Origin of the sequence: Gillisia sp. CAL575 (assembly GCF_000403785.1) — a bacterium.
Classification (GTDB): Bacteria; Bacteroidota; Bacteroidia; order Flavobacteriales; family Flavobacteriaceae; genus Gillisia.
This window is the reverse complement of the sequence record NZ_APHJ01000017.1, coordinates 1-57,671: the sequence shown is the minus strand read 5'-3', so window position 1 is coordinate 57,671 and position 57,671 is coordinate 1. Positions and strand designations below refer to the sequence as shown.

Genomic DNA, 57,671 nt, shown 5'->3' with positions numbered 1-57,671 from the left:
TCTCTATTAAATATTCTGGCTGAATATTTTGCTCGTAATCACGACCTCTATTTTTAATATTTTCAAGTAATCTTTCTGTATTTTGATATAGATAAATATAAAGATCTGGCTTGATCAATTCTTTATACATTATTCTGAAAAGCTTATCATATAAAGCATATTCATCTTCCTGAAGCGTGATCTTAGCAAAGATCAAAGATTTAAACACATCGTAATCTGAAACTATAAAATCTGCAAAGAGATCGTACTGCGCAAGATCATCTGAAAGTTGCTGATAACGGTCTGCTAAAAAGGACATTTCCAGCGGGAAAGCATATCTATTCTTGTCTTCGTAAAATTTAGGTAAAAAAGGATTATCCTTAAATCGCTCCAAAATTAATTTCGCATTAAAATCTTGCGAAACCATTGTGGATAAACTTGTCTTTCCAGCTCCAATATTTCCTTCAATAGCTATGTAATTGTAGTTGATAAAGCTATATTTTTTGGATGGCGAAACTAGACTTTCTGGATAAACCTCTATTGAAGAATCATCTTCTAGTCGGTCTTTTAAATCGGCTATAGATGTTTTCAAAATTGGATGTATTTCCTTGCCTGCAATATCTGCTAATGGAAATAATACAAACTTCCTATTTTGCATCTCGGGATGTGGAACTTTTAAGCTTGAAGAATTTATAATTTCATCCTGCACTAATATAATATCCAGATCTATTTTTCTACTAGAATATCCTTCATTATTTGTTCTAAGTCTTCCTAAATCGGTTTCTATTGCTAAGAGCTTCTGTAAAACTTCTTCTGGAGAAAATCTTGAAGAGAAAGCCGCACAAGCATTTAAAAACAAATCGCCTTGAAAACCCCAAGCTGGAGTCTCGTATACTTGAGAAATACTATTCACCTCACCAATTTCAGTATAAATCTCAGCTATAGCTTGCTGTAATAATTGCATTCTATTGCCATCATTACTGCCTAGCGCTATATAGTATAATCTTGGAGAATTCAAACTTAAAATTGAAGGTTTAAGAAGGGAGTTATTAAATTTCTCAGCAAATTAAGTAAAACAAATCAACATAAACTTAACTTTAATGAAGAGAGGTTATAAAAAACTATTTTTTAGCGAAATTAAAAAACCAGTGCAGGGCTTTACATTTGGAGATTTTAAAAATTAGGAAACCTAAATGCTTCACGCCTTGCATTATCCTCTAACAATGCTTAAATTTAGATGAATTTATTAAAATTCCCTGTCAGGATTTTTGAAACGTATAGGTTAATTAAGTTCCTACAAATGTCGACCCAATAATAGCGTTTCCCCTCTAAAAACCTGATTTAATGAATTGGAGTTAGTGTTAACTTAATTCTAAGCCTATGGTACCTTCCGCAGTTTTCGTAGTTCTATTATTTTTTATCTTATTAAGTGGTATTCGAATTGTTTTTGAGTACAAAAGAGCTTTAAAATTTAGATTTGGTAAATATATAAAGACGTTAAAACCAGGTTTTAAGTGGATAATTCCTTTGGTTGAAACTATCCAAATAGTAGATATTCGGGTGATCACAATTAATATCCTTTCTCAAGAAGTAATGACCGAGGATAATGTTCCTTGTAGCATAGATGGCGTGGTTTTCTTTAGAATTAACGATCCTGAAAAAGCGGTTTTACAGGTAGAAGAGTATAATTATGCGATCACTCAATTGTCACAAGCTGCATTAAGAGATGTTTGCGGAAAAGTGGAACTAGATACTATTCTATCTAAACGAGAGGAGATGGGTAAGAACATAAAGGCGATCGTAGAAGAGGAAACCCGGGAATGGGGAATTGAAATTATAGGGATGAAAATTAAAGACATCCAGTTACCTGAAAACATGAAACGCATGATGGCAGGGCAAGCAGAAGCAGAACGCTCCCGAAGGTCGCAGATAATCCTCGCTTTGGCCGAAGAGCAAGCTGCAGGAAAGCTTTTAGAAGCAGGAAAATTGATAGATCAATCTCCTTCAGCAATTAAATTAAGACTTTACCAGACCCTATCTAATATTGCGGCAGAGAAAAATTCAACGATCGTTTTTCCTTTTCCTGAAGAAGTACTCTCAAAAATTAATAAATCACTAACAAAAGATCGCGAAGATTAAGATCTTAAATCTTCAATTTCCGTATTCCTTCGTAGACAACCACACTAACTGCATTTGCAAGATTAAGACTTCTTATATGCTCACTGTAAATGGGGATTTTATAAAGGTCATTCTTATTCTGTTCAATTATTTCTGAAGACAAACCAACAGATTCTTTGCCAAAAACCAAGAACATTTCATCTGTATAATCAATATCCAAATACTCTTTATCTCCATGACTGGAGAAAAAAGCCATTTTTTTATCTCTATTCAGTTCAAAGAATTCCTCTACATTTTCATAGATCTTTAATGAAATATGTTTCCAATAGTCAAGCCCCGCACGCTTAACTCGTTTATCATCTAATTCAAAACCAAAAGGTTTCACTAAATGTAAAGTAGAACCTGAGGCTAAGCTCAAACGCCCAATATTCCCAGTATTCATTGGGATTTCCGGTTCAATTAGCACAATATTATAACCCATTTTTATCTTTTTGATTTCTCTTCTGATCAAAATTCAATCGGAAGTAACATTTAGTTTACCCAGAAGGCTAAATATACTTCAGTTCATATTACTATTAGTGAACCTAAAGAACAATAACGTCCAAATTATTTTCACAACAAATTAAGTAAAAGAAAATTTCAGACTATTAACTTTGTATTCTAGTGTTATATAAAAAATATAACAATCTCTAATTAATTAACCAATTGGCTTAGAGATTGTATTAAGGTTTAGCACAAAGCATTAGCAAGAATAAACCTCTTATAATTGGAGATCTAATTTAGAAAAATGAAAAAAACATTTAAAATTATAGGTTTTACGTTACTGGTAATTATCGTTCTCTTAATTACTGCACCCTTTATATTTGAAGCACAGTTAAAAGACATGGTTAAAAAGACCATTAATAAAAATGTAAATGCTTCGGTAGAATTCAGCGACTTAGATCTTACATTATTCAGAAGTTTTCCGCAGGCAACTTTGGTTTTAAAGGATCTTAGCATCATAAACAAGGCGCCATTCGCAGGGGACACGCTTGCTGTTACTGAAGAATTGCTTCTGGAGATGTCTATAAAAGAACTTTTTAAAGGTAGTGATCAACCAAAAAAGATAGATGAATTAATCCTGAACAAGGCTTTTGTAAACATCAAGGTAGATTCCTTAGGGAATAATAATTATGATATAGCCATTATAGATTCTACCACGGTAGAAACAGACTCCACTTCAAACCCATTTAAGCTAGACCTTAAACATTACGAGATAAATAATTCCAGACTTAAATATGTAGACGATGGCAATAAGATGGCATTAAGTTTAGAAAACCTTAATCATCAGGGAACAGGGGATTTTTCTTTAGCTCAGTCTGAATTAAACACAAAAACCAATTCTCTTATTTCTTTGGATTATGATGGAACAAATTATTTAAATAAAAATAAACTAGCCTTAGAAGCAGTGATCCAGATGGACTTGGATAACATGAAATATACCTTTTTAGAGAATAAAGCTACTTTAAATCAATTACCATTAACCTTCGATGGGTATGTTAAGGTAAATGATGATAATAATGAAATTGACATTTCCTTTAAAACCCCTTCTTCTTCATTTAAAAATTTCCTGGCAGTTATTCCGGCTATCTATGCTAAGAATATTGAAAATGTAGATACTCAGGGTGATTTTATGTTGAGCGGAATTATTAAAGGAATCGTAGATGATACGTATATTCCAAAAATGGACATCAAGATAAGTTCAAGCAATGCTTCTTTTAAATATCCAGATCTTCCAAAAGGGGTTGATGATATTAATATAGATGTTGCTATAATCAACGAAACCGGACTTGTAGATGACACATTTTTAGACATAAATAAAATGAGTTTTAGAATAGATCAGGATTCTTTTAGTGGGAATGGAAAAATCAAGAACCTTACTGGAAACATGCTGGTAGATCTTGCTGTTAAAGGAACTATAAATCTTGCCAATTTAGAAAAAGCATATCCACTGGAAATGCAACAAGACCTAAATGGTATTTTAACAGCCGATCTTAAAACATCTTTTGATATGAGTTCTATTGAAAAAGAACAGTATCAAAACGTGAATAGTAGTGGAGTGGCGAGTATAAAAAACTTTTCTTATAAAACTCCAGAAATCCCGAATGAAGTGAAAATTGCTACAGCAAATTTTAAATTCAACCAAGGAAATGTGCAGGTTTCAGAAATGATGCTTACTAGTGGAAAAACAGATATCAATGCTACCGGATCTATTCAGAATTTAATGGGTTATTTATTTACAGACCAACAATTGAAAGGAAATTTCCAATTGAGATCCAACACTTTTTCTGTAAATGACTTTATGATCGCAGAAACTAAAACAGTTGAAAAAACAGATAAAGATGGAGTTCCTACTGAAAAAGCAAAAGTGGTAACTACTGGAAAAGAAGCTATAAAAATACCTTCGTTTTTAGATGCAACAATGGCGTTTAACGCCAATACTGTACTTTACGATAATTTAGTGCTCAAAAATGTAGTTGGAACCATGATTATTAAAGATGAAACCGCTACACTTCAAAATGTGACCACCAATATTTTTGATGGTTCTATTGCATTAAATGGAAATGTTTCAACTAAAAATGCGGTTCCAACTTTCTCTATGGATATGGGATTAAACGCATTGGATATTTCAAAATCGTTTGAAGGATTAGAATTACTACAACAACTTGCTCCTATTGCTAAGGCATTACAAGGAAAAATTCAAACCCAATTAAATCTTTCGGGAAATCTCAACGAAGATTTCACACCACAACTCTCAAGCCTTGCTGGACAAGCCTTGGCTCAAATTTTAACTGCTAAAGTAAATCCAGAACAAATGGCATTACTTTCTAAGTTGGACGAAAAATTAGGTTTTATAGATTTTAATGATATAAATCTTGATAATTTAAAGGGAAAACTCACTTTTAACGATGGAAGCGTAGATGTTGCTCCTTTCGATTTTATTGTTAAAGGAATAAAAGTGACAGTTGCAGGGAATCATAGTTTTGATAATGTTATGGACTATAATCTTACGCTAGATGTACCAGCAAAAATGTTAGGGAGTGAAATTGGAAATACCTTATCTAAGCTTAGCGCACAAGACCTACAGAATATGACAGTAGCAATACCAATTGGTCTTAAAGGAAATTTACAAAGTCCGCAGATAAATCTAAATATGCAGCAAGCCATTAGCGGACTAACACAACAAATTATTGCTCAGCAAAAAAAGGAACTCACTAATAAAGGAATAGATGCCTTGGGTAATATTCTTAGCGGGCAAAACAAGCAGAATACAAAAACCACTGTAGATTCTACAGGAGCACCAGTTCTTACCCAAAAAGATACAGTGAGAACTCAACAGCAACAGCAAGTTAAAGACGTTGCGAGAGATATCTTAGGTGGATTTTTAAATAAAAAACCTAAAAAAGTTGATACTACGAAAGTGAATTAAAATGGTAGAGTTACTATATAACTCCATTTTAACCTCAAGTAGAATTTAACTAAGCTTATCGAGAAAATCCACAGAGGTTTGAAATTACTGAAATTATAATGTAGTAATGTTGTCAGGTTGAGTGGAGTTGAAACCTCTTAATTGAGTAAAAAAATTCTCGACTTCGCTCGAACAGACAATAAGAGGCGTGGTAATTTTTTGAAAATGAATCGCATATCCTTATTTACATACCTCCGTAAATCTATTTTTATGGAATAGGTTCTGAAACAGTTCCAATTATTATCGGAACAGAATGACGGTAGCTTTGAATATAATTGTAAGTCCAGTTCTGTCGAAGATTAGAGTATTAAAAGTTCCACCACAAAACCTTCATGACTTCTAACATTAAATACAGTGCCATCTTCAAATAATAAATACTGTCCTTTAATACCTTTTAGAACTCCTTCATAAAATGGGGCTTTGGTCAGGTTTAAGGTTTTTACTTTCTTAGGATATTCGAGAACAGGAAAATGTATTTCTGTTTCTTTATTAGCTCCCAAAAAGTATTGCGTTGCCTCTTCTGGAATATACTGTTTCAGTTTTTCACGTTCTTCTGCAAGATCCAGGTCTTTAATATCGTTAGTAAGCATCTTACGCCAATTCGTTTTATCTGCTACATGAGATTTTAGTGCAACTTCAGTTATCCCCGCCAAATATCTATTTGGCACTTCCACGATCTCAATAGCTTCATGCGCCCCCTGGTCTATCCATCTTGTTGGAATTTGTGACTTTCTAGTGACTCCCACTTTCACATTGCTGGAATTAGCCAGATATACAATATGAGGTTTTAATTGTACCTGCTTCTCATATTCTAAATCGCGGTCTTCTTCATCTAAATGAGCTTTACTCAACTCCGGATTCATAATCCAACTCCCGGCTTGTGGAATAGAGGAATAACAGTCATAACAAAATCCCTGAGCAAATACTTTCTTCTGTAAGCCACAATTCATGCATTGATATCTCAAAAAATTTATGCTAATTCGTTTATTGAGAATCTGATTAACATTCAGGAAATCAGACTCAAATACCATATAATATTCTACTTCTTTTTGCAGCTCGGTTTTCATTTTTGATAGAACACCTTCGTATCTCATAACAATTTGTTTAATTTTATAGGTAATGCTTATTGTAAGCTAACAGATTAGTTTTAATTTTATCGGATATACTGTATATTACCAAGCGTTTTAAATAAGGTTTAAAGATAAAAGAATAATGCCAATTCCACTAGTAAACTCTATCGCCTCTTGGGTTTTGAAGAAGCGTATCCATCAAATGGAGTTGTTTATGAAGTATCCTAATGAAGTTCAGCAAGAACTTTTAAGATCACTTATAAACACGGCCAGACATACTGAAATTGGAAAAAAATATAACTTTTCTGAAATAACCAATTACAAAACCTTTGCTGAACGAGTTCCAATTCATTCTTATGAAGAATATGAGCCATCTATAGAACGTAGTAGAAAAGGCGAAAACAATATTTTTTGGCCTACGCCTATCAAGTGGTTTGCAAAATCCAGTGGTACTACTAATGCAAAAAGCAAGTTTATCCCTGTAAGCGACGATTCTTTAGAGAATTGTCATTATGCGGCTGGGAAAGATTTGTTGTGTATGTATCTCAATAATAATCCGCAATCACAATTATTTACAGGAAAGAGCTTGCGCTTAGGCGGAAGCAAAGAAATATATAGAAATAATGGTACTTCTTATGGAGATCTTTCAGCAATACTAATTGAAAACATGCCTTTTTGGGCAGAATTCAGCAGCACACCCAGCAGCGAAGTTTCCCTTATGAACGATTGGGAAATCAAAATGCAAGCGATTGTTAATGAAACCATCAAAGAAAAAGTAACCAGCTTGGCAGGAGTTCCCTCCTGGATGTTGGTCTTGCTAAACAAGGTTTTAGATACTAGCGGAAAAGAGAACTTATTTGAAGTTTGGCAAAATCTGGAGGTGTATTTTCACGGAGGAGTGAATTTTCAACCTTATGCAGATCAATATAAAAAAATACTTCCCAAGGATTCTTTTAGATACTATGAGATCTATAATGCTTCTGAAGGTTTTTTTGCTTGTCAAGATCACAATAATTCGAATGAACTTTTGTTAATGCTTGATTATGGGGTCTTTTATGAATTCATTCCCATGGATGCCTATGGCACAACAGAACAAAGAATAATTCCGCTTAGCGAGGTAAAAACCGATGTGAATTATGCGGTTGTTATAACTACAAACGCAGGTTTATGGAGATATAGAATTGGAGACACAGTGAGATTTACTTCTATTAGTCCTTACCGGATTAAAGTTTCTGGAAGAACTAAGCATCATATCAATGTTTTTGGAGAAGAGTTAATCATAGAAAACACCGATAATGCTCTTAAAAAAGCATCACAGATCACCGGCTGCCAGATCATAGATTATACAGCTGCTCCAATTTTTATGGAGGGAAAAGAAAAAGGAGCTCATGAATGGATCATTGAGTTTAAAACCCCACCAGAAAATCTAGAAATTTTTATTATTGAACTCGACCTGGCTTTACAACAATTAAATAGTGATTATGAAGCAAAGCGTTTTAATAACATGACCTTAAATATGCCAAAGGTTCATCAAGCTCGTGAGAAGTTGTTTTATGATTGGCTAAAGAAAAATGACAAATTAGGTGGACAACATAAAATTCCAAGACTTTCTAATAAACGTTGTTATGTAGAAGAATTATTAGAAATGTCTGGAAAATCATCTGCGACAGATGCTATGGAGATTTAAGTTATAGCCACTTTATATAAAATAAATAAGAAAGCCTCAATAACTTAAATTATCGAGGCTTTTTATTAGACTTTATTTAATGATTACTTCTTATTATACCCAAATCTTTTTAGTTGCTTAGAATCATTACGCCAGTTCTTATTCACTTTTACGTATAGTTCCAGGTGAACTTGCTTCCCGAAGAATTTTTCCAGATCTTTTCTAGCCTCTACTCCTACTCTTTTTAGAGCTGCACCTTTATGGCCAATAATAATCCCTTTTTGAGTTTCGCGCTCTACCATAATAATACTTCGCATTCTAATGATTTCTTCATCCTCAAAGAATTCCTCGGTATCTATCTCTACAGAATATGGGATTTCCTTTTTATAATGCATTAAAATCTTTTCACGAATGATCTCGTTTACAAAGAATCGCTCTGGCTTATCGGTTAAAGTATCTTTAGGATAGAAGGCTGGAGATTCTGGTAATAACTCTACTACTCTATTAAAAACCTGAGCTACATTAAATCCTTGTAAAGCAGAAATAGGATAGATCTCGGCATTCGGTACTTTAGCTGTCCAATGAGCAACTTGTTCTTCTAACACACCTTGATTGGAAATATCTATCTTATTAAGTAACAACAACACAGGAATGGTAGCATTGGTGATCTTTTTAAAGAAAGCTTCATCCTTTAATTCCTGCTCACCTATCTCTACCATATAGATAAGAATATCTGCGTCTTCAAAAGCTGACTTTACAAAATCCATCATAGATTGTTGAAGATCGTAAGCGGGTTTAATAATTCCCGGAGTATCACTTAAGATCGCCTGAAAGTCTTCTCCATTAACAATTCCCAGAATACGGTGTCTGGTAGTTTGTGCTTTAGAGGTGATAATAGATAATTTTTCACCTACAAAAGCATTCATTAAGGTGGACTTACCAACGTTTGGATTTCCAATAATATTTACAAAACCAGCTTTATGTGCCATAAGAAAGATTTTTTGCAAAGATATTTTATTTACTAAGTCATTCCTAACTTTTTAAGCCTTTCTAAATTTAGGGTGTTATCTAAAAATTGTTTTTCTGAAAAGAATAAAGACCAAAGAAGAAGTTCAAAAGAAAAGACTTCTCGACTCCGCTCGAAGTGACAAAAAGGATTTCCTTATAAACCCCAAAGAAGTTATAGAAAGATTCAATCCTCTGGATTTAAACAGCTTTCCAAGTTAGATTTAAATTAAAATCGATATTTTTGCCGATTCTTAGGTATTTTAGAGCTAAGCTTTTAATTATGAAGCAATTAGTTGTAATCCAAAGAAAATAATTTTGAAATATTCCATTAGCACTATTTCCTCATAGTTTTAGACACATTTAATGACAAAAATTTTTAATCTTTTCGATTTTTCACAAAAAGTAAATTATAAAACCGAAGTGTTGGCGGGTCTAACGGTTGCTATGACTATGATTCCAGAGTCTTTGTCTTTCGCAATATTAGCTGGTTTCCCTCCGTTAATGGGATTATATGCTTCTTTTATAGCTGGTTTGGTAACAGCGATTTTTGGTGGAAGACCAGGAATGATCTCTGGAGGAGCTGGTGCAACTGTTATTGTTTTAATTGCTCTTATGAATTCTGACGGGCTTGAGTATGTTTTAGCCGCGGTTGCATTAGCCGGAGTATTTCAAATTTTAGTAGGCGTTTTTAAACTTGGAAAGTTTATAAGACTAGTACCTCATCCTGTTATGTTTGGATTTGTAAACGGATTGGCAATCATTATTTTTATGTCACAATTAGACCAGTTTAAAACGGTGTTAAACGGTGATATAGTTTGGCTTACTGGAAGTCCTTTACTAATCATGGCGGGGCTGGTGGCCTTAACTATAGCGATTGTTGTGTTACTACCTAAAATAACAAAAGCGGTTCCTTCTTCTTTAGTTGCAATTATCGTTGTATTTATATTGGTGTATTTTTTAGGAATAGATACGAAAACAGTAAAAGACATTGCATCTGTTAGTGGTGGTTTTCCACCCTTTCATATTCCTAATATTCCAATAAATTGGGAAACTTTAAAATTGATAGCACCCTATTCTATGATCATGGCTGCTGTAGGATTAACTGAAGGCTTACTTACTTTAAATTTAGTAGATGAAATTACGGAAACTAAAGGAAACGGAAACAGAGAATGTATCGCTCAAGGGAGTTCTAATATTTTAAATGGCTTTTTCTTTGGAATGGGAGGTTGCCCGATGATCGCTCAAACTTTAGTTAACCTATCTGCTGGATCAAGAGCGCGCTTGGCCGGAATTGTTGCAGCATTAACAATACTTGTGATAATTTTATTTGGCGCTCCAATAATAGAACAATTACCAATGGCAGCACTCGTAGGTGTTATGATCATGGTTGCGATTGGAACTTTTGAATGGGCAAGCTTTAAAATTATTAATAGAGTTCCCAAAAAGGATGTTTTTCTCGTCTTAATAGTTGCTACAATCACTGTTCTATTACATAATTTGGCTTTAGCAGTTTTAGTAGGTGTTATTATTTCTGCATTGTTCTTCGCCTGGGAAAGTGCTAAAAGAATTAGAGCCAGAAAACATGTTGATGCAAATGGAGTTAAACATTATGAAATATATGGTCCTTTATTTTTTGCGTCTACAACTGCATTTATTGAAAAATTTGACGTGGGTAGCGATCCAGACGAAGTGATCATTGATTTTAAAGATTGTAGGGTTTCAGATATGTCTGCTATTGAAGCGTTAAACGTAGTTACCCATCGTTATCATAAACTAGGTAAAAAAGTACATCTAAGACATTTAAGCAATGATTGTATTGTATTATTAAAAAATGCAGAAGCGATTATTGATGTTAATATTATGGAAGATCCAAGTTATAAAGTAGTTGTAGATAAAGATTAAATCTATAATGAAAGCTATTTTAAGATCCAACAGCTTCCTTTTTTTGAATAAGAAATATATCTAATCTTCAGTTTGCGGAGCTGTAAATGCCTTAATTGCCGCATTTGGTTCTATAATATTATATCCATCCCAAAATTCTGGATTGTAGTTTGTAAATTTTTGATATTCAAAATCTTCATCTTTGCTTTTAAAATTTTTGAAATCTGAAGCTTCCAAATTAGAATTCTCAAAGACTATGAGTTGTAATTTATTTAATTGCTTCACTTTTATCTTAATATCTAGATCTAATTCATTCTGTTTCCTTTTTCCGGCTACAAGTTTATTTTTCTCTATAATTGTCAATGGTCTTTCAACTCCAAAGCTTTCTCCTTTTACCAACTCTAAATACTTAGCATTGTATTTGCCAATTTCATCTTTTCCAAAGATCATCTTACCGCTATAAACATCGCTGGCAGTAGAAATTCCTAATAGCCTAAAACTACTTAGGTCTTTTACATTTTCAAAATCTATTCTATACACACCAAAATCTTGAGTATTTACAAATATTCTGCCTTTAAAATCTCCGCCTCGTTTTGGTTCAAAATCTATAACATAAGCCATAACATTTTCTATTTGAACATATCCATTCACCTCAAATTTATATTTTCTGGACTTTTCAAAAACATCTAGGGTATTATCGCTTTTCCAGAACATAGCATTCAATAATCCGTTAATATCAGAGACAGTGTTCTGTTTTAAATACTTCAGTTTAGTAGCTTTAATTTTTTCCAATTCCTCAGCTGTGGGTTCTGGTTTAATTGCTACTCCTTCCTCATGCTCATTTAATTCATCCCGTAGTTCTTCAGCATCAACCTTCACTCCTAGCCATCCAGATTTTATTTTTAAATAGGAGTTCTTCTTTAACGTTTTCTGAAATATATTTTGAAGTTTATCTGAAAGTTCAGTTAATGACTCTCTGCTTTTAGGATTTTCAAGATTTGCCGCTTTTAGTACGTTTAATTTCTGCTCTGCGTAATTTCCATATAAATCACCCAGAACCTCCCTATAAGAATCGCTCATTTTAGGGATACTTTTAGAAATACTATCCATTAAAGATTGGTTAAGTTCGGGTATTGTACTTTCGTCTATGTCCATATCAAATTGACGCACATAATTCACATCAGACTCTCTAAAGAAAAAACGTTTTTGAGTATAATTGAAATTATAATTATCCCGTACGTTCTGGCTTACTTTTGAAATGATTTCTTCTGCACTCAACATCTTATCAGAAAGAAAAACATCGTTTAACTGAATGCTTTGTGATTTCAGATAAATTATGTGACCATTAACTTTAGAAATCGGTAATTCTTTAGTTTCATATCCTATAGAAGAAATGCTAATAATAGTAGAAGGGTCAAGATTTGCCTGAATATTAAATTTCCCCTCTTCATTAGCTAACACCCCTCGCTCATTTGCATAAACAAGTGTAGCAAATGGAATTGGTTCTTTATTGGAAAAATCTAAAATCTGTCCTGATATTTCCTTTGCTTTTGCAATTTGAACAAAAGCAAAGAAAGTGAGAACTGCACTTAAAACTAATGATTTCATGAAGGTTATTTATATAATGACGCTTATACGATATAATTGTTACAGTATTATCATTGATTATTAATTGAATTTCAATCGATTATAAGCGATCCCTAAAATTAATTTGATGATTATGATAAAGTTAATAAGGAAACAATTTTATCTTCTTAAATTTAGACTGCCAATTTTAAAACAATAAAATATGCCTGTTAGCGTAAAAGGTGATAAAGAGCTCGAAAGCACACTTTCTATAGAGAACAAATGTCTCCGTATAAATCTTAACGAAAATATCTATGGAACTTTCGCTGAAATCGGGGCAGGACAGGAAACTGTACGTAACTTTTTTAGGGTTGGAGATGCATCAGGTACTATCGCAAAAACAATAAGCGCGTACGACAAGGATTTTAGTGATGCTATTTATGGAATTGAAGATGACGGAAGATATGTTACTGAGAATAGGTTAAAAAGCATTCTTTCTTTTGAAACTGGTCTTATTGAGAATAGGATCTCAAGAGAAAAACATCCAGACAAACTTTTCTTTAGCTATGCAAATACGGTAACTACTATAGATTTCGCTAAAAAATATAAAGGTCATGGTTGGATGGGAATCAGATTTCAAACCCAACCTGAAGAAGAATATAGTGAGATCATTTTACACGTACAGTTTCATGAAACCTTAGCTGTTCTTCAGCAGATTACTATTGGAACTATGGGAGTGAATTTAATCCATGGAGCTTATTATCTTCATGACGATCCAAAGAACCTTCTAAATCATCTCTATGATCAGCTAGATAAGGACCAGATTGAGATAGATACTATTAATTTTACAGGCCCTGTCTTTGAAAAGGTAGATAATAGATTAATGAGTTTGCAATTGGTTAAAAACGGAATGACAGATGCTGTGATGTTTGCTCCAGACGGGCATAATATTCTTCCTGCAAATGTTCTTTACAAACGCAATATATTAACCCTTCGTGGTAGCTTTAGGCCTGTAACCAAGGTGAATATGAGCATGTATGAAAAGTCTCTAAAACTTTTTCTGAATGAAAAGAAAGTAGACAAGGAAAAAGTAATGGTGATCTTTGAAATGACACTTTCCAATTTACGTGCAGAAGGAGAAATAGACGAAAAAGATTTCATGGATAGAGCCAAATTACTTTGTTCTCTTGGGCAAACTGTAATGATCTCTAATTTTCAAGAGTACTATAAAGTAGTAGAATATTTTGCACAACACACCTCAGAAAGAATGGGGCTAACAATGGGAGTAAACACTTTCATAGATATTTTTGATGAAAAATATTATAGACATCTTAGTGGAGGTATTTTAGAAGCTTTTGGTAAATTATTTTTTAAGGATCTAAAAGTTTATTTGTACCCTCTAAAAGATCCTGAAACTGGAGAAATTACCACCAGTGAAAATTTGAAAGTACATCCAAGAATGAAAGAATTGTACAAATTCTTTAAAGATAATGGAAGAGTTGTGGACATTACAGATTATGATCCCTCTACATTAGATATAAATTCCAGAGAAGTGTATCAAATGATCTTAGATGGTAAATCTGGCTGGGAAAATATGCTGCCAGAAATTACCACCCAACTCATTAAAAAGAATAATTTATTTAGATAGTCTCAATATCTATTTAGAAGGATCATCTTTTTCCATAATCGTTCCAGGCATATAACCAAAATGCTTTTTATAGGAAGAAAAGAAAATATCTTTATTCTGAAAACCCGCTTGCCTGGCAACTTCAGAAAGATCTGATTCTCCATTACTAATTAGCGATTTAGCATATATTAGTTTGGTTTTATTTATAAAATCTAATGGTGTAAGCCCGCTATATTTTTTTAATTTTAAATAGAAAGAATTACTAGTCATTCCCATAGCTTCGCTTAATTCTTTTACTGTGAAACTACTATCCTGCATATTTTGCTTGATGATATTCTCCAAGTTGTTTATAAACTTATCATCTAAACCGCCCTTTAGCAGATTACTGTTTCGTTCACTTAATTTATTGTTGAAGTAAGGTTGAGAATCCGTAGCATTTAATGTATCTCCCACTTTTTTCAACAATAGCTCAAGATCTACCGGTTTATCAATTAATTGAAGCATTTCCGATTGATTCTCTATGGTTAGTTGCTTCCTGTCTTCATCTGAGATCATCATAAATACAGGCACATTTTGGAGTTCTATGTTCTCATTAAGCGCATTGTAAAGTGTAATTCCATTCATTCCCTGCATATCATAGCTAGAAATAATAGCATTTGGAACTATACTACACGCAACCTCATAAGCCTCTAAGCCATTTTTTGCATCAAAGACTTCGGCTAATTTCTTAAAAGATTCAACAAATTCTTTTCTAAGTTCATCATTATCTTCCACTATCAAGATCCTGATCTCTTCTGAAGTAATCTCTTTTCTTGACTCTATTTCTCGAGAAACACTTTCTACATTTTCAATATTTCTCTCTAGTTTAATAGGCTTAACAATTCTCTTTACTTCAGTTTCTGGTTCTCTTTTAAGTGTTGGCTCGTCTACCAATCCTCTTTCATTATTTTTAGTCTTAAGAGGTTTTGTAACCTCAACTTTAATATGATTTTTTAGGATCAAAGTAAAAGTAGTCCCTTGGTTTTTGCTGCTTTCAAATACTATTGTGCCTCCCAATTTATCTATAAAATCTTTTACATATAACAAATTGATATGCTCTGAGTTCTCTGCAGCCACTCCGCTTCTTGAACTGCTATAATATTCTTTAATCACTTTTTGATCTTCTCTTGGCAGTCCTAAACCATTATCTGCCACCTGTATTTTAAGATCCCTTTTATTGGTACCTATTAGATTAATGATTATTTTCCCCTCATCAAAAGAATATTTTATCGCACTAGAAATCAGGTTGAAAAAGATCTTATTCAAATTATCTGCATCATAATAAAAGAACTCCTGATTCCACTGATTATTTATAATGATCTCCAAATGTTTTTGACGAAGTAGCGGATTAAAATCTTTGACTAAATCTTCAAAATAATGGTTAAGGGAAATTTTAGAAATTACTGGAGTAGCATTTGTCATACTCATTTTAGAAGGCTGAAAATTCAAAATTGGTTCCAACAATTCCTTTAACCTCTTCACAGTATTCTTTAAACGATGTTTTTTATTAGACTCTTCCTCAGCTATAGTATCTAAAGAGGTTAATAATATACTAAGTGGGGTTCCAATTTCCTGATTTAAGTTACTATAAAACTTAGACCTTGCCGCCCTATTAGATCTCTTTTTATAATTTCTGAAGAGGTAAAATGGAATTGCAATTAAGACTAGCAATAAAAGTCCGTAGATCAAATATGCTTCTGTAGATGCCCACCAAGGAGATGCGATATTCATAGAAATTTGTTTCACAGAGCTCCATGGTCCATTTGCCTTTCTAGCTTTAACTAAAAACGTGTAATTTCCAGATGCCAGGTTTGCATAATTCGCTTCATTTTGAGCACTTGGTTCAGACCATTCCTTATCTAAACCTTGTAATTTCCAGGAATACGCCAATTGAGAATAATTTCCAGGGATCATTCCGTAGAATTCTATATGAAAAGAGTTCTGATCTGATTTTAAATTCAAATTCTTGCCTGAGCTAAAATTAGAAAGCGATTTTGTTCCTTCATCTCTAGACCTCACGTCTAAAGAGCCAAACAAGATATTGGGTACAGTTACCAGCTTACTCTTTAATTTATTCGGATTAAAAACACTAACTCCTTTTAGGGTTCCAAAAGCTAATTTATTATCTAGTTGCGCAAAACTACCTCTTGTAAAAACCGCACTCAAGAGGCCGTCATCTTTATCGAAAACACGAATTGTTGGATTATCTTCTATTACAAAATTCACTAGACCCTTATTAGTCCCTGCCCAAATTTCATTTCTACCATAAATCAACAAACCTTGAATCCTATTAGAAGGTAAGCCCGATTTTACATCTATAACCTTAACAGAGCCATTCTCAGGATTATAAACAACAATCCCAGCTCCTTCTGTTGCTAAAACAATTTCGCCTGCTAAGGTTTCGCTAATGGAATTGATATTAAAATAAGGAAGGTTTTTATTATTTGGATCCAATTTCTTTATAGGCTGAAAGGTATTTGATCCCGTATGAATACTGAACACGCCATTCTTACCAGCAGCCATCACATCGCCGTTAGCCAATTGCGCCATCGCACTTATACCTCGCAGAGTGAAACTTTTAATCTCGTTAGTTGGACTAATACGAGTTAAATTGCCGTCTTCACCTCCAGCCCACACATTTTTATTGGTGTCTACCAATAACGCATTCACTTTTTGAAGCCCGGTTTTATTAGATGCATCTGTAGAATATTGTGCTCTTAAAAAAGTATTTATATTAATCTTGTAGACTCCATCGTTGAAAGTTGCAACCCACATATGCATCCCATCTGCTTGTAAATCACGAATAATATCTGGAATATTACTCTGGTACTTAAATGAAAGATTCTTCAAGTGTTGCCAGGAATCAGCACTTCTATTCCAAACACTTAAGCCCTGTCTAGTTCCAAACCAGACATTCCCATTCTTATCTTCTTCTATGGCAGTTGTGAAATTATCGGCAATACTACTATACTTTTTAGGGTCGTGCCTCAAGAATTCAAAGTTGTTCTGCTTTAAATTAATAGAGTTTATAAGTCCCGATTCAGTAGAAACCCAAAGCGTATTATATTTATCCAGATACAATCCATTTAAATTGTTATCAGATAAGGATAGGTTATTATTCTCTTGTTGTAAATAATGAGAGGCAAGTTTCAGGTTTTTATTCAAGATCAGTAATCCATCACCTTTAGAAGCTAGATATACATTCCCCGCTTTATCTAAAGAAATATCTGCGATAGGTTTATTTTGAGCCGAATATGGAAGACTATATATTTTTTCTGGATTGCTAAAATTTTTATCTGTTTTATAAAGACCGTTTTCCTCGGTACCAATTAAGTAATAATCTCCCGTAAAGAGAATGCTTTGAATATTAAAATCTTTATAGCTTAAAAGCGGGATCTTTTTATACTGCCCACTATTCTTATTTAAACTGAACAATCCTTTAGAAGTGCCAAACACGACACGCTGATTCACAGGAGCAATGTCATTCACAGATTGCTTAGAAGGAAATGGCGAAATAAGTACTAATTGATCTCTGGTGAAGTTCCAAATCCCAGTATTAGAGCCTATCCATATATTCCCGAATTCATCTTCTGCGATCTGTTGGACATTCGTTTTAATATTTGCTCTTTCTGAAGGAATACCAACAAAAGTATTTTTTTCCGGAACATAGAGATATAGCCCATTTTCTGAACCTGCCCAGATGCGATTTTGAGAATCTATAAAGAGCGTGTTAATTTGCCCTATATTATCGGGCATGCCTTTAAATTGGTCGTAATATTCTGAAAAGAACGAGTTGTAACGTTGCACATGATCATCTGAAGCAATCCAAAGATTACCAATACTATCTTGCTGAATTTTATTTATTTTTTGAAAACTTCCGTTTACTTCCGTTAGTTTTTCGATTCCTGGTACTTCCTGCGCCATGCAATCACTTATTGCATTCCCCAATAAAATAAGTGAACTAGCAAGAAATATTTTCAATTTAGTGCGCCCCAAATGTTAAATATTTAATATTGTTAATGTTAACAATTTACTGATAAGCCCAGATATAAATTCCTGTTTAGAAGAGAATTAAAACTGATTTATCAAGAGGTTATTAACCAAAAATATGTGAAGATATTTGATGTAAATGAAATGAAAAACCACCAAAAAAAAGGTGGCTTCTATATATTTGGTAAGATTATAAATTAACTATTGTCCTCCACACTTGCATCTGGAGCGTTTTTCATAACTGAAGCAATTCCGTTTTCCATAGCTGCAGAAGAATTATAAGATTCACTAGTACCTATAACTTGGCTATTGGTAGATTTTAAATTAAAACGGTATTTTCCATTCGTGTCTTTTCTTTCAAAATTAGAATCACTTTGTGAGTTCTTTTTAACAGATTCTATTCCATTCTTACAAGAAGGCTTGGCTTTATAACCCTCACTGCTTAAAATTACCTGTCCATTAGATGCTTTTAAATTAAATCTAAATTCACCTGCTTTGTCTTTTTTGATCTCAAATTTTCCCATGATTAAGTTTTAGTGGATTTAAATTTATGAAATTCCTACTCTTTAATCAAAAATTTTTACAGAGATCAAGCCTAAAAGCTCCTTGTCTACTCATAATCTGACTTTATTTAGATAAATTAAAATCAATTCCAGAGTTCTCTTCAAATTTGCAAACATATTCTAAAAGTAAAGTTTTATTTACTTTTTGTAATTAAAACTTTACTTAATTCAATTTTAAGTTTATATTTGTAAAACAAACTTTACATTTAAATATTAATTATTATGAAAGAAAAATCAAAACCGCGAGCAGAGCTCACAAAAAAGAATACTATTAATTTGGCATTATGGACTGGGGCTTGGTTAGTAACTATGGCAATAAGCAGTTTTGGATCTTTATTACTATGGGAAGGAAATAGCCTCCTAAGCGGATTGGCAATTCTAATAAATTTCTTAGTAGGGATAGGAATGATCTTCGCCAATATTAAACATCTTAAAGGTTTAGACGAATTACAACGTAAGATCCAATTAGAAGCTATGGGAATTGCGCTTGGATTAGCTGTAGTGGCTGGACTTGCTTATTCTTCTTTAGATCAAACCAATCTTATTAGTTATAATGCAGAGATCTCCCATTTGGTGATCCTTATTGGGATTACCTATTTTGCTGGAGTATTAATTGGAACTTCAAGATACCGATGAAAAACAAGATAAAAATATTAAGAGCAGAACACGAACTAACTCAACAGCAACTTGCCGAAATGGTTGCTGTTTCAAGACAAACCATCAATGCTATTGAAAAAGGGAAATTTGATCCAAGTTTACCATTAGCCTTTAAAATTTCCAAGTTGTTTAATTTGAGTATTGAGGAAATTTTTCAGAATGAATAGGTGGTCTATCTATCTCTTTGGCTTCAAAAATTTATAAACTAAAAAGCCCTTTCAGAGAACTGAAAGGGTTTTTTGATATATTGCTTACTCTCAAGTTATTATTGTCCTTATATGAATTCTAAAGAAAAAGGCTTGAATGATCCTTTTACAGTAATTATTCTTCAGATTTCAGGAATTTTGGATTGATAAATAATTCCCCATCTTTTAATTTCTGCCAGTAAATTTTCATATCGGCATTTATTTCAGGAGCCATTATATACAATCCAATTATATTTGGAAAAGACATAGCCAAGATCATCATATCAGCAAAGCTTAGCACTGCTCCCAAACTTACCGAAGCGCCCAATACCACAAAACCTAAATATAAAACTTTATAGATCAGTTCTATCTTTTTACTCTTTCCGAAGAGAAAGGTCCAAGAGCGCATCCCGTAATAAGACCAAGAAACCATGGTAGAAAAGGCGAATAAAAATACAGCGACCGCTAAAACTGTAGGAAACCAGGAAACTACACTTCCAAAAGCATCAGAGGTGAGTTCTACTCCACCCAAACCGCTATTTACTTCATGCATTCCCGTAAATATCAATACCAAGGCCGTCATTGTACAAACCAACATCGTATCTATGAAAGGTTCAACCAAAGAAGTAAAACCGTCTGCAATAGGGTTATTAGTTTTGGCAGCACTATGGGCAATCGCCGCAGAACCAACTCCCGCTTCACTAGAGAAAGCTGCACGTTGTAAACCTATAATAAGCACACCAATGAATCCACCTTTTAATGCTTCAGCAGAAAATGCACCATCAACAATTGCCATAAAAGCTCCACCAAGAAATTCTATATGATATCCTATCACCACTAAACATCCAAGTACGTATAGAATGGCCATAACAGGAACCACCCTCGCAGTGACTTTAGCAATAGTTTTAATTCCCCCTATAATTACTGCACCTACCAGCATAGCAAACCCAATTCCGAACCAGAATCCTTGGCCTTGTAAAATGGGAATTTGTTCAGATACTATTTTAAAAGCTTGATTAGACTGCAACATATTACCGCCACCAAATGAGGCTCCAACTCCAAGAACCGCAAAAAGAATTGCCAGAAATTTCCCTAAATGCTTAAGATTTCGTTTTTCTAAACCATATCTCAAATAATTCATAGGCCCACCAAAAATCCGACCTTCTTCATCTATGAATCTATATTTTACTCCCAAAGTGCATTCGGCAAACTTCAAAGACATCCCAAAAAATCCGGCTAGAAACATCCAAAAAGTAGCTCCAGCACCACCCAGAGAAATTGCAACTGCTACACCTGCAATATTTCCTAATCCTACAGTGGCAGAAACAGCAGTTGCCATAGCTTGAAAATGCGTTATTGTTCCAGGAGCATCGGGATCATCATACTTTCCCCTTGCCAAATCTATAGAATGTTTAAATCCACGAATATTTACAAACTTTAAGCGGATCGTAAAGAAAATACTTCCAAGAATAAGCCAGATAACAATGAAAGGAATGTTATTGGTTTTGGTATCTCCATTTGGATACAAAAGAGGCTGAGGCTTTTCAAAGATAATTTTCGCCAAGAGCGGAACCTTGAAAGCGCCGGTTTCGGGAATACTTGAAATTGTAACCCCTTCCTTAGATATATGCTCTAAAGTACCATCGGCTAAAGCATAAACAGATAATTCTTCGCTTTGATTATTTTCCAATAAAGCAATTTCCTCACCATCCTCTACTTGCATACCATCTGCAACCAACCACTTTTTTAATTGATATTCCTCGTCTATGATCACTTTACGTTTTGGAAGCGGAATATTTCTATGAGAAGTATAAACCACTGGATCATATATTCCCAGAGTGGCAAATGCATCCCAAAAAAGAACTGCTCCAAGTATATCTACTGCGGGTTGTACTTTACTGTTGAAAATTTCGGTAATTGATTTTGCTGGGATGGTAAATTTCTCTGAAACAATATTGCCATTGGCATCACTTATGACAACAGAATGTTCCATCCCCTCGATTAAACCAGTAGATTTTCTCACATCTAATGGAGTATTTACATTGGTCCATTTGTATTTATAAGGAGCAACTCCACCTTCAACTTCAACTTTTGCAACAGCATTATTAATTTCAGAAGATGGATTGAATAGCTCTAAGTTGACCGTCATATCCCCAGCAGATGGAACTTGGGCTATAGAATTAGTTAAGGTAATTAGTAATAAGGCTAAAAGAGAAAAATGCTTTAATTTTATCATGTAATAATTTAAATATTCGAATTTTTTTTGTGAAAAACACAATATAAGTGATAAGCTTAAGTCTTCCCAAGATTATCAAGGTATTTTTTCTAAAAGAGAATCATCTATCTTCAATAAAGACTGCTTAATTGAACTATTTATAAAAGAGATGAAAAATTATTCACATATAATTTGAGTTTGATAATTGCGATACATTCACTTATCATTATTTTAAAAAGAAGGATGTAAATGCTTTTATAAATATTTTAGAAGATAAAAATTTAGCTAATTCTCAATTTTAATAGAAATCATTTCGAATTTAACTTGATTGGTTGCTAATTTTTGATAAGTTTACTATTGCCCTGATAATATTACTGCTCAAGAAATCCAATATTTTCAATAGTTTGGCCATATAGGCTTAAAAATAAGACAATGAAAGTTTACGAAAGTGACCTACTCTCAATTCATTATGAGAAAAAGAACAATTGCTTTGTGCAATTCTGGAAAGAATCTCCTGAATCTCCTGAAGATCTAAAAAATGAGTTTCTCATTTTTACCGACTTCTGTAAAGAATATAAACCCTCCAATACCTTATGGCTTCAGGAAAATTTTTGCTTCCCTATAACTTATGAAATATACAATTGGATTGAGGAGCATGTGAATATTCCCTGCGTAGAAAATGGAAATAAAAAAGTTGCCTTTGTAGTAGGGAAAGATGTATTGGTGCATTTAAGCGTTATGAATTCTTTTAAGGAAGGAAAATCTATTATATCTCCATTACACTTTGCTACGGAAAAAGAAGCTAGAATTTGGATGACCGAAACCAAAACAAATCCAACAACTAATACTAAAATTACTATCCTGTTTGAAGGGGTAGATGAAGAAGGGAACTCAATCATTAAAATAAAAAGACCATCTAGTGATATTTCTAATACCATAAAATCTTTTGGCGCTCTTATTGAAGAAAATAATTTTATTAAAACAAATATCTCCAAGTTCACTCAACTAACTAAACGGGAAAAAGAAATTCTGGTTATTTTTTCCAAAGGAATGAGACATCAGGAAGTGGCAGACGAATTATTTATTTCAGTTCAAACGCTCCGGAAACATTGGAAAAACATAAAAAATAAACTAGAAATAAAGTCCTTAGTAGACGTAATTTTGTACGTAAATGCTTTTGACATGGAATAAAGCTAGAAAGTTGAAATTTCTAAGATGCACCTACAACTCTAGTTTTTCTAATTCTATAAGTCCTGTACCAAGAACCGAAACCGAAATACACAATTCTTTCTCACCCGCCCTTAGATTGGAAATTTCTACTTTATCTATGGATCCCAATAAGTTTACTCCAGCTTTTGCCTCTAACTTATTTTCTAATTCCAGATTTAAGGCTGTAACTTTTTCCTTTAAAAGTGGCATTAAATCATAATGCATTTTCTTTTTAAGTTTACTATACATCCAATTATTCACCACAGTTTCCAATAATCTATCTGCAAACCTATTTTGTGTTTTACCATCTATCTCAAAATCTTTAAGAGAAACTTGTTGAAGTTCTTTATCCAATTCCAGAGCTGCATGAAAAAATATTTTAACCTCTCTGTTCTTGAAAAGATTGGTGAGCGTCCTTAAAGTTATATTTAAAAGTAGATCAAATCCTTCCAAATTACTTTTTTCTATAGAAACATCTAACACCATTGCATAGTTAGATTTTTCACCCTGCTTATTTTCATTAGATAGGATCTTCCCTACCAGTTTTCCTCCTAAATATTTCTCTAAGATCTTATAACCAATTATAACTGGTATAGTGATGCTTATATTTTTATCTATAAAATTATCCTTATCTATCATACTCTTCATCTTTAAAATCAAATTCCAGACCTAATTTCAATAATTCTTCACATAGTAATTCAAATATCCAAAAACTAAATAGATTGTGACTAAAAAAGTTTTAAAGGAAGTTAAAGAATGTTTTCAGTAAACTAAGCTTTCACCAAAATGATATATATGCAAATTCCTAGATCCATAATTCTGATTGTCTATTTTCTTCTGAAAATCTATTCTTAAGATCATCAATCAGAAAATTTATTTCGCCGAATAAAGAATGTGTGAAAAATAAAAACCTTCCAGCGAACTGAAAGGTTTTAATATTAATCCGATAATTTTTATTAGATAAGACTCAAGTATTTCTACCCTACATTGAAATAACTTGAATTATACCCATTACCGAAAAAACGGGAAAACTAAGTTAAGTCCAAAAGGCGGGATATGAAATACCCAAAATGGGGTATATTTAAGGTGTATTTTGCAACCTCAGCAATAATAAGCTATTTTTTCACTCCTAAAAACCGAATCACTTCAGATTTTCACTGATAAAAATCTCCCTAAGAGAGTTTTACAAATTATTATTATAAGATTATAAATTAAAGTTGAAGTTGAAGAAAATAACATTTCTAAATTTCTTGGACTACCCTAAAATTATCCTAATTGCGCTTTAGCAAAAGCCTAAAAAATCACAATACTAACAATATTCAAAAATTACACAAGATACTCTATGCACAGAAAGCAGATTTGGGAATCATCGGTCAGTTTGATTTTTTGTTTTTTTTCTTATTTTTTTAACAGTTGAATAAATACCGTATAATACCATTATGCCAATAAAAAAATACACCCAAAGAGGAATATTTCTTCCAGCAACTAAGAGGTACAAATAAGCCGAAATAAAAAACAGTCCGGTAAGCAGTGTAGGAAATACAAATGATTTTTTATTCCTAATTCTTTTAATTGTCCAGGATAGAGAGAGGAAGAAAAAAGGGATAGCACCCAAGTAGATTCCACCAAAAATAAATGGATTGACATTGTATTTTTCTCCAAGGCTTAAAAACCAGTCTTTAAAAATTTCAAACCATTCCATCAGTTAAAAATTTTATATGCGATTTGTATTAATTTTTTCAATCGGGGAGAAATCATTTTTTGCTTATGTTTTACAATTAGCTGTTGATTAACTCTTGATGCCACGGGATACGGATAAATTTTATCGAAAATTTCTTGTGTAGATAAGCCTGATATATTTGCAAGGATCAACTCCTGTATCATTTCTCCCGCATTCGGAGCAACCATTGTCCCCCCGAGAATCTTTTCTTTTTTTAAAAAATTGCCTTTGCTTATATAAAGTATCATCCGGCCGAATTGATATTGATCTGTGATTGCCCTATCATCCGCATTGAACGAGTGTTCAAGTTTCTCATATGCAATTTTCTTCTGTTGTAATTGTTTTTCATTAAGTCCGAAAGTAGCTATTTCAGGATCGGTGAATGTGACCCAAGACATATGATCGTTGTTTAATTTTTTTTTGAATGGGGAAAGAAAGTTATTAACCAAAATCCGGGCATGAAATTCTGCCGCATGAGAAAACATCAAATCACCAACGACATCACCACATACATAAACATTTTTGTTCGTGGTCTGCAGATATTTATTGGAAAGAATTTTCCCTTCTTTAATGTTAATTCCTGCATTTTGTAGATGCAAGGAATCTAAAGGTAATTCACGTCCGATGCCGACAAAAACAGCGTCAAAATTTATATTTCTGATTACTCCGTCTTTTAATTTTATGTTGGCCGTTTCAGCTGAAGTAAAACGCTCCACTTCGGCATTAAGCATAATTTCGATTCCCTCCTGCTGGAGTTGCTGCAAAAGAACGGAAGTGACTTGCAGATCATCATGCTCTAGGATGGTATTGCCGTGTTGTACAACAGTGACTTTTGTACCGAGACTATTAAAAGCTTGTGCTAATTCGATTCCGATGGGACCTCCACCGATAAACAAGATATTTACAGGTAAATTTTCAATTGAAAAAACATTATTGTTTGTGTAATATTTTACATTTTTTATGCCAGGTAGATCTAGTATTCGAGGTTTTGATCCGGTTGCGATAACGATATTCTTTGCCTTGTATTTGATGTTATTGACAGTTACTTCTTTTTTGCCCGTGAATTTTGCTTCACCTAATGCAATACTAACTCCTTGCTCACGCAGCTCCGCGGCATTTTCATGTTTACGAATAATCTCCTGCCTTTGGGTAATGTAGTCCGTAGCTTTTTTTAGATCAGGTTTTCCGTTGAGATGCATCCCGAACGCTTCAGCCTTTTTTGCTTGACGGATTATTTTTGCTACATGAATTAATGCTTTGCTGGGAACACAGCCATCATTTAAGCATTCCCCACCAATTTGGTGATCAGTTTTTGCAATCATCAAGACTTTAAAGCCAAGCGTATTCATAGTCAGGCCTACACTTAGCCCTGCTGACCCTGCGCCGATTACTATTATATCATATTTTTCAATGCCCATAATGTTGTCATTTTAAGTTTATTGTTCTTTTTCTTTAGAGCAATTCATATTATAATTTGTGGTTTTTAATCAGTTTTTGACGAATTTCTATTAATTTTTCCTGGGAATAACCTAGATAATAGAGTGACCAAATAAGAAAGAAAATGCTCTGCATCCTATAAACACCGTTGTATTGGTATTTTCTTGCCAAAGTGGTAACATAATCATCAATGACTTCAAATTTTCCAAACTTTTTAAGGCGACTGACGATTTCTTGGTCTTCCATCATCAACAGGTCTTCCCGAAAACCGCTGGCCTTTTGAAATATTTCTTTCGTAACAAACAAGCTTTGGTCACCAAAACGAAAGGCGTTCAAGTTAAACCGGGTGAACCATGCATTAGCGTTTAGGAACCAGTGATCAGAATCAAACTGCAGTCGGAAGCATCCGCTTTTCGCACCCTTATTAAAGGCTTCGAAAATCCCTGAAGTAAAATCATGAGGCGGAATACTGTCGGCGTGCAAAAAATAAAGAATATCGTGTTTCGCTACTAATGCCCCCATATTCATTTGTGCTGCACGGCCTTTGTATTTGCTATGTATTACAGAAGCTCCGTATTTATTAGCCGTATTTATAGTATCGTCCGTACTGCCTCCGTCTACCACAATGATTTCTACATCATAATTGCGATTGGCCACATGTATTTTGCTTATGGTTTGTGCAATCTGTTCGGCCTCATTATAGGTCGGGATGATAATGCTTAACATGGCGTTGGTTTTTAAAATATCTTAAATTTTCTAAACGCTTCCTATAATTCGTATCCTATAGGACTTTGAAGAGCTGTCCAGTCAAAAAATATTGGTAATTTTTGTCAGTTCGGTTTCCAAAAACACATAGCTGTATTCTTTTAATGTTGCATTTTAACTTTGATGGTCAATTGGATCCTTCTTTCGTGATATTGCAAACCATAATGGAAGAGCCACCAAGAAAATTCCGCCTAATATATTCCCAATAGCTGCTGGTAATAGATTCCACATTGCGGCATCATACCACCCCGGGCCGTTACCAGTAGGCATTATCAATGAAAAATATCCCATATTTGCGGGACTGTGCTGAAAATTAGCAGCTACAAAAACGGAAACTGCTAAAAATATTGGAATATATTTTCCTATAATTGTTTTCCCCATTAGCGCGATTGTCGCTGCAATACCTACCAGCATATTCCCGAACATTCCAGATACGACTGCTTGCAACCAGCTTGTTGATGTATGCACATCATAATAGTGCATTTTCTTATGAATTAGATGGGAAAGAGTTTCATTAAACTCCGGTGGATATTCGTGCGCAAAATTGATCAATGCTCCAGTAATAAGTGCGCCAATGATATTCCCAACAATGGCTATACTCCAAAATTTGAACGCACCCATTATCATTTGTTTAGATGTGCAACTCAATATAGAAGCAGGTAGTACCACATTAGTTTCAGAAAACAAAAGTGACCCTGTCATTATAACCATAAAAAAACCAACTGAAAATCCAAAACCTTGAAGTAATAATGAAATACCAAGGGTTTCTACCCCAGCTGAAATCAAAATTGAAAAAAGCGCACCGAACGTAATAAACATCCCAGCCAAAACAGACAGTATAAGCGCCTTAAGAGGAGATAATTTTAATGTATTCGAGATAGTTTCTCTACTCATTTCTGAAACTACATCTTGAATATTTAAAAATCGATTTTTCATGGAGATGGTATTTAAGGTGTCTTAATAGTTCCAAATTCTTCCATTTGAGGAATTACAGTTTCCATCGAGCGTTCAGCAAAAGCCAGAATGGTTAATGCGGGATTGGGCCCAAGGGAACAGGGTAATATGGAACCATCCAAGATTAAAAAATTTTCATATCCAAAAACTCTTCCGTAGCTATCTACAACTCCAGATAATTCATTTTTTCCCATCGAACAGCCTCCCATACTGTGAGGTACTTCAACTATTTTTAATGTTTTGGCGATAACATTTGGCATAAAATAACTGTTAGCTTCTTTGCTGAATATTTTTCCCCACTTTTCTAAGTATGTTACGTACGCATCATTATCGGCTAAATTGATGTCAATGATTGCTTTATTCTCTTTATCAAGTTTAAAACTTCCCACGGCATCGTCTCGACCCATCATTAACAGCGGAATTGGCCACGTCCTTTCAATGAGTTCAACTATAGGAACATATTTCCCCGTAGAATCCACAACCTTACTTATTTTTTTATAACTGCTTGGTTTATATGTTCCCATCAGGCTCGTCGCTATGGCTGCAGATGCTTTTAATGGCGTAGGATAGCGACCTCCTTCAATGTACATCCCTTGCGGGCTACCATCTCGATGTTTAAATTTAATGTAATCACTGTTGGTAGTTCCCGTATCAGGTTTTTGTTTTTTGCCAGAAATAGCCCAACCCAAAAGATAGGCAGCAATGCCCGGAATTGTGACCGACGATTTGGAAATACTTAAACCGACAACTGCTGTAATTAAACCTACCCAAGAAAGAAGTAAGCCTTTTTTTGGAACTAAAAAAGTGACGTAATCTCCGTTTGAAAAATAAGTTGTGCCTAACTTCTCAGATATATTTAGTAATGTTTTATGTACATATTTATTTTGAAGCAATAATGCAGTAGTTCCTATAGTTCCTGCTCCACACACTAAAACCTCACAACTTATTTTCCCGGTTGATTGAGATTCTTTGCGTGGGTCTTTCCAATGTACCAAATAGCCACTTTCTGGGAGTGCTTCAATTTTTGTCACTTCACGAAACTCGTGAATTATAGTTCCATTTTTTTCTGCTTGGAACAGATAATTCTTGTCCAAAGTATTTTTGACATCAATTTCTCCACCTAATATTTTTTGTTCATCTGGATCCGAATAACGCTGTTTTGCACCATATTTATTTGTAAAAGTCGCACCGGGTTTGCCATCTTTTGGCGCATAAGAAATTGCTAATAAAATATCTCCTTGCTTCTCCACCATTTCTGGATATTTCGCCTGCATTTTTTTTTCTGCCTTGCGAAAAATTTGGTAAGATGGCAGATTATTATAAGGTGGATAATCTGGATATTTCATAGCATCCATCATACCTTCGGCACGCTCATAAAATGGGGTCATTTCTGAAACTGTTATATCGCTCGGGAAATCATCAAAAAAATCCCGTCGCTTTAATGTTCCTGCATAAACGTGAGAGCCGCCGCCAACACCTGCGCCAAGCCAAGGAATAACATTTTTTCCCCGTTTTTGAAAATCATTCATTCCATAGCGACCTTTGTCTGGCTGCCAAAACATATCATCATCGGCTTCAAAATTTTCTCTGGTGATGCGGCCACCGCGCTCCAATATAGTTACTTTCTTACCTGCTTCAGAAAAACGAAGGGCAGCAACAGATGCTCCAAAACCCGACCCAATAATAAGTACCTCTGTATCTCTTTTCATGACTTTAGTTTCTTCTCAATGCAATCTCTGATTCTAACTTATTCTTAAATGTTTCCCACAACGGACTTAATTTGTTTTCCTGATAAATCTTTTGCTCTATCGCTTTTCCAAAATCAGTCATAGTTTTATCATCAGCCGTTTCAACCTTGAAAATTGTTTTATCTCCTGTTTCAAAATCCATAAAAACACGAAGTGATTGAACATCATTATTTTGGTCTATCAAAACAATGGATGCGCCGTGTTTAGGACTGGTTTGTGGAGGTAGCACCCAACCGCCAGTATTGGTTATTTTAAGTTTTCCAAAAATTTCAGACGCTGTTATTTTCTCGAAAGGTTTATGAGTATGACCCCAAACGAACTGTAGAGGTTGATCTGTCCATCCATTTTCTTTGAGCGTACTCTTACAAAACTTATTAAAATAGGCTAGTAAGTTTTGCATAGTTTCATCAGAGCACGTAACTCCACCCTTATAGCGTTCGCCTCTAACTCTGTCGGATATACTACTCAGCAAACGTTTGGCCAAAAACTTTTCCATCCAATGAAAAGGTAAATAAGGGAAATCAACATTTTTAGCAATATTATTTGCTAGTTGATCCTTTTGTTTTTCTAATTCCTCTTTATTACTTAAAGTGTGCATTAATTTTTCAAAATAGGTTCCTGCTTCCCCACTTCTACCTAATTGACTAAATGCAAAATCGATCCAAGCACCGTTTTGTAATTCTAAATTCCCAGTCCCTTCGGGTGATTTTAATTCTGGATACAACGCCTGCAAAGATTTTGAAATAAAATGGTAGGTGTTTTCAGCAAAATGTCCGTGATGAAATAAGATAAAAGGCGTGTCATTTGTGGGTGCCGGAAGTAAAAAATTAGGATAGAAGACTTTCAACTCTGTGGGAGAGATTTCCTCCTTTTTCATAAAAGATTCTAAAAGATTACTTTTTAATCCGTCCGCGTATAATGAACCTGTTGCTGCTGTCCTTTCCGGAAATTTGGAATCTGCCGTTCTATCTAATAATTTTTGCTGATAATCATCTTCCATCGTCAATTGCCAGATATGATGATCGTGGTTCCCCGGAATATAAATTACCTTATCACAAATTTTATTTTGAACAGTCATTGCTTTCACAAAATGATGAAAAGCACTTAAACTTTCGGGATAGGTGCTAAAAGCTAAACCTAAAATGTCCCCATTAAGGACCAGTTTTGGAAGCTCATGATTTCCGTTGAAATGATATAGCAAATCTGCCATGCAATCACTAAAAGCTTCCAACAATTCGTTTGAACCATTCTTATTTTGAGTGAATAAACTGTCTTCTTCACCCAAATGAAGATCGGAAATTACGATATACTTTAGCTGATGCTTTTGCGACATATTATCCAACTTTAAGTGAAAGATTTTATGAGAGATAATTCATATTTCAATAAAAAAAATAATTCCAGCTCCTCCTATCTTACTTTTATTATTTGCGATCTATAATCCAAACCGCCACAATTCCAAATAGAATATGACCCATAACTAAACCCAATAATGACAATAGCATATCCCCAGAAGGTTCTGGCATTGAATCGAACATTTTGCTCATAAGCGTCATACTCACTTTTGCAATAACAGCTGCTATGATTCCAAAAATAACACCCTTCAATAAAATCGAACTTATTTTTGTGAGCATTCCGCTAATTATGTAGGCGTAAATTAAGGCAAAGATAATACCTATCATAAAGTGCATAATCCAGCCTATTACCACAGAAACTCCCATAGTAGTAGCTAACAGTTGTGGTGGATCCATTTTAGGCATTCCTAATTTTGCAGCAATCATCATAAGAATAGTCATCGCAATCGTTGCTACAATTCCTGCTAAAACACTTTTCAAAAATTTGTTGTCCATAATACTCAGTTTTTAGTTAATTATTAAATTTATTAGTTTCAATTTTTTTTAATCAAACCATGCATTTAATTCTTTCTTCAAATTCTCCCATTGTCCTTTATCACCAGTGATAACCTGAAGCACCTCTTTAGCTTTAGAAGTTCCAAAACCCAAAATTTGCTTCATTCCAATGTGCGGAGGTAAGGATAGTTCCCCACTATTTACAACGGCATCAATAATAAAAGGCTTCTTACTATTTTTTGCCATAAGGATTGCCTGTTCAATATCTTCGGCTTTTTCAACTCTAACTCCTTCCCCTCCACAGAGTTTTGCATATTCAGCAAAATTCACGTTTTGCTGACATAAGGCATCAATTGCCGGCGCTAGTCCTACCTGTTCCATTTCTAGCTTAACGAAACCTAGTTGGCCATTGTTTAAAACTAAAATTTTGACTGGTAAATCATAACGCACTGCGGTAATAAAATCCTGCATTGCCATATTAAACGCCCCATCGCCCGATATAGACCATACTTCCCGCTTAGGAAAAGCAAATTGAGCACCCATGGCGGATGGTAAACCAACGGCCATAGAACCGTGATTGAAGGAACCAATTATCCTGCGTTGTGAATGAAATGAAATATGATTAGCTGCCCAAATTGCGGAGGTACCTGTTTCTACTGTAAAAATGGCATCGTTGGAAGCATGTTCATTAATAAAACGTGCGAAAATTTGTGGATGAAGTGGCTGAATGTCCCTTTCTGGTGATGCTTCAGTTAATTTTTCTTCGCGATATTTCTTAAAACTATCCGTTAATTTATCTACGAAATCTGTGTCTGTTTTTTCCTCAACTTTTGGAAGTAAGCTTTCCACAAAACTCTTTACATCCCCATGTACTCCAAGATTTACGGCGGTTCGGTTACCAATATTCTCTGCACGAACATCCACTTGAATTGTATCTGTCTTATGCGGTAAAAATTCGATATATGGAAAATCTGTTGCTAACATCAACAATAAATCGCATTTCATCACTCCTTGATATCCTGACGGGTTCCCTATAAGACCCGTAAGACCAACAACATTATCGGTATCATGATCAAAGATGTCTGCTGCTTTTAAAGTATGTGTAATTGGAGCTTTCAATTTTTTAGCCAAAGCCAATACTTCTTCCCGCGATTCACGGCAACCGTGACCTGCTAAAATAGCGATTCGTCCTGCCTTGTTTATCATTTCTGCAGCGAGATTTACCTGCCGCGTGCTTGCCATTAATGTTGCTTCAGATTTAACCATAGGATGGATAAATTCCTGATTTTCTGCTTCCATTTCAGCAACATCTGCTGGTAGTTCAATCCTACAAACAGTTTGTTGATTAATTGCGATTTTTATAGCCCGCTGTATAATCTGAGGTGCTTCTTCGGGTGTTTTAATGATTGCCTGATATTCGCAAACATCGTCGTATACCTTTTTTAGATCCACCTCCTGAAAATAGTTGGTTCCCTGCAATGCTCTGGGAATTTGTCCGGTTATGGCTAGTACGGGAGTTCTTTCCTTTTTAGCGTTGTACAATCCATTTATAAGGTGCAAAGCTCCCGGCCCTACCGTTCCTGCACATACTGCAAGATTGCCTGTAGTTTCACTTTCGCCAAACGCAGCGAAAGATGCATTGCCTTCATGCTTAAATGCACGCCAGTTTACTTTATCGCTTTTTTCAATTGCTTTGACAAAAAAATTAAGTGCATCGCCAGTAACACCATGGACATTTGTCACTCCTGCATCTGTAAGAATTTGTAATAATTGTTCTGAAACGTTCATTTAATGTATGTTAAGTTAATATATAGGCGCCACCATTAGTAGCAATAATAACTAAAGCGGCAATAATGAAAATTAGATCGTAATGCCAACCGAAGCCTTTATCAGCATAAAATCCTGTTTTCCAAACAAAAATTTTCTTTTGAATGGCTCCAAGCATCGCAAGCACAATAATCGCAGCTCCAATTTGTGGAAAAATACCCAAGGCAATAGAGAAAGCAGCAATGATTTCGGCAATTCCCAAAAATCGGGTCATTGATGGAGAAAGTCCCATGCTCTCACCTCGTTCCACAGGATTCATAGCGTGACTCTTACCACTTGAAAAGAATACAATAGCTACTATTATTCTAAGGAACAGTAGGGATATGGGAATTAATGAAGATAAATCTAAAATCATAATATGAATTTTATAAGATTACTAGTACCGCATTAAAAATCAATATTTTACTATTTGTATATCCGTTTATTGTCCTAATGGTATCTCGTCACCCTGAATTTATTTCAAAGTCTATGTTTAATATATTCATATACCGTATTATGAGATTCTGAAACAAGCTCAGAATGATATCTTTAGTCAGTTTAGGATACTTTACGGACAAACACTCTTACTATCTATATTCCGGATTTTCAAATTCCCATCGTGAACCATCATCCCAGTCTTTTCTAGAATTTCCATAGCTTGGATAGCCACCTTGCTCTTTAAGTGTAGAGGCCAAATGAAGCAAATTATATGTCATAAAGGTGGTGTTTCGATTCGTGAAATCTGAATCTGTACCTAATGGCGGAGAAAGTTTCTTTCCCTTCCATTCCGTATCACCGTAACTGGCCCCAGGACCAACTTCCCCAATCCAACCTGCATCTGCTTGAGGGGGAATAGAATAACCTATGTGCTGTAAAGCGTATAAAATCCCCATTGCACAATGTTTTATTCCATCTTCGTTACCCGTAATTATGGTACCACCTACTTTTCCGTAGAAAAGGTATTGTCCTTTATCGTTGGTCATTCCGCTCATTGCATACAAGCGTTCAATAAGTTTTGATGCAATAGATGACCGCTCACCCAACCATATAGGGGTGCCTACAATTAAAATATCTGCGGAAAAGATTTTTTCAAAAAGTTCTGGCCATTCATCTTTTTCCCAACCGTGTTCTTTCATATCTGGTTGAACTCCAGTTGCTACTTCATGGTCTACTAAACGAATTTCTTCAACCGTAACATTTTCCTTTTCCATGATAGATTTAGATACCTGAAACAGATTATCTGTATGGCTTTTCTCTGGTGATTTCTTTAAGGTACAGTTTACAAATACTGCTTTGAGATTATTAAAATTTTTGTTTTTCATGTTCCTTTGAGTTTCGTTAATTTTTAAAATGATTTATGTGATGAATTCTTTTAATATGGTTGAATGATTAAAACCTTAATTTTTGGCCCGTAGATTATTCTTTTTGCAATATTTTGAGTTTGTAAAGGGAAAATATAGAGAGAAGAATTGCAATAATTACTAGCATCATCACTGGTTTCGGTCTTGCAAAAAACTCCATTATTAAACCACCAATCATTGTTGCCAATAATAGAAAGTAGGCTAATTTCCCTAAGCTAATTTTGTTTTTAAAGGTGTATACTATGAGAAGTATCACGATTATAAGTTCCACGCTACCCGTAAATACTCTAAAAACATTTGGGTCTAATGGTACTAGAGATTTAAATTGCTCAAAACCCTTTACACTTTTTTCTGCTCCTAAAAGTTTCGGTATTGCGAAGAAGAGCATAAGCCCGGCGGCGACTAAATTTCCTATTGTGTGTAGAGTTTTTGTTTTTATCATAATTCTTTATTTCTCTGTTTGAATTTATTGTACATCGATTTTGATGACTTTCTACAAATGACATTTCCATTATATTCATTCAAATCCAATTCGCCTGGTATTTCTAACCCTCTAAATCTATTAAGCTATGGTTTCTTCATAAAAGAAAATTTAGCGTTTTTCAAATTATAGAACTAAAGATAGAGAAAGGGCAGCATTTTCTTCTAGTGAAATTTCTAAAGCAGCACTAAAGCAGTATATTAAATTTCAAAAATTTAAACCTTTGCGACATTAAATTTTACTAAAATAAAAAGGCCTAATTTATAAGCTAGACCTTTTTTATCATTAGTATTTTAATTTATGAATTATAATTTGGCATCTTTAAGAGCTTCTTTAAATTCTTCAGTAGTGAATATATGGCTAGTAATCATTCGTAAGTTCATCAACGCAGCTTTAAAAGTATCTAAACCTGGCAATTTAGCACTTCCGCTGGCATCGGCTATTACCGCAATTTCAAAACCTTCTTCTAATAATTGACGGGTGTGAGATTCCAAGCACAGGTTTGTAGACATTCCAGCCATCAGCACTTTGTCGATTTTATATTTTCTTAATTGTAGACTTAGGTCATTATTCTGTGGACCGTATAATTTATGAGGATTACATAAAATAATATTATCCTTTTCTAAGTATTGTTTGAATTCATCTAAAAAATCTGCACCAGAATTTTCAAAACCTTCCATATCCAACATGCCTTTTCGCTTATACATTTCTTTAGAATGCATGAATTTTTCTAGAGCTCCTCCAAATTTCCATCCCTTATCTGTTGGGAAGAAATAATGCGGGGAAATAAAGACTTTAATACCATTTTCTTGGGCAAGTTTAAAAACCAGGCTCATATTTTCTATGGTATTGTTTTCCTTTACGCTCTCTTTTACAATTGGCCATGCCACTCCATCAGATCTCAGAAAATCATTCTGAGGATCTGTGATTACAATCGCTGTATTTTTATCAATTTCAAACCCAGGATCTGGAATTCCTGCTTCTTTCGCGGCTTTTATAACATCCCATTCACTACTCTTCATAATACTTCAAATTTAATTATTACTTCATCCAAATTCCAGATGCTTCCAATAAAATTACATACTAATTGTTCTGACAGTAAGTTTTTTAACTAACTTTAAGCGATTAAAACCAAAGTTTTTATATGTTCTTTAACTAAAATAGATGTGTTGTAACATAATACTCACAATAATTTATTAATCATCTTATTTATGTTTTGTCCATCTCAGACTTGATTTTTCTGTGTATTTTACTTTAATCTATTTTGACTATAATTTGATTTGCTTCAAATACTCATTTCATCCTATTTAACTCCATATTTATGTTAACATCTACTTCATCACCTACAACCATAGTAGCAGCCCAGTCTCCTGTTCCAACTCCATAATCATTTCTATTGATTTTTAGATTAGATGCTAGTCCTAAAATAATAGTTCCTTTCATCATTGGGTGTTCCATTTCTCCTGTAACTTTTAGGGGTAAAACAATGTCTTTGGTTTTGTCTTTAATGGTTAATTTACCATAAACCAAAAATTCATTATCCGATTTCTTCTCCAACTTAGTTGATTTGAAAGTCATATCGGGAAAGGCTTTTTCATTGAAGAAGTCTGGAGACTGCAAATGATTGTCTCGTTTATTGTCAACTGTATTTATGCTTTTTACAGCAACAGTAAAATCTACTTTACTTCCTTGTAGGTTGGCTGGATCAAAATTTATGTTGCCATCAAAACTTGTAAATTTACCTGTAACAACAGAAAAGAAATGATTGACTGAAAAGTTGACAGAAGTGTGCGCTTTGTCAATCTTCCACATTGTTGCGTCTTGTGCATGAATAGAAACCACACTAAACACAGTTAAAAAAACTGCGAATCCTAAATTTTTGATTTTTGAAACCATTGTTATTAAATTATAAAAGTTATCGTAGTCAATATGAACTACTATACCTTTATACCAATGTTCTCAAAAAATCACCCAACTAAACTATTTTATTTTAAATTATCTTCTTGCTCTTTCACTTTTCGAATTTGTTGCACACATTTATGTTTTTGATTTTGAGCATTATGTTTTGTAGAATACCCATATTCTTGTTGGATCTGTTCTATTGCCTGTTCCCTAAAAAACATGTCCTTAATAAGTCTGTTACAATGTGCCGTAATCTTTAAAAGGTATCCCTCGAGTTTTTCCAAGTAGGATTTTTCATTTTCTATAGAATCAGCCATTGAGTTTTGAAAGTCTATCTTTTGAATTTCTTCTATTGAAAATTGAAAATTTCTGTCTCGAAGTTTTTTGAACCACAAATTTTTACAAATGGCATAAACATAAGTATCAATTGATGCAGTGAGCTTAAAATGGTCTTGCCGAAGTTTCTCCACTAAAACTATCATAGCATCCTGAAACAAATCTTCTGCTTCAGCTTTATTACCGCTATTGTTATATACGAATTTGGAAATTTTTTGAAAATTATTTTCGTACAGCTTTCCAAAAGCAAAGTTATTTTCAGTCTTTAAGTCTATCAATACATCCTTCATTTTCTATTTGTCGGGAATTTCTCAAATTGACTACAACAGATTATCATTTTAATATGATCAGGTTTAATTTTCGAGTTTAAGTCTTAATTAATCACCACGATTATAACCTAAAATGAAATATGATATGGATACCCCAAACATATTTTAAAATTTAATTCTTTGATTATTACTTCTTATAACTTTAAACAACTTTCATTCTTACATTGATGCAGTTTTCAAAAGTAACTTCTATTTACAATGGTTTGTAAGTAACTGTACTTAATAAGACTTAAGCTTCAACCAATCTTAATATGAAGTTTTCCATCGTTGTTTTATTTCTCTTTGCCTTTAGTACTATGGGCTATTCTCAAAATAGACTCAATCCAAAAAATCATAAAGGTGATTTCTATTTTTATTGGGGTTGGAATGAAGCCAGGTACAGCAAATCTGATATCAATTTTAAAGGAAAAGATTATGACTTTGAATTAAGAGATGTTAAGGCAAAAGATCGTCAATCAGATTTTAAGATTAATAAATATCTCAACCCAACGAATATGACCATCCCTCAATTTAATTTCAGAATTGGTTATTTTCTAAAGGAAAATTATACTATCTCTGTGGGATTGGATCATATGAAATATATAGTAGTTCCAAATCAAGTGGCCACAATTTCAGGAAGTATAGAGGAAACGGGGAATGTTTACAATGGATATTATGACAATGACGAAATAGAAATTGCAGGTGATTTTCTACAATTTGAGCATACAGATGGTCTTAATTATATTAATGCTGATTTTAGAAGAGTGGACGAAATTTATGCGCTATCTAAAGATATAAGAATAAATACATCTGAAGGATTGGGTGCTGGAATTATAATTCCAAAAACCAATTCAACCTTATTAAACAAAGATCGTTACGATGAGTTTCATCTATCTGGTTATGGCGTTAATGCTTTAGTGGCATTAAACATCACCTTTTTCGATGTATTCTTTGTTCAGTCTGAACTAAAAGGCGGTTATATAAATATGCCCGACATAAGAACCACTCAATTTACTGAAGATAAAGCTAGCCAAAGTTTCTTCTTTTCGCAGCTCAATTTGAGCTTTGGAGTGTTATTGGATTTTAATAATAAGAAGAAAACACCTTAACCAATTTTCATGTTTCGAAAAGATATAAAAGTATTTTAACTAAGTTCCTGATTAAACTTAAGTCTAGTTTTATTTTAGCAGTCTCACTTAACTATCAGGCAAACTTTATACACAAAGATGCTGATGATGCATTAGATAGTGTAGTGGATTTTTAAAACCCTCAATGAAAATAACAATTGCTTCATTAGGGATTATTTTCCAGAAGAAACTAAATTTAATGAAATACCAAAAAAAGAGAATTAAAGAAGTCCAAGACCAACTTGACGAGAGACCTAGAAAAGTAATTGATTATAGTATTCCTAAAGATAACCGACTTGTGAGTGCTTCCCTTCTCACTATCAAATTCATCTGTAATTTTTTCTACAACACCTTCTAATGTAACCATTCCAGCAGAATCTCCCTTTCATTTTTTACAACTGCTAAATGATATTTTTTTACATTTAAATCCTTAAGTACTTGAACATTAACCTGTTGCTATATTTCGGAACAAGACAAGGCATAAATATTTAAAGAAGAAAAACCCGGTTGTGAACATCGGTTTACAACAACTATTCCTGAGAATTAGTTTCTTTATTACTTTTTTCGTAAAACTTTCCAAAAGCAGTAAATCATGAAGATGGTTACCGATAGTTGAACGGTCAACATTATATAAAGTGGTTCAGGATTCATATTGAGGTAATTTTTTTTCTTTTTTTATGAGCCAGGAAAACAAGTATACTGATAAACAAAAACAAACTTAACAACACTAATCTTGACATATTTGAATAATAGATCTGCTTTCGGAGGAAATCCATTTGTGCAGAATCCGTAACAGATAATAATTCTTCTCTTAGCTGTGTGTTAGTGATTTGGTGAATTAATGAGCTGTTATCCAAAGCCCAACCTTGACCCTCTATAAACCCAGATATAGCCCCAACCCAATTATTCCCTTCAGGAGTAACTAATGCTCCCAAAAATACAGCTAGTAGTAAGGCCGGAGTTACAAATTTTATAACCCACTTAAAAAAGAGAGGTATTTTAATGTCTGCCCCAAGGTTTATCTCTTTCCAGCCATTATCAATTCCGAAGACCCATGCAAATAATATTGTTTCAGCTAAAGCGAAAATAACTAGAGATACGGTTCCTGCCCAATAATCATACTGATCAAAAAACCCGTATTGATAAAATAGGATACAAGGCAGTCCAAGACAGAAGGTTAAAAAACCAAAGGAATATGCACCTTTAGATATGTTCCATCCAAATTCATCTCGCATAAAACCTATCCATGGAGTACCCATTGCAAGGGAAGAAGTAATTCCTGCAAAAAAAAGTAGGCCAAACCAAAACACACCTGCTATGGACGAGAAGAATGCCCCCCATTGATTAAATAAGAAAGGCATGGTTTGAAAGGCTGTTCCAAAACTCATATTTTCTTTGATCCAATCAAGGCCAAAATATCCTGCAGCAATTGGAATTACTATTAGGCTACCTAAAACTATTTCTACAAATTCATTTGTAAAACCGGCCGAGGTTGCATTAAGAGCAACATCATCTTTGCTATCAATATATGCTGCGTAACAATGTATAGTCCCCATTCCTACAGATAGAGTAAAAAATATTTGTCCGGCGGCTGCAAGCCACACTTTTGGTTTGTACAAAGAAGTATAATCCGGGGTCCATAAAAAATTTAAGCCATCCCAAGCATTTGCTAGAGGAAACTCTTCAGATGCAGCACTTGTGCCCAAAGTAAGTCCTTTTAAGGCTAAAAAAATACCGAACAATATAAGCAGTGGCATTCCTATTTTAGCTACTCGCTCAATTCCCGAAAGCCCTTTGCTCAAGATATAAGTATTTATGAATATACAGATAATAAAAAACAAGATTGCTTCATTAGGGATACCCAAAAACGAAGTTTCCATGCCCACATAGCTATCGAAATAATTCGCGATTTTGGTTTGGGAGAGACCCTGAAAGGTTCCTTTTATACTATGAAAAGCATAAGAAAGAGTCCAAGATTCTATATAACAATAATAAGCAGCAACCGCAAGATTAGTGAAAATACCAAATACCCCAAAATACCTCCAAAGAGATTTCTTACCCATTGAATCTAAAATGAAAGGAGTGGAATGATGCCCCAGGCGACCACCGAATCGGCCCATTGACCATTCTATCCATAATAATGGAAGTCCCATTAAAAGAAAACAGATGAGATACGGAATTATAAAAGTTCCTCCACCATTTTGTACAGCCTGAACAGGGAATCTAAGAAAATTACCTAAACCTACTGAATTTCCGGCCATTGCCAGAATGAGACCTAATCGGCTGCCCCATTGTTCCTTTTTCACATTCATTACTGAATAATTATTCTTGAAATATCTATAGAAGCCAGAAGGTTAAATTTCAACAGAGATACCTATTCCTACTATTGATTACTCTTTGAGAATTCTAGTAAAGCATACTTGTAATTAGCAAATTTTCCTACTTTGAGTTTATAAGCGTGGAAATAAATTTCTTAATTAGTAGCTATATTGGATTGAAAAGATTGAGTTAAGAACACCAATCTTTAGGTAAGCGAAAATATATGATTCTAAATTTCCCAAATTCTCTATCCCACCACTATCTAATCAGATAAACCTAAAATGTATTTTTTAAAAAGATAAAACCGTTGTTTTAAAACGGTTTTATCTGATTTAAATCCAAAAATTTACATTATTGAATTGAAGTAGAATCTTCTTCAATAATATCCACCTCTTCTACAGCAGGCGTCTCATTTACCTCAGCCGGAGTTTCAAAAGTTTCATCCGCCTCAAGAGTTGTTTCATTAGTATTTTCTTTACATGAAACCATGCTTAGCACAACTGCAAGCACGTAAAAAGGAAGCAATATTTTTTTCATTTTGTGTTTAAGGTTTTTTGTTAATTATGAAGTAAATGTATATTATTTATTGATTCGTGAATTTTACTTTAACACATATAACCTCTCTAGAAGTATTATTTCCAGACAATTAAACCTATGAGAAATTAAAATTATGAGCAAGAATGCGTCATTTAATCTCTGAGGTTGAAATAAAATATTGCGGAAAAGTTTTTAAATTTTAACATATTTAATATCTACATTTGAAATACAATTCACTCAAATAAAATGCACGACTTTAGATTGCTAGCGGTATTATTAATATTGGTTTTCACCAATGCCGCACAAGCTTTTTCTATAAATGAAGTTTCCCAAGGCCTTGGGGTTGAAGTCTCCATTTCGTTGTCTGAAGATCATATAGATTTATCTACTCCCTTTCCTACAACTGCTTGCAATAATTTTTATAATCACATATCTTTTCCTTCTGGATATATACCCACAGAATCAGATTTAAGAATTCTTACAAAGTCTGAAAAATATTATATTAATAGTCGTTTTATAAAACCTGGTTTAAGTATTCCAGATATCATCTTTCCCTTCCATACTTTTCTGTAAATCCTTATACAGGTACTAATAACCTGTAAATTTTCCGCAAGTTTAATATTCTAAGAATTATTGAACTGTTACTTAAAGGATTAATTATTTAAAATTCAGAAAAATGAAATTAGATTTTATCATCGTTTCGGGTATTTTGGTGATCATTTGTTTTTTGCCATTTATCCTTTGTCGTTTATTTGTTAATACAAAGAAAAAAAACCTTAAAATAAAATTTAAAGAAGAAGCATTAAAATTAAGCTATAATATAACTTTTAAGCTCCTCTGGAATACCAATATTGCAGGAATAGATATTTTAAAAAGGCAATTTTTATTCGTCCAGGAATTGGAAAATGAGTTCATAATTAATCATATCGATCTAAATAAAATAGGTCAGATTAGATTACTACCCCATTATGCCAAATATAGTTTACATAACAAACTGGTCTCAACCCTTTCCAGATTGGATCTGGAATTCTACGAGAACAATACTTCAGGGCTACTAACGGTTAATTTATATAACTACGATCTCAACTATACCGAAGATTTTGAACTCAAAAACGCAGAAAACCTAGTTTTGGAATTACAAAAGTATTTAAATGCGATGCCAATTCTAAAACATACTGCTTAATGTTTTTCAATATTAATAGGGAGCAGTTGGACTGCTCCTATTGATATAAGGAGCATCTTTTATCACGAAAAATAGGTGACAGGACATGTCATTGGACGAACAGTTGTGGGCTTGAAAACTTCAGCTCATAATTGGATTGGTGATTAAACGGCATCTAAAGAGAACCATAGGATATCGTATATGGAAGCACAATTGGTAGTGATAATTTCAATTTGTATTTCATTTTTAGGCTTACATACCGTTGGAATGAGTTAGTTCAAATAATCAGATTGATTAAAAAACTTAAGAGATTGAAACATAAAAAACTTGCACTGCATTGGCAAATACTTTTAGGGATGGCCGCGGGGGTATTTATTGCCCTTTTACTTTCTCAATTTTCATGGGGTTACGTTTTAATTATAGATTGGGTTAAACCATTAGGGACCATCTTTATTAATTCTCTAAAACTCATAGCGGTTCCTCTCATTTTAGCCTCATTAATAAAAGGAGTTTCAGACCTTGGAGATATCTCAAAGTTATCACAAATGGGAACCCGTACTGTAATTACATTTATTCTCACCACCTTCATGGCAGTATCTATTGGGTTGGTACTTGTAAATTTTATTAAACCGGGTGATGCCATTTCTCAGAATACCCGTACTAATTTGTTGAGCAGCTATGCAAGTGAGGTTCAGGGCCGAATTGAAACTGCTCAAGATCAAAAAGAAACTGGACCACTTCAGGCGCTAGAGGATATTGTTCCTTCCAATATATTTTTTGCAGCCAGTGACAACACCAAAATGCTCCAGGTTATATTCTTTGCGGTTTTCTTCGGAATAGGGCTAATATTGATCCCTTCAACGGCGGCTAAACCAGTTAAGGATTTTGTTAATGGATTTAATGATGTGATCCTGAAAATGATTGATTTAATTATGCTGGCAGCACCTTATGGCGTTTTTGCATTACTGGCTTCGTTGGTGGTTGAATCTCCTAGTGCCGATCTATTTTCTGCCCTAGCACTGTATGCCATAACTGTTGTTACGGGGTTAATTATAATGCTAGCATTGTATGCCTTACTGGTCTGGATATTTACTGGTAAATCAATCAGGTTCTTTTATAATGCCATCGCCCCTGCACAATTGCTTGCTTTTTCAACTAGCTCGAGTGCGGCAACACTTCCGGTTACTATGGAGTGTGTAGAAAACAAATTAAAAGTGCCCAAAGAAGTTGCTAGTTTTGTTCTGCCCATAGGTGCAACCATTAACATGGATGGCACCAGTCTTTATCAGGCGGTGGCAGCAGTTTTTATTGCACAAGCTTTTGGAATAGATCTTAGTCTTGAAGCACAATTAATGATAATTCTTACGGCCACCCTTGCCTCCATAGGATCTGCAGCAGTTCCCGGAGCTGGTATGGTAATGTTGGTGATCGTTCTAGCCCAGGCTGGAATTCCCGAGGCCGGTTTGGCTTTGATATTTGCAGTTGACCGTCCTCTTGATATGTGTAGAACTGTAATAAATGTTTCTGGAGATGCTGCAGTTTCATTAATAATCGCTAAATCTATAAGCAGGAAAGAAAATTTAAACTTCAGTGCGCCTTAAAAGTTTTTATTATAAAATTCATTTTTGGTGACCAAAAAATATATACCTATTTCAGAAAAATTAAAATATAACACACCTTGGAAATCATTAACTATATCTTAGATTTTATACTAAATCTGGACCAACATCTTTTTAAATTGGTGTTGGATTATGGCGTTTGGATCTATACCATTCTATTTTTGATAGTATTTATGGAAACCGGACTTGTGGTAATGGCCTTTTTACCGGGAGATATTCTATTATTCACTGCAGGTACTTTTTGTGCGGGTGTTCAAAATGATGTTGGACAAACAGCTGAATTAAATCTCCTAATTACACTTTCAGTATTACTTATAGCCGCAATTCTCGGAGATGGAGTGAATTATTACCTTGGTAAGAATCTCGGTCTTAAATTACTCAACTGGAAAATAAATGATAAGCCAATTGTAAATCCAAAATATATCATGAAGACAAATGAATTCTATAAACTTCATGGACCAAAAACTATTATTACAGCTCGGTTCTTACCTATTATTAGAACATTTGCGCCTTTTGTAGCAGGAATAGGAGAAATGCCCTATGCAACATTTATTCGCTATAATGTAGTTGGAGCATTTATATGGGTATTTAGTTTAGTTTTTCTGGGATACTATTTAGGAAGTTTTGCCTTTGTGAAGAATAATTTTGAAATTATAATATTAGGAATTATTGCGGCATCCCTTTTCCCTATAATAATGGAACTTTTTATGAATAAAAAAAACCTTAAGAACAAGGCATATAAATTATAGTTTATAATACGGCCATAGAACTGGAATTTTAAAGAACGAGGTTTTTTTAAACATATCAAAGTACCGAAGATTAAATTTTCTCTATTTGTTAAGCATATATTTACTAACATTTTTAATTAACTCAACTATGATTGTCTGGGTAATATTTATCTCATGTATTTTACTTTTTCTTGCTCTCGATCTTGGAGTATTCAATAAAAAGGCTCACGTAATAAAAGCTAAAGAAGCGGCCATATGGACCAGTATTTGGATTTCAGTTGCTCTTGGTTTCTCCGGGGTAATTTGGTGGTTGTTTTCCCAAGGATTAGTGGCCAATCCCACAAGAATAACTCCAGATGATGCCGTTCTTAAATACGTTACAGGTTATTTAATTGAGTTATCACTAAGTATCGACAATGTTTTTGTGATTGCGATTATTTTCAAAGCTTTTAAAGTACCTGATCTATTTCAACACAGGGTACTTTTTTGGGGAATCTTAGGAGCTATTGTTTTCCGAGCCCTTATGATTGTTTTTGGAGTAGCATTAATTAACCAGTTTGACTGGATTGTTTATGTTTTTGGTGCTTTCCTTATTTATACGGCTTATAAAATGTGGAAATCTGATGGAACAGAATTTAATCCGAAGAAATCCTTCATTTTCAGAAAAATGAGAAAGGTTCTTCCGTACACTCCTTTTATGGATGGGGATAAATTTTTTATCAGGAGAATGGGAATTCGTGTTGCTACACCCCTTTTCATGGCCCTTATCATCATAGAACTTACAGATATTCTTTTTGCCCTTGATAGTATTCCTGCTATCCTAGCCATTACTGCAGATCCTTTTATAGTTTTCAGTTCTAATATTCTTGCTATCCTTGGATTAAGGTCTATGTATTTCCTTATTTCGCGTATGCTGAATAAATTTCGTTATATTAATTACAGTTTAGTATTGATACTTGCCTATGTGGGATTAAAGCTGATCTTTTCACACCATATAGAAATTCCAGAATGGCTTTCCTTGGCAGTAATAGGTCTTTCATTAGTCGGAGGAATATTGGCATCTGTTGTGATTCCCAATAAAGAACATGATTCTTTGGAAGATTAAAAAACTTTAAAATAATTAAGAAGTTTAAAATAAGGAGGGTCTTCAGAAAATAGCAGGTATTCCAGTGAAAAGCGATAGTCTAACACTAATTAGCAAAACAATTAGGCTAAAAACCCCATAGATAAGGATGCGTCCTATTCCCACCATTAGCATAAATCAAGACTGTTATGCGTGATTGATATTAGTTTACATAAATTATATACTTTAAGTAGATATGGGTTATGTATTGCTTGATTTTCAACCGATAATTGATCGACTAAATAAGGAAGCATTTTTCAAAAAAGATTGAAGTATGGACGAAGCACCTGCCATTTTGGATTGATGCAGCCAATGGAAATACTGTTGGGTCATATATTGAGTTAATTAAAAATATAGTGCTTATATCTTATAACCCTCACCTAAGAAAATGAGTTACCAGAAATCTCAACCGTGCATTAAAAAGGACTGCAATACTATTAGGGATTAAAAAAAAACATAAGCATGAACATTGATAGACACAGTTTTGGAAACCTTTCTGGTGATAAAATTCCGATCCAAATGTTGCAAAAACTATATAGACATTCATCGGTTACTACTACTATTCGCTATCAAGCCAATTTTATTCATCAGGATACGGATGATGCTTTAGATAGTGTAATAAATTTCTAAAAGGCTTTAAATTGAAGAAAAGTCAAATTTTAAAACTATAAAGCTGAACCATTTAGTTAAATAGAAAATTGATTTTAATTTTCCATCTAAAATTAAATAACTATTTTCGCATCTAATTATAGAATCAATTTTCTTTGAAGCTATTTAGAAATATACTTTTTTTTGCAGCAGCCTTCATTATGATAGGTCACGACATCGTACCTCATATTGATGCTGAGCACGTTTCTAATGCTTCTGAAAAGGGTCCACAACAAATTGCTCAAGAACATCTAGAGCTTGGCCATATTTTTGAGCACTTTCAGCATTCCTTGAATGAAAGAAGTTTAAAGTATGTAACGGGCACCGTTAAAAATCTAGATGTAAAAATTAAAATTTTTCAAAACTCGCCTTTAAATGTTCACATTGACAATCAAGAAATTTGGTTCGCGAATTTTGAAAAGCAACGTTTTCGGGATTATCCTATAATTCCATATTTTACAGCATTACCTTCCCATACCCTTCGGGGACCTCCGTCTTGTTAATTTCTTAAGGTGATATAAACTATTCAAGCTTCAACTGAACTTGATGATATTTATATCCCTATTTAGTTATGTCATAATCCTTTGTTATAACTATTTCCCTAATTCATCTTTAGCATTAAAACTATATGCCTTTTTTTCAAGGTCCTATAAGGTCAGCTCTTGATGTTTTCCATTTTCGTTTTCCATCTTAAAATTCTTCTACTATAATGTTAGATAAAATCATTCAGTTTTCGATCAACAATAAACTTGTTGTCGGAATATTAACCTTGTTCTTAATTGGCTGGGGAACCTATTCCTTAACACAATTACCCATAGATGCCGTACCGGATATTACAGATAATCAGGTAATGGTTATAACTGTTTCCCCTACCCTTGCTGCACAAGAGGTGGAACAGCTTGTTACATTTCCAGTTGAGCAAACAATGGTAAGTATACCAGAAATAAAGGAAATGCGATCTTTTTCTCGTTTTGGTCTTTCCATTGTAACCATAGTTTTTGAGGAAGACACAGATCTCTATTGGGCAAGACAACAAATACAAGAACGGCTTTCTTCGGCAGCAAGTAACATACCCGAAGGTGTGGGAAAACCTGAAATGGCACCGGTAACCACTGGCTTGGGAGAAATATATCAGTACGTAATCCATCCTGAGGAGGGTTATGAAGATCAATACGATGCTACAGAGTTACGTACTATTCAAGACTGGATTATTAAAAGACAGCTGTTGGGAACTCCTGGCGTCGCAGAAGTTAGTGGCTTTGGCGGCTTCGTAAAGCAGTATGAAATTGCTTTAGACCCCAATAAACTTCAAAGTATGAATGTTACTATTGAAGAAATTTTTACAGCGCTAGAAAAAAACAATCAAAATACAGGTGGAGCTTATATTGATAAGGGTCCAAATGCATATTTTATTCGTAGTGAAGGCTTAGTGAATAATTTGCAAGAATTGGAGAAGATAGTTGTGAAAGTAAGTAATGGCACACCAGTACTTGTTAGGGATGTTGCCAAGGTACAGTTTGGTCACAGTGTTCGATATGGAGCAGCTACTCGAAATGGTGAGGGCGAGGTAGTTACGGGAATTGTAATGATGTTGAAAGGAGCAAATTCTTCTGAAGTTATAAATGATGTAAAGGATAAAATTGAACAGATTAAGGAAACCTTACCCGAGGGAGTAACTATAGAGCCTTATCTGGATAGAAAAAAGCTGGTGGATCGCGCCATTGGAACGGTAACCACCAATCTAGCAGAAGGGGCATTAATAGTGATTTTTGTATTAATCCTCTTTCTCGGAAATTTAAGAGGTGGGTTGATAGTGGCTTCGGTCATACCTCTTTCAATGCTTTTTGCAATCGCATTGATGAACCTCTTTGGGGTCTCGGGGAACCTTATGAGTTTGGGCGCCATAGATTTTGGCCTTATTGTAGATGGGGCGGTGATCATTGTTGAATCTATAATGTTCGGGATCCATAACAGTAAAAAGAAATATGCCGGGGTTGAAAAGCTATCTTCAACACAAATGGATACCGAAGTGAAATTATCTGCTGGGAAAATGATGAATTCTGCAGCCTTCGGACAAATAATTATACTTATTGTCTACCTCCCAATTATGGCATTAAGCGGGGTAGCAGGAAAAATGTTCCACCCGATGGCTCAAACGGTCTCTTTCGCTATTTTAGGTGCATTGATTTTATCTCTTACTTATGTACCGATGATGTCTGCCCTTGCACTAGGTCGTAAAACAGAGCATAAAAGGAATATTTCCGATAAAATGATGGATTTCTTTCAGCGCATTTATCAACCTATTATAGAAGCCGCCCTTCGCGCAAAGCTTGTGGTACTTGGATTGGCAATAGGATTATTTGCTATTACACTAGTAGTATTTGCCAATATGGGGGGCGAGTTTATTCCCCAATTGGACGAAGGGGATTTTGCAGTAGAGACACGAGTTCCTGTTGGAAGTTCTATCGACCAGATGATTGATGTTTCTCAAAAAGCACAGACCATATTATTAAATGAATATCCAGATGAAGTATTGCAAGTTGTGAACAAAATCGGTTCAGGAGAAATACCAACGGATCCTATGCCTATTGAAGCAGGAGATATGATGGTTATTTTGAGTCCAAAATCTGAATGGACTAAAGCTGGCGGAAGAGAAGAACTGGCAGCAGAGATGAAAGAATCCCTGTCAATAATCCCTAATGCTACTTTTAGCTTTCAACAGCCCATACAAATGCGTTTCAATGAACTTTTGACTGGTGCAAAACAGGATGTAGTAATTAAAATTTATGGCGAAGACCTTGATATTCTTTCTGATCTGGCTAGTAATGTTGGAAGCAAAATAAAATCTGTAGAAGGAATTGCAGATTTATATGTTGAGGAAGTGACTGGATTACCACAGATCAATATTAAAATGAACCGCGATAAAATTGCACAATATGGTATGAACGTAGAAGATATCAATAACGCTATAGAAACGGCATTTGCAGGGAGATCTGCCGGATTGGTTTATGAAGATGAGCGTCGTTTTGATCTTGTTGTGCGAATGGACAAGGATTACCGAACCGATATTACCGATGTGCAGAATTTATATGTGAGCACCCCAGAGGGCAGGCAAATCCCACTTAGTGAGGTAGCCAGCGTTTCATTTGAACCCGGACCTGTACAAATTCAGCGAGATAATGCAAAACGTCGAATTATGGTTGGTTTCAATGTACGTGACAGAGATGTTCAAAGTATCATCGAGGATATCAAGCAAATTATGGCTTCGAATGTTGATATGCCTGCAGGTTATTATATAACCTATGGCGGTCAATTTCAAAACCTGCAAGAGGCGAATCAAAGATTAATGATCGCTTTGCCAGTAGCCTTGTTGCTGATTTTAATTTTGCTTTATTTTGCTTTTGGTTCAATAAAACAAAGCTTGCTCATTTTTACGGCAATCCCTTTATCTGCGATTGGAGGTGTTTTTGCACTAATCATAAGAGACTTACCATTCAGTATTTCGGCTGGAATCGGATTTATTGCCTTATTTGGTGTGGCCGTTTTAAATGGAATCGTATTGGTTGCAGAATTCAATAGACTGGAAAAAGAAGGCGTAAAAGATATTTATGATCGTGTTCTCCAAGGAACGCGCTTGAGACTAAGACCGGTATTGATGACTGCTACCGTAGCTGCATTAGGATTTTTGCCTATGGCGATATCAAGTTCCTCAGGAGCAGAAGTACAACGACCATTGGCTACCGTAGTTATAGGTGGTTTAATTACGGCTACTGCATTAACTCTGATTGTACTACCAGTCCTATATATCTATTTTACTGAAGGCAAAGTCAAATTCAATTTTAGAAGAAAGAAAATAGCTACCACTTTAATCGTGATTGGTGGTTTATTCTTTCCGGCGATGCAACTTCAGGCACAAGAAACAAGTCAGCTGCAAGAGCGTGAACTTACATTACCTGAGGCTATTGAAATTGCACTTAAGAACAATAACCGAATTAAGATTGCACAATATGAAATAGATGTTGAAGAAACAGGAAAGTATGGAGCGATAAGTATTCCTAAAACAGAATTTTCCTACTCAGGCGGCGAATTTAATACGCCTGCGGTAAAAGATAATCTTTATGGAGTTACGCAACGAATCAATTTTCCTACAGTTTACACCAGTCAGTTCAAGCTGGCAAAAGCCAAGGTCAATAGTAGTGAACAACTTAAAGTTATACAAGAAAATGAACTGATTGCTGATGTAAAAGCTGCCTATTTGAGGTCTTTGTTCTTAATGGAGAATAAACACTTGTTGCAGCGTCAAGATAGCCTGTACGATAATCTTGATAGATCAAGCTTGATGCGTTATAAAACTGGAGAATCCACAAGACTGGAAAGTGTAACCTCAGCAGCTCAATCGATGCAAATAAAAAATAAGCTTCAACAGAACGAAGCCGATTTGAGAATCGCACAAAACCGACTACAAGTAGTCTTGAACACTAAGGAGAATATTAGTGTTAAATCCATTGAATTAATCCCTCGTGAGATAAATTTCGATATTGAAAGTCAATCTGTAGAACAAAGCCCGTTGTTCGCCTATTTAAAGCAACAGTTGGAGGTAAGAAAACGGGAGACCAATGTGGAAAGGAACAAAGTTTTACCAGATATTATGTTCGGTTATAATAATCAAACCTTTAATGGTGCTCAAAGTAGCGGGTTAGCAAACCAAAATTTTAATGATGATGAATTGTTTTCATCCTTTCAGGTAGGGATTGCAATTCCCATTTTTCCTGGGGGGCATCGTTCCAAGATCAAGGCAGCAAAAATTGAAGAGGATATCGCCCAATCTCGAATTGAGTTGAACCAAACCCAGTTACAAGGGGAACTACAAAATTTGCTACAAGAATATTACAAACTTCAGGGAACTTTGAGCTACTATCAAAATGAAGCGCTGCCACAGGCGGAACTTATTATTAACAATTCAGAAAAGAGCTTTAAAAGTGGAGATGCTTCTTACACGCAATACCTGCAAAACCTCACTTTGGCGAATAGTATTCAAACAGATTATTTAAACACACTTTATCAATATAACCAGTCTATCATAGTAATCGAAGCCTTATTGGGCTTGTAAAAAAGTGATTTCACATTAAAATATATAAAAATGAAAATTCAATTTAGAACAAAAATATCGCTGCTCATTTTATCTACCCTATTCATAGTGGCTTGTGGCAACAAGGATTCCGAAAAAATGGAATCTTCCGAAGAAACTTCGATAAAAAAAGAACAACCAGTTGCAAACGGATCCAAACAGATCACTTTTACCAAAGACCAATACAATCTGGCCGGAATTGAAACCGGGGAGATTGAAATGAGAAATCTTAGTAATATTATTAAACTGAATGGAGTCATTGATGTAGAGCCTGAAAGTATGGCTTCTGTATCTGCACCCTTAGGAGGTTATTTAAAAACTGCCGGGAAACTACCTGGTGAAGAGATCAAAAAAGGGCAAGTCTTGGCCACGATTGAAAATCCTGAATTTATCCAAATCCAACAGGATTATTTAGAAAGTTTAAGCAAACTCCAATTTCTTGAAGAAGAATACAAACGCCAGAAACAATTGAGGGAAGAAGACATAAATTCAGCAAAAACGTTTCAACAGGTTTCTTCAGATTATAGAATAACACAAGGGCGGGTTAAGGCATATGAACAACAACTTGCGCTTGCGGGTATCAGTAAGAATTCTGTACAAAACGGCAATATATCGCGAACTGCAAACCTTTATGCCCCAATTACAGGTTTTGTGAAGGCAAGCAATGTAAATATTGGGGATTATGTATCGCCACAGGATGTTCTATTTGAACTAGTTAATTTAAACGATGTTCATTTGGCATTGAATGCTTTTGAAAAGGATTTAGGGAATATAGAAGTGGGCCAAACCGTTAAATTTTCCCTTTCCAATGACAATACGTTTAATCGTACTGCTGAAGTTTTCTTAATAGGAAAAGCGACTGGGAAAGATCGTATGACGCCGGTTCATTGCCACATAAATGAAGGGGACGAGAAAGGCCTTTTGCCTGGTATGTATGTAAAGGCTTGGTTAGAAAGCGGTACAAATAAGCAAAATGCAATTGCCTCTGAAGCTATCGTCCAATACGAAGGAAAAGATTTTGTAATCCTTCAGACCGAAGAAACTGAAGGTGGTTATAAATTTATATTGGAACAGGTTAAAAAAGGAATTGAACAGGAAGGCTATACAGCTATAACTTTTGCAGAAAGTTTTGATATTAACAATTTTAAGCCGGTGGTAAAAAACGCTTATTCCATCTTGTCTGCTTTGCGAAATTCTGAAGAAGAGGAATAGTTTTAATTTAAAAAATAATTTTGTAATACCAAGATGAAAATTGACAAGGTAATATCCAGATTAACAGAACCCTTTCAGGCTCTGCAAAATAAGTTGTTTGCGAAAGTGTATCTCGCACAGACCATTAGCCTGTTGGGTGATGCCTTTACTTGGGTTGGATTGGCATTATTAGCCTATCAATTTGGGGAAGGAAGGGCAGCTTTAATTTTGGCTACGGCACTCACATTGCGGGTAACAGCCTTTATCATCTTTTCACCTTTTGCAGGTGTACTAGCAGACCGGATAGACCGAAAAAAAATATTGTACACGACTCATTTTATTAGGATGGGTCTTGTTGCAATGTTACCATTCATTACCGCCGAATGGCAAATTTATGTTTTGGTATTTCTTATGAATGTTTTCAATGCTTTTTTTAGCCCAACTTACAGGTCTATTATTCCACAGATAGTTGACAAGAAATTATATCGGCAAGCTATTGGTCTATCGGCTGCCACTTATCAATTATTAGGGGTTTTAGGACCAGGATTAGCGGGTATACTTGCAGTCTGGTTGGGTGCGAGAGAAATTTTTCTGATTGATGCGGCAACATTTATTGTCGCGGGTATATTGCTATTAACCCTTCCAAAAGATTTCTTGAATGCTCCGAAGGAAGAGCTTTCAAAAGAAAAGCCTACAACTTGGCAAGATGTAACCAAGGGCATCAGACTTTTGTTTCAAAACAAATACATACGTTTTGCGCTTTTCATAGAACTGGTAACAGCGATGGCCGGAGCTTTTATATTGGTGAATACCATTATACTTGTAAAAAGTGGATTAGATCTTACCGATAAAGATTATGGCTTAATTATGGCTGCCTTCGGTATTGGTGCAACAGTCGCTGCTTTCATTTCTGGTGCTATAGATAAATCTAAATCGAGGCAGGTTTCCTTAGTATTGGGAGCATTAGTATTGGGTCTAGCAATTAGTGCCGCAAATTACCTGAATTTTTCCCTGCTCTTTGTCTTTTGGATCTTTGCTGGTTTGGGACAAAGTCTTGCAGAAATACCTTCAGAAACACTTATTGGAGAAAATATTCCAGATAGTGAACAGGGGAAAGTATATGGCTCCCATTTTGCCTTTTCACATCTATGGTGGGCATTCGCATATCCCATAGCCGGATTTTTGGGAACTTACTTCCCTGAAAAAGAATTTCTATATGGTGGAATTATTACGCTGTCCTTACTTATAATTGTTTTTCTGTTTCTTAGACCAAAAGAAAATGTTAGAAATTCAGATCAAATAAAATCAAAGGCAATTATACATTAATATTCCTATAAAAAATGTAGCAACAAAAAAATGAGTATTCACGATAAACAATAGCATTATGGAAGATTCTAACAATAATAAACCCGTCATTTATCAGTGTAACGGTGCAAACTGCCGAAAGAAAAAAGGAAAGCGTTTAGAATACTATATAAAGAAATATAACTTGAAAGATAAAATTGAAGTTGATAAAATGGATTGCAACGATAGATGCCAACAGGCTCCTGTACTTCATCTTCATCCAAGCGATATATGGTTTTCGGAAAAAGATTTAGGAACAATCTTTAAGAGGTATATTCTAAATAAAAAATCCAATTAGATTTTTATGTAATCAAATTAAGGAACATAGATTAACAAATTTTAAACACTAATATCAAAAATCAATAAATTATGAAAAGAGTATTTTTTATTACAGCAGTTGCATTGACAACCCTATTCGCATCTTGCAAGGAAACAAAAAAGGAGGAAGCTACTCCAAATGTCCAAGAAAATGTTAATAGAGACAACAATGTGGAAATGATGAGTACGCAGGATAGCATCCAAATGGCCCGCAAAATGAAAATGGATAGTTTAGAGCAGGTTAAATCCCACGGGCACGCACATTAATAATTAAAATCCCATTGTGCATCAAGTTGCAATGGGATTAAATCTAATTTATTATGAAAATAAAAAAGATAATATCCTTTCTGGTATTAACTGTCGTTTGCGCACTTTGCACTACCGCATTTGCGCACGGTGTCGATGAAAACACACAAACCTTTTTGCTAGGAAACAATGGTGTTGCCTTCGGACCCTTTTTGTATATAGGAGCAAAACATATGATTACAGGTTATGATCATTTACTATTCTTAGTTGGTGTTATATTCTTTCTATATAAACCAAAAGAAGTGCTATTATATGTTAGTTTTTTTACAATTGGTCACAGTACCACTTTACTTTTAGGTGTTTTAGCCGATATCAACATTAATGCATACTTAATCGATGCAATTATAGCGCTATCTATCGTATACAAAGGATTCGATAATTTAGGCGGATTTAAGCAATTCTTTGGTAAGCAACCCAATACAAAGGCAGCGGTTTTAATCTTCGGATTATTTCACGGTTTTGGCCTTGCAAGTAAATTGCAAGAATTCAAATTCGACCGCGAAGGCTTATTTACAAACTTAATTGGTTTCAATATAGGTGTAGAAATAGGACAATTTATTGCTTTAGCGGTAGTATTGCTACTTATCACGGTATGGAGAAGACAACCTAGTTTTATGAAATTTTCAACAATAACAAATACAGCCCTGATGGCCGCTGGGTTTTTACTGCTCGGTTTCCAGTTAACAGGCTACTTTACATCTTAAAAAAATACAATTATGTCAGAAATGAAGCATCCAGTATTGGAAAAAAGCAAAATCATTAAAGCGACCATCATCTCACTTCTTGTCGGTGCGCTATTATTGGTTATAGCGGTTTTACCAGCAGAATTTGGAATGGATCCTACAGGGGCTGGAGAACTGTTGGGATTTAGCAAGCTTTACGTTCCCGAAGAAGCCGAAACAAATAGTTTAGGAGTTATTGCCGCAAATACTTCTACTCCAATAATCAAACTCGAAAAAGCAGGTTCAGGGCCTACTGTGGAAAGACCTAAAGAGGCCGATAATCCTCCTCCAACTACTCAATTAAGTTTGCAGGAAGATGAAACCAAAGTCATTGTACCAGCAGGAAAAGGAATTGAATTTAAAATAAATATGCTTAAGCATGGGAAAATGAAATACGAATGGACTACCAAGAATGGGGAGATACTCTATTTCGATTTTCACGGGGAAGTAAAGCAAGAAAAAGAGGTAAAGGAAGTTTACTTTGAAAGTTACACCATTGCCAACTCCAACAATATGGTGGGTACTTTTTTTGCTCCTTATGAAGGAAAACATGGATGGTTTTTTAGAAATACCAGTGATGAGGATGTTGAAGTAAATTTAAGACTGAAAGGTCAGTATGCATTATAATTTTAAGTCCTGTAATGGAAGGTCAATTTCTGACCCCACTTGAAATAGCCTTCCATTTAGTAGGCACAAATTATATATGTAAAAAATAATTCACAAGCGTGATCTTGATTATTTATGTAAAAGTCCCCATATCTACCATAACTAACTTGCGCGTGGATCCTGTGCTGTTTTTATAGCGTACGGGAAGTTAAGCGTTAAATAAAAACAGCATAGGGCGCAAACTACTTTTGACGCATCTGGTACAGTAAAAATCTCATCAACTCCTCGGATTCTAACATTGCTATAATTGCTATGCCTTAGGTTAATCACTACCTAAGTTTTTTAGATATCGCACTGATAATTTAATTCACAGGAAAAATCATAATATCAAAAGACCGCTCCGGAAATACCCAATAAACAGCAATATTTACTGGTGTTCTTATGATAGGTCCAAGTTTCAGAAAAGATAAAATCAGTGAGAGCTATGGGTCTTTTATACTATGAAGTTTCCTCGATATATTGAAATAGACTAATTGTAGGGAAATCAAAATATTGTTGGAAATAGACATAGTTCTGCCACCCCAACTAAAAAAGCCTTGATCCCCCTAAAACAATTACTGGCCAGAAGCAGATACCTACTCTATAAATCAAGCAACAAATGGACCCAGAACCAATCGATAAGAGCGGAGATCCTTTTTCAACTTTATCCTGACCTGGAAAAAGCTTACAAATTGTGCCAAAACCTATCTTGGATATTCAACAAAACAAGGGATAAAACCACGGCACTTATAAGATTAGCAAAGTGGGACGAAAAGGTAAGGCAGGCAGCATTTAATAGCTTCAATAC

49 protein-coding genes and 1 pseudogene (1 of these 50 running past the window's edge) are annotated in these 57,671 nt (G+C 34.4%); 25 read left to right on the top strand and 25 right to left on the bottom strand.

Features of this window, described 5'->3' with window-relative positions:
- Nucleotides 1-997 carry the 5' portion of a 2-amino-4-hydroxy-6-hydroxymethyldihydropteridine diphosphokinase gene (folK, locus tag I130_RS00385; protein ID WP_034917329.1) on the bottom strand. It extends 152 nt beyond the left edge of the window, so 997 of the gene's 1,149 nt are visible here — the first part of the coding sequence; it begins with the start codon at nt 995-997; its stop codon lies off the left edge, out of view.
- Between the two features lie 362 nt (nt 998-1,359).
- Between folK and I130_RS00380 the strand changes: the two genes are divergently transcribed.
- Nucleotides 1,360-2,118, top strand: a complete 759-nt coding sequence (locus I130_RS00380) for a slipin family protein (RefSeq protein WP_034917324.1) — start codon at nt 1,360-1,362, stop codon at nt 2,116-2,118.
- A 4-nt stretch (nt 2,119-2,122) separates the two neighbouring features.
- On the opposite strand, the gene I130_RS00375 is transcribed toward I130_RS00380, so the two are convergent.
- Nucleotides 2,123-2,578 (bottom strand): tRNA (cytidine(34)-2'-O)-methyltransferase, encoded by a 456-nt coding sequence (locus I130_RS00375; protein ID WP_034917319.1) that lies wholly within the window; start codon nt 2,576-2,578, stop codon nt 2,123-2,125.
- A 306-nt stretch (nt 2,579-2,884) separates the two neighbouring features.
- Here I130_RS00375 and I130_RS00370 point away from each other — a divergent pair, with 306 nt between their 5' ends.
- Complete coding sequence (locus I130_RS00370; protein ID WP_034917315.1) at nt 2,885-5,566, top strand: AsmA-like C-terminal region-containing protein; 2,682 nt, start codon at nt 2,885-2,887, stop codon at nt 5,564-5,566.
- A gap of 338 nt (nt 5,567-5,904) precedes the next feature.
- On the opposite strand, the gene I130_RS00365 is transcribed toward I130_RS00370, so the two are convergent.
- Nucleotides 5,905-6,699: a DUF2797 domain-containing protein gene (locus I130_RS00365; RefSeq protein WP_034917310.1), complete on the bottom strand. Its 795-nt coding sequence runs from the start codon at nt 6,697-6,699 to the stop codon at nt 5,905-5,907.
- 118 nt (nt 6,700-6,817) lie between these two features.
- Between I130_RS00365 and I130_RS00360 the strand changes: the two genes are divergently transcribed.
- Complete coding sequence (locus I130_RS00360) at nt 6,818-8,362, top strand: GH3 auxin-responsive promoter family protein (RefSeq protein WP_034917308.1); 1,545 nt, start codon at nt 6,818-6,820, stop codon at nt 8,360-8,362.
- 83 nt (nt 8,363-8,445) lie between these two features.
- On the opposite strand, the gene era is transcribed toward I130_RS00360, so the two are convergent.
- Nucleotides 8,446-9,330, bottom strand: coding sequence for a GTPase Era (gene era, locus I130_RS00355; protein WP_034917305.1), 885 nt, complete (start codon nt 9,328-9,330; stop codon nt 8,446-8,448).
- Between the two features lie 382 nt (nt 9,331-9,712).
- Between era and I130_RS00350 the strand changes: the two genes are divergently transcribed.
- On the top strand, nt 9,713-11,251 hold the full coding sequence (locus tag I130_RS00350) for a SulP family inorganic anion transporter (protein WP_034917301.1): 1,539 nt from the start codon (nt 9,713-9,715) through the stop codon (nt 11,249-11,251).
- A gap of 60 nt (nt 11,252-11,311) precedes the next feature.
- Here the strand turns inward: I130_RS00350 and I130_RS00345 are convergent, their stop codons facing one another.
- Nucleotides 11,312-12,838: a carboxypeptidase-like regulatory domain-containing protein gene (locus tag I130_RS00345; protein WP_034917297.1), complete on the bottom strand. Its 1,527-nt coding sequence runs from the start codon at nt 12,836-12,838 to the stop codon at nt 11,312-11,314.
- Nucleotides 12,839-13,019: 181 nt separating this feature from the next.
- On the opposite strand from I130_RS00345, the gene I130_RS00340 reads away from it, so the two are divergent.
- Nucleotides 13,020-14,444 carry a hypothetical protein gene (locus tag I130_RS00340; protein WP_034917292.1) on the top strand — a complete coding sequence of 475 codons (1,425 nt, stop codon included), beginning with the start codon at nt 13,020-13,022 and terminating at the stop codon, nt 14,442-14,444.
- A gap of 9 nt (nt 14,445-14,453) precedes the next feature.
- Here I130_RS00340 and I130_RS00335 read toward each other — a convergent pair whose 3' ends face one another.
- Nucleotides 14,454-18,458 (bottom strand): hybrid sensor histidine kinase/response regulator transcription factor, encoded by a 4,005-nt coding sequence (locus I130_RS00335; RefSeq protein WP_198012019.1) that lies wholly within the window; start codon nt 18,456-18,458, stop codon nt 14,454-14,456.
- Nucleotides 18,459-18,649: 191 nt separating this feature from the next.
- Complete coding sequence (locus tag I130_RS00330) at nt 18,650-18,976, bottom strand: YegP family protein (RefSeq protein WP_034917283.1); 327 nt, start codon at nt 18,974-18,976, stop codon at nt 18,650-18,652.
- A 261-nt stretch (nt 18,977-19,237) separates the two neighbouring features.
- On the opposite strand from I130_RS00330, the gene I130_RS00325 reads away from it, so the two are divergent.
- Nucleotides 19,238-19,651, top strand: a complete 414-nt coding sequence (locus tag I130_RS00325) for a hypothetical protein (RefSeq protein WP_034917281.1) — start codon at nt 19,238-19,240, stop codon at nt 19,649-19,651.
- Nucleotides 19,648-19,839, top strand: a complete 192-nt coding sequence (locus tag I130_RS00320) for a helix-turn-helix transcriptional regulator (protein ID WP_034917277.1) — start codon at nt 19,648-19,650, stop codon at nt 19,837-19,839. Before I130_RS00325 ends, I130_RS00320 begins: the two co-directional genes overlap by 4 nt.
- Before the next feature lie 154 nt (nt 19,840-19,993).
- On the opposite strand, the gene I130_RS00315 is transcribed toward I130_RS00320, so the two are convergent.
- On the bottom strand, nt 19,994-22,093 hold the full coding sequence (locus I130_RS00315) for an alanine/glycine:cation symporter family protein (RefSeq protein ID WP_034917272.1): 2,100 nt from the start codon (nt 22,091-22,093) through the stop codon (nt 19,994-19,996).
- A 411-nt stretch (nt 22,094-22,504) separates the two neighbouring features.
- Here I130_RS00315 and I130_RS16145 point away from each other — a divergent pair, with 411 nt between their 5' ends.
- Nucleotides 22,505-23,263 carry a response regulator transcription factor gene (locus I130_RS16145; protein ID WP_051119565.1) on the top strand — a complete coding sequence of 253 codons (759 nt, stop codon included), beginning with the start codon at nt 22,505-22,507 and terminating at the stop codon, nt 23,261-23,263.
- Nucleotides 23,264-23,293: 30 nt separating this feature from the next.
- On the opposite strand, the gene I130_RS00305 is transcribed toward I130_RS16145, so the two are convergent.
- The 15 genes from I130_RS00305 to I130_RS00235 form a co-directional block, all read right to left on the bottom strand.
- Nucleotides 23,294-23,920, bottom strand: coding sequence for a DUF4403 family protein (locus I130_RS00305; RefSeq protein ID WP_034917269.1), 627 nt, complete (start codon nt 23,918-23,920; stop codon nt 23,294-23,296).
- A 727-nt stretch (nt 23,921-24,647) separates the two neighbouring features.
- Nucleotides 24,648-24,983 (bottom strand): hypothetical protein, encoded by a 336-nt coding sequence (locus tag I130_RS00300; protein WP_034917265.1) that lies wholly within the window; start codon nt 24,981-24,983, stop codon nt 24,648-24,650.
- On the bottom strand, nt 24,983-26,419 hold the full coding sequence (locus tag I130_RS00295) for a dihydrolipoyl dehydrogenase family protein (protein WP_051119564.1): 1,437 nt from the start codon (nt 26,417-26,419) through the stop codon (nt 24,983-24,985). Before I130_RS00295 ends, I130_RS00300 begins: the two co-directional genes overlap by 1 nt.
- Nucleotides 26,420-26,468: 49 nt before the next feature.
- Nucleotides 26,469-27,164, bottom strand: coding sequence for a TIGR04283 family arsenosugar biosynthesis glycosyltransferase (locus tag I130_RS00290; protein ID WP_034917260.1), 696 nt, complete (start codon nt 27,162-27,164; stop codon nt 26,469-26,471).
- Nucleotides 27,165-27,317: 153 nt separating this feature from the next.
- On the bottom strand, nt 27,318-28,139 hold the full coding sequence (locus I130_RS00285; RefSeq protein WP_051119563.1) for a formate/nitrite transporter family protein: 822 nt from the start codon (nt 28,137-28,139) through the stop codon (nt 27,318-27,320).
- 11 nt (nt 28,140-28,150) lie between these two features.
- The gene (locus I130_RS00280) at nt 28,151-29,866 is read right to left on the bottom strand and encodes a GMC family oxidoreductase (protein WP_034917256.1); all 1,716 of its coding nucleotides are present in this window, start codon (nt 29,864-29,866) and stop codon (nt 28,151-28,153) included.
- A gap of 4 nt (nt 29,867-29,870) precedes the next feature.
- A complete protein-coding gene (locus I130_RS00275) occupies nt 29,871-31,238 on the bottom strand; it encodes a metallophosphoesterase (RefSeq protein ID WP_034917251.1) in 1,368 nt (455 codons plus the stop codon).
- Nucleotides 31,239-31,326: 88 nt separating this feature from the next.
- Nucleotides 31,327-31,752: a DUF6789 family protein gene (locus I130_RS00270; RefSeq protein WP_034917248.1), complete on the bottom strand. Its 426-nt coding sequence runs from the start codon at nt 31,750-31,752 to the stop codon at nt 31,327-31,329.
- Between the two features lie 48 nt (nt 31,753-31,800).
- Complete coding sequence (locus tag I130_RS00265) at nt 31,801-33,540, bottom strand: thiamine pyrophosphate-dependent enzyme (protein WP_034917245.1); 1,740 nt, start codon at nt 33,538-33,540, stop codon at nt 31,801-31,803.
- A gap of 10 nt (nt 33,541-33,550) precedes the next feature.
- Entirely contained in the window at nt 33,551-33,934 is a 384-nt protein-coding gene (locus tag I130_RS00260) for a DoxX family protein (RefSeq protein ID WP_083932834.1), read from the bottom strand.
- A gap of 211 nt (nt 33,935-34,145) precedes the next feature.
- Entirely contained in the window at nt 34,146-34,880 is a 735-nt protein-coding gene (locus I130_RS00255; protein ID WP_034917237.1) for a flavodoxin family protein, read from the bottom strand.
- A 94-nt stretch (nt 34,881-34,974) separates the two neighbouring features.
- Nucleotides 34,975-35,361, bottom strand: a complete 387-nt coding sequence (locus tag I130_RS00250; protein WP_034917234.1) for a DoxX family protein — start codon at nt 35,359-35,361, stop codon at nt 34,975-34,977.
- A gap of 344 nt (nt 35,362-35,705) precedes the next feature.
- The gene (locus tag I130_RS00245; protein ID WP_034917231.1) at nt 35,706-36,422 is read right to left on the bottom strand and encodes a cysteine hydrolase; all 717 of its coding nucleotides are present in this window, start codon (nt 36,420-36,422) and stop codon (nt 35,706-35,708) included.
- Nucleotides 36,423-36,693: 271 nt separating this feature from the next.
- Nucleotides 36,694-37,296: a YceI family protein gene (locus I130_RS00240; protein ID WP_198012018.1), complete on the bottom strand. Its 603-nt coding sequence runs from the start codon at nt 37,294-37,296 to the stop codon at nt 36,694-36,696.
- Between the two features lie 89 nt (nt 37,297-37,385).
- Complete coding sequence (locus tag I130_RS00235) at nt 37,386-37,928, bottom strand: RNA polymerase sigma factor (protein ID WP_034917225.1); 543 nt, start codon at nt 37,926-37,928, stop codon at nt 37,386-37,388.
- A 290-nt stretch (nt 37,929-38,218) separates the two neighbouring features.
- Here I130_RS00235 and I130_RS00230 point away from each other — a divergent pair, with 290 nt between their 5' ends.
- Both I130_RS00230 and I130_RS00225 read left to right on the top strand, forming a co-directional pair.
- Entirely contained in the window at nt 38,219-39,055 is an 837-nt protein-coding gene (locus I130_RS00230; protein WP_232224003.1) for a hypothetical protein, read from the top strand.
- A 163-nt stretch (nt 39,056-39,218) separates the two neighbouring features.
- A complete protein-coding gene (locus I130_RS00225; protein ID WP_034917219.1) occupies nt 39,219-39,431 on the top strand; it encodes a hypothetical protein in 213 nt (70 codons plus the stop codon).
- Between the two features lie 289 nt (nt 39,432-39,720).
- Here I130_RS00225 and I130_RS00220 read toward each other — a convergent pair whose 3' ends face one another.
- Complete coding sequence (locus I130_RS00220; RefSeq protein WP_034917215.1) at nt 39,721-41,385, bottom strand: sodium:calcium symporter; 1,665 nt, start codon at nt 41,383-41,385, stop codon at nt 39,721-39,723.
- Between the two features lie 358 nt (nt 41,386-41,743).
- Nucleotides 41,744-41,929: a hypothetical protein gene (locus I130_RS00215; protein WP_034917210.1), complete on the bottom strand. Its 186-nt coding sequence runs from the start codon at nt 41,927-41,929 to the stop codon at nt 41,744-41,746.
- Nucleotides 41,930-42,175: 246 nt separating this feature from the next.
- Here I130_RS00215 and I130_RS00210 point away from each other — a divergent pair, with 246 nt between their 5' ends.
- The 15 genes and pseudogenes from I130_RS00210 to I130_RS16385 all read left to right on the top strand — a co-directional run.
- Nucleotides 42,176-42,502, top strand: coding sequence for a hypothetical protein (locus I130_RS00210; protein ID WP_034917207.1), 327 nt, complete (start codon nt 42,176-42,178; stop codon nt 42,500-42,502).
- A 103-nt stretch (nt 42,503-42,605) separates the two neighbouring features.
- A complete protein-coding gene (locus I130_RS00205) occupies nt 42,606-43,112 on the top strand; it encodes a hypothetical protein (protein ID WP_034917204.1) in 507 nt (168 codons plus the stop codon).
- A 290-nt stretch (nt 43,113-43,402) separates the two neighbouring features.
- Nucleotides 43,403-44,692, top strand: coding sequence for a dicarboxylate/amino acid:cation symporter (locus tag I130_RS00200; protein WP_262489263.1), 1,290 nt, complete (start codon nt 43,403-43,405; stop codon nt 44,690-44,692).
- A 77-nt stretch (nt 44,693-44,769) separates the two neighbouring features.
- Nucleotides 44,770-45,459, top strand: coding sequence for a VTT domain-containing protein (locus tag I130_RS00195; RefSeq protein WP_034917201.1), 690 nt, complete (start codon nt 44,770-44,772; stop codon nt 45,457-45,459).
- Nucleotides 45,460-45,586: 127 nt separating this feature from the next.
- Nucleotides 45,587-46,543, top strand: coding sequence for a TerC family protein (locus I130_RS00190; RefSeq protein WP_034917196.1), 957 nt, complete (start codon nt 45,587-45,589; stop codon nt 46,541-46,543).
- Between the two features lie 410 nt (nt 46,544-46,953).
- Nucleotides 46,954-47,191: pseudogene (locus I130_RS16390) on the top strand (tyrosine-type recombinase/integrase); the annotation flags it as partial.
- Between the two features lie 134 nt (nt 47,192-47,325).
- A complete protein-coding gene (locus tag I130_RS00185) occupies nt 47,326-47,712 on the top strand; it encodes a hypothetical protein (RefSeq protein WP_232224002.1) in 387 nt (128 codons plus the stop codon).
- Between the two features lie 206 nt (nt 47,713-47,918).
- Nucleotides 47,919-52,319 carry a CusA/CzcA family heavy metal efflux RND transporter gene (locus I130_RS00180; RefSeq protein WP_034917187.1) on the top strand — a complete coding sequence of 1,467 codons (4,401 nt, stop codon included), beginning with the start codon at nt 47,919-47,921 and terminating at the stop codon, nt 52,317-52,319.
- Between the two features lie 30 nt (nt 52,320-52,349).
- A complete protein-coding gene (locus I130_RS00175) occupies nt 52,350-53,549 on the top strand; it encodes an efflux RND transporter periplasmic adaptor subunit (RefSeq protein ID WP_034917183.1) in 1,200 nt (399 codons plus the stop codon).
- Between the two features lie 33 nt (nt 53,550-53,582).
- Complete coding sequence (locus I130_RS00170; RefSeq protein ID WP_034917178.1) at nt 53,583-54,854, top strand: MFS transporter; 1,272 nt, start codon at nt 53,583-53,585, stop codon at nt 54,852-54,854.
- A gap of 58 nt (nt 54,855-54,912) precedes the next feature.
- Nucleotides 54,913-55,170: a (2Fe-2S) ferredoxin domain-containing protein gene (locus I130_RS00165; protein WP_034917172.1), complete on the top strand. Its 258-nt coding sequence runs from the start codon at nt 54,913-54,915 to the stop codon at nt 55,168-55,170.
- Between the two features lie 71 nt (nt 55,171-55,241).
- Nucleotides 55,242-55,457, top strand: a complete 216-nt coding sequence (locus I130_RS00160) for a hypothetical protein (protein WP_034917168.1) — start codon at nt 55,242-55,244, stop codon at nt 55,455-55,457.
- A 53-nt stretch (nt 55,458-55,510) separates the two neighbouring features.
- Complete coding sequence (locus tag I130_RS00155; protein ID WP_034917163.1) at nt 55,511-56,200, top strand: HupE/UreJ family protein; 690 nt, start codon at nt 55,511-55,513, stop codon at nt 56,198-56,200.
- A 12-nt stretch (nt 56,201-56,212) separates the two neighbouring features.
- Nucleotides 56,213-56,845 (top strand): hypothetical protein, encoded by a 633-nt coding sequence (locus tag I130_RS00150; RefSeq protein ID WP_034917159.1) that lies wholly within the window; start codon nt 56,213-56,215, stop codon nt 56,843-56,845.
- Nucleotides 56,846-57,420: 575 nt separating this feature from the next.
- A partial coding sequence (locus I130_RS16385; protein ID WP_198012017.1) for a transposase occupies nt 57,421-57,671 on the top strand: 251 nt, incomplete at its 3' end.

What these genes read in the sequence shown, in the direction of transcription:
- I130_RS00220 (WP_034917215.1), bottom strand. Translation starts at nt 41,385, where the DNA reads ATGAATGTGAAAAAGGAACAATGGGGCAGCCGATTAGGTCTCATTCTG.
- I130_RS00270 (WP_034917248.1), bottom strand. Translation starts at nt 31,752, where the DNA reads ATGGACAACAAATTTTTGAAAAGTGTTTTAGCAGGAATTGTAGCAACG.
- I130_RS00215 (WP_034917210.1), bottom strand. Translation starts at nt 41,929, where the DNA reads ATGAAAAAAATATTGCTTCCTTTTTACGTGCTTGCAGTTGTGCTAAGC.
- I130_RS00155 (WP_034917163.1), top strand. Translation starts at nt 55,511, where the DNA reads ATGAAAATAAAAAAGATAATATCCTTTCTGGTATTAACTGTCGTTTGC.
- I130_RS00240 (WP_198012018.1), bottom strand. Translation starts at nt 37,296, where the DNA reads ATGGTTTCAAAAATCAAAAATTTAGGATTCGCAGTTTTTTTAACTGTG.
- I130_RS00285 (WP_051119563.1), bottom strand. Translation starts at nt 28,139, where the DNA reads ATGAAAAATCGATTTTTAAATATTCAAGATGTAGTTTCAGAAATGAGT.
- I130_RS00350 (WP_034917301.1), top strand. Translation starts at nt 9,713, where the DNA reads ATGACAAAAATTTTTAATCTTTTCGATTTTTCACAAAAAGTAAATTAT.
- era (WP_034917305.1), bottom strand. Translation starts at nt 9,330, where the DNA reads ATGGCACATAAAGCTGGTTTTGTAAATATTATTGGAAATCCAAACGTT.
- I130_RS00320 (WP_034917277.1), top strand. Translation starts at nt 19,648, where the DNA reads ATGAAAAACAAGATAAAAATATTAAGAGCAGAACACGAACTAACTCAA.
- I130_RS00160 (WP_034917168.1), top strand. Translation starts at nt 55,242, where the DNA reads ATGAAAAGAGTATTTTTTATTACAGCAGTTGCATTGACAACCCTATTC.
- I130_RS00180 (WP_034917187.1), top strand. Translation starts at nt 47,919, where the DNA reads ATGTTAGATAAAATCATTCAGTTTTCGATCAACAATAAACTTGTTGTC.
- I130_RS00165 (WP_034917172.1), top strand. Translation starts at nt 54,913, where the DNA reads ATGGAAGATTCTAACAATAATAAACCCGTCATTTATCAGTGTAACGGT.
- I130_RS00275 (WP_034917251.1), bottom strand. Translation starts at nt 31,238, where the DNA reads ATGTCGCAAAAGCATCAGCTAAAGTATATCGTAATTTCCGATCTTCAT.
- I130_RS00265 (WP_034917245.1), bottom strand. Translation starts at nt 33,540, where the DNA reads ATGAACGTTTCAGAACAATTATTACAAATTCTTACAGATGCAGGAGTG.
- I130_RS00235 (WP_034917225.1), bottom strand. Translation starts at nt 37,928, where the DNA reads ATGAAGGATGTATTGATAGACTTAAAGACTGAAAATAACTTTGCTTTT.
- I130_RS00210 (WP_034917207.1), top strand. Translation starts at nt 42,176, where the DNA reads ATGCACGACTTTAGATTGCTAGCGGTATTATTAATATTGGTTTTCACC.
- I130_RS00360 (WP_034917308.1), top strand. Translation starts at nt 6,818, where the DNA reads ATGCCAATTCCACTAGTAAACTCTATCGCCTCTTGGGTTTTGAAGAAG.
- I130_RS00295 (WP_051119564.1), bottom strand. Translation starts at nt 26,419, where the DNA reads ATGGGCATTGAAAAATATGATATAATAGTAATCGGCGCAGGGTCAGCA.
- I130_RS00330 (WP_034917283.1), bottom strand. Translation starts at nt 18,976, where the DNA reads ATGGGAAAATTTGAGATCAAAAAAGACAAAGCAGGTGAATTTAGATTT.
- I130_RS00250 (WP_034917234.1), bottom strand. Translation starts at nt 35,361, where the DNA reads ATGATAAAAACAAAAACTCTACACACAATAGGAAATTTAGTCGCCGCC.
- I130_RS00245 (WP_034917231.1), bottom strand. Translation starts at nt 36,422, where the DNA reads ATGAAGAGTAGTGAATGGGATGTTATAAAAGCCGCGAAAGAAGCAGGA.
- I130_RS00170 (WP_034917178.1), top strand. Translation starts at nt 53,583, where the DNA reads ATGAAAATTGACAAGGTAATATCCAGATTAACAGAACCCTTTCAGGCT.
- I130_RS00305 (WP_034917269.1), bottom strand. Translation starts at nt 23,920, where the DNA reads ATGATAGATAAGGATAATTTTATAGATAAAAATATAAGCATCACTATA.
- I130_RS00230 (WP_232224003.1), top strand. Translation starts at nt 38,219, where the DNA reads ATGAAGTTTTCCATCGTTGTTTTATTTCTCTTTGCCTTTAGTACTATG.
- I130_RS00315 (WP_034917272.1), bottom strand. Translation starts at nt 22,093, where the DNA reads ATGATAAAATTAAAGCATTTTTCTCTTTTAGCCTTATTACTAATTACC.
- I130_RS00225 (WP_034917219.1), top strand. Translation starts at nt 39,219, where the DNA reads ATGAAAATAACAATTGCTTCATTAGGGATTATTTTCCAGAAGAAACTA.
- I130_RS00325 (WP_034917281.1), top strand. Translation starts at nt 19,238, where the DNA reads ATGAAAGAAAAATCAAAACCGCGAGCAGAGCTCACAAAAAAGAATACT.
- I130_RS00280 (WP_034917256.1), bottom strand. Translation starts at nt 29,866, where the DNA reads ATGAAAAGAGATACAGAGGTACTTATTATTGGGTCGGGTTTTGGAGCA.
- I130_RS00205 (WP_034917204.1), top strand. Translation starts at nt 42,606, where the DNA reads ATGAAATTAGATTTTATCATCGTTTCGGGTATTTTGGTGATCATTTGT.
- I130_RS00365 (WP_034917310.1), bottom strand. Translation starts at nt 6,699, where the DNA reads ATGAGATACGAAGGTGTTCTATCAAAAATGAAAACCGAGCTGCAAAAA.
- I130_RS00340 (WP_034917292.1), top strand. Translation starts at nt 13,020, where the DNA reads ATGCCTGTTAGCGTAAAAGGTGATAAAGAGCTCGAAAGCACACTTTCT.
- I130_RS00300 (WP_034917265.1), bottom strand. Translation starts at nt 24,983, where the DNA reads ATGGAATGGTTTGAAATTTTTAAAGACTGGTTTTTAAGCCTTGGAGAA.
- I130_RS00370 (WP_034917315.1), top strand. Translation starts at nt 2,885, where the DNA reads ATGAAAAAAACATTTAAAATTATAGGTTTTACGTTACTGGTAATTATC.
- I130_RS00260 (WP_083932834.1), bottom strand. Translation starts at nt 33,934, where the DNA reads ATGATTTTAGATTTATCTTCATTAATTCCCATATCCCTACTGTTCCTT.
- I130_RS00380 (WP_034917324.1), top strand. Translation starts at nt 1,360, where the DNA reads ATGGTACCTTCCGCAGTTTTCGTAGTTCTATTATTTTTTATCTTATTA.
- I130_RS00175 (WP_034917183.1), top strand. Translation starts at nt 52,350, where the DNA reads ATGAAAATTCAATTTAGAACAAAAATATCGCTGCTCATTTTATCTACC.
- I130_RS00290 (WP_034917260.1), bottom strand. Translation starts at nt 27,164, where the DNA reads ATGTTAAGCATTATCATCCCGACCTATAATGAGGCCGAACAGATTGCA.
- I130_RS00375 (WP_034917319.1), bottom strand. Translation starts at nt 2,578, where the DNA reads ATGGGTTATAATATTGTGCTAATTGAACCGGAAATCCCAATGAATACT.
- I130_RS16145 (WP_051119565.1), top strand. Translation starts at nt 22,505, where the DNA reads ATGAAAGTTTACGAAAGTGACCTACTCTCAATTCATTATGAGAAAAAG.
- I130_RS00150 (WP_034917159.1), top strand. Translation starts at nt 56,213, where the DNA reads ATGTCAGAAATGAAGCATCCAGTATTGGAAAAAAGCAAAATCATTAAA.
- I130_RS00345 (WP_034917297.1), bottom strand. Translation starts at nt 12,838, where the DNA reads ATGAAATCATTAGTTTTAAGTGCAGTTCTCACTTTCTTTGCTTTTGTT.
- I130_RS00190 (WP_034917196.1), top strand. Translation starts at nt 45,587, where the DNA reads ATGATTGTCTGGGTAATATTTATCTCATGTATTTTACTTTTTCTTGCT.
- I130_RS00255 (WP_034917237.1), bottom strand. Translation starts at nt 34,880, where the DNA reads ATGAAAAACAAAAATTTTAATAATCTCAAAGCAGTATTTGTAAACTGT.